52 protein-coding genes and 1 pseudogene (1 of these 53 running past the window's edge) are annotated in these 57071 nt (G+C 64.5%); 38 read left to right on the plus strand and 15 right to left on the minus strand.

Translation table 11 applies throughout. The annotated features are described in order from the left end of the window. Positions 1-253 precede the first annotated feature (253 nt). On the minus strand, positions 254-1270 hold the full coding sequence (locus AB3G45_RS01555) for a LacI family DNA-binding transcriptional regulator (protein ID WP_367828968.1): 1017 nt from the start codon (positions 1268-1270) through the stop codon (positions 254-256). 229 nt (positions 1271-1499) lie between these two features. Here AB3G45_RS01555 and AB3G45_RS01560 point away from each other — a divergent pair, with 229 nt between their 5' ends. The 4 genes from AB3G45_RS01560 to AB3G45_RS01575 all read left to right on the plus strand — a co-directional run bounded on the left by AB3G45_RS01560 (position 1500) and on the right by AB3G45_RS01575 (position 6119). Continuing rightward, positions 1500-2480 carry an ABC transporter substrate-binding protein gene (locus AB3G45_RS01560; RefSeq protein ID WP_367828890.1) on the plus strand — a complete coding sequence of 327 codons (981 nt, stop codon included), beginning with the start codon at positions 1500-1502 and terminating at the stop codon, positions 2478-2480. Positions 2481-2620: 140 nt separating this feature from the next. Beyond that, a complete protein-coding gene (locus AB3G45_RS01565) occupies positions 2621-4135 on the plus strand; it encodes a sugar ABC transporter ATP-binding protein (RefSeq protein WP_367828891.1) in 1515 nt (504 codons plus the stop codon). After that, the gene (locus AB3G45_RS01570; protein WP_367828892.1) at positions 4132-5130 is read left to right on the plus strand and encodes an ABC transporter permease; all 999 of its coding nucleotides are present in this window, start codon (positions 4132-4134) and stop codon (positions 5128-5130) included. The genes AB3G45_RS01565 and AB3G45_RS01570 overlap by 4 nt, the downstream gene beginning before the upstream one ends. 8 nt (positions 5131-5138) lie before the next feature. Then, positions 5139-6119 (plus strand): ABC transporter permease, encoded by a 981-nt coding sequence (locus AB3G45_RS01575; protein ID WP_367828893.1) that lies wholly within the window; start codon positions 5139-5141, stop codon positions 6117-6119. 96 nt (positions 6120-6215) lie between these two features. On the opposite strand, the gene AB3G45_RS01580 is transcribed toward AB3G45_RS01575, so the two are convergent. The 4 genes from AB3G45_RS01580 to AB3G45_RS01595 form a co-directional block, all read right to left on the minus strand. Then, entirely contained in the window at positions 6216-7226 is a 1011-nt protein-coding gene (locus AB3G45_RS01580) for a LacI family DNA-binding transcriptional regulator (RefSeq protein WP_367828969.1), read from the minus strand. A gap of 114 nt (positions 7227-7340) precedes the next feature. Continuing rightward, a complete protein-coding gene (locus AB3G45_RS01585) occupies positions 7341-8351 on the minus strand; it encodes a zinc-dependent alcohol dehydrogenase family protein (RefSeq protein WP_367828894.1) in 1011 nt (336 codons plus the stop codon). Positions 8352-8354: 3 nt separating this feature from the next. After that, positions 8355-9125, minus strand: coding sequence for an L-iditol 2-dehydrogenase (locus AB3G45_RS01590; RefSeq protein WP_367828895.1), 771 nt, complete (start codon positions 9123-9125; stop codon positions 8355-8357). 110 nt (positions 9126-9235) lie between these two features. After that, on the minus strand, positions 9236-10549 hold the full coding sequence (locus tag AB3G45_RS01595) for a sugar ABC transporter substrate-binding protein (protein ID WP_367828896.1): 1314 nt from the start codon (positions 10547-10549) through the stop codon (positions 9236-9238). A gap of 274 nt (positions 10550-10823) precedes the next feature. On the opposite strand from AB3G45_RS01595, the gene AB3G45_RS01600 reads away from it, so the two are divergent. The 7 genes from AB3G45_RS01600 to AB3G45_RS01630 all read left to right on the plus strand — a co-directional run bounded on the left by AB3G45_RS01600 (position 10824) and on the right by AB3G45_RS01630 (position 17157). Next, positions 10824-11861 (plus strand): sugar kinase, encoded by a 1038-nt coding sequence (locus AB3G45_RS01600; RefSeq protein WP_367828970.1) that lies wholly within the window; start codon positions 10824-10826, stop codon positions 11859-11861. Next, the gene (locus AB3G45_RS01605; protein WP_367828897.1) at positions 11858-13126 is read left to right on the plus strand and encodes a D-tagatose-bisphosphate aldolase, class II, non-catalytic subunit; all 1269 of its coding nucleotides are present in this window, start codon (positions 11858-11860) and stop codon (positions 13124-13126) included. The genes AB3G45_RS01600 and AB3G45_RS01605 overlap by 4 nt, the downstream gene beginning before the upstream one ends. Before the next feature lie 57 nt (positions 13127-13183). Beyond that, the gene (locus AB3G45_RS01610) at positions 13184-14056 is read left to right on the plus strand and encodes a carbohydrate ABC transporter permease (protein WP_367828898.1); all 873 of its coding nucleotides are present in this window, start codon (positions 13184-13186) and stop codon (positions 14054-14056) included. Positions 14057-14125: 69 nt separating this feature from the next. Then, a complete protein-coding gene (locus AB3G45_RS01615) occupies positions 14126-14950 on the plus strand; it encodes a carbohydrate ABC transporter permease (RefSeq protein ID WP_367828899.1) in 825 nt (274 codons plus the stop codon). Positions 14951-14974: 24 nt separating this feature from the next. After that, a complete protein-coding gene (locus AB3G45_RS01620) occupies positions 14975-16015 on the plus strand; it encodes an ABC transporter ATP-binding protein (protein ID WP_367828900.1) in 1041 nt (346 codons plus the stop codon). Between the two features lie 90 nt (positions 16016-16105). Further along, positions 16106-16408 carry a transporter substrate-binding domain-containing protein gene (locus AB3G45_RS01625; RefSeq protein ID WP_367828901.1) on the plus strand — a complete coding sequence of 101 codons (303 nt, stop codon included), beginning with the start codon at positions 16106-16108 and terminating at the stop codon, positions 16406-16408. A gap of 314 nt (positions 16409-16722) precedes the next feature. Beyond that, on the plus strand, positions 16723-17157 hold the full coding sequence (locus AB3G45_RS01630) for a hypothetical protein (RefSeq protein ID WP_367828902.1): 435 nt from the start codon (positions 16723-16725) through the stop codon (positions 17155-17157). Positions 17158-17250: 93 nt separating this feature from the next. Here AB3G45_RS01630 and AB3G45_RS01635 read toward each other — a convergent pair whose 3' ends face one another. The 3 genes from AB3G45_RS01635 to AB3G45_RS01645 are packed head-to-tail and all read right to left on the minus strand — an operon-like array spanning position 17251 to position 20497. Beyond that, complete coding sequence (locus tag AB3G45_RS01635; protein WP_367828903.1) at positions 17251-17823, minus strand: UbiX family flavin prenyltransferase; 573 nt, start codon at positions 17821-17823, stop codon at positions 17251-17253. Between the two features lies 1 nt (position 17824). Next, positions 17825-18400, minus strand: a complete 576-nt coding sequence (locus AB3G45_RS01640; protein WP_367828904.1) for a carboxymuconolactone decarboxylase family protein — start codon at positions 18398-18400, stop codon at positions 17825-17827. 54 nt (positions 18401-18454) lie between these two features. Next, positions 18455-20497 carry a tripartite tricarboxylate transporter permease gene (locus AB3G45_RS01645; RefSeq protein WP_367828905.1) on the minus strand — a complete coding sequence of 681 codons (2043 nt, stop codon included), beginning with the start codon at positions 20495-20497 and terminating at the stop codon, positions 18455-18457. Between the two features lie 151 nt (positions 20498-20648). On the opposite strand from AB3G45_RS01645, the gene AB3G45_RS01650 reads away from it, so the two are divergent. Genes AB3G45_RS01650 through AB3G45_RS01705 form a run of 12 tightly spaced genes read left to right on the plus strand, consistent with a single transcriptional unit; the run spans position 20649 to position 33055 of the window. Continuing rightward, positions 20649-21323, plus strand: a complete 675-nt coding sequence (locus AB3G45_RS01650) for an SRPBCC family protein (RefSeq protein WP_367828906.1) — start codon at positions 20649-20651, stop codon at positions 21321-21323. Between the two features lies 1 nt (position 21324). Further along, a complete protein-coding gene (locus AB3G45_RS01655) occupies positions 21325-22140 on the plus strand; it encodes an IclR family transcriptional regulator (RefSeq protein WP_367828907.1) in 816 nt (271 codons plus the stop codon). Continuing rightward, positions 22137-23012 (plus strand): xanthine dehydrogenase family protein subunit M, encoded by an 876-nt coding sequence (locus AB3G45_RS01660; RefSeq protein WP_367828908.1) that lies wholly within the window; start codon positions 22137-22139, stop codon positions 23010-23012. Before AB3G45_RS01655 ends, AB3G45_RS01660 begins: the two co-directional genes overlap by 4 nt. Further along, positions 23009-23491 carry a (2Fe-2S)-binding protein gene (locus AB3G45_RS01665; protein WP_367828909.1) on the plus strand — a complete coding sequence of 161 codons (483 nt, stop codon included), beginning with the start codon at positions 23009-23011 and terminating at the stop codon, positions 23489-23491. The genes AB3G45_RS01660 and AB3G45_RS01665 overlap by 4 nt, the downstream gene beginning before the upstream one ends. A gap of 5 nt (positions 23492-23496) precedes the next feature. Next, positions 23497-25833: a molybdopterin cofactor-binding domain-containing protein gene (locus AB3G45_RS01670; RefSeq protein WP_367828910.1), complete on the plus strand. Its 2337-nt coding sequence runs from the start codon at positions 23497-23499 to the stop codon at positions 25831-25833. Beyond that, on the plus strand, positions 25830-26633 hold the full coding sequence (locus AB3G45_RS01675; protein WP_367828911.1) for an IclR family transcriptional regulator: 804 nt from the start codon (positions 25830-25832) through the stop codon (positions 26631-26633). The genes AB3G45_RS01670 and AB3G45_RS01675 overlap by 4 nt, the downstream gene beginning before the upstream one ends. A gap of 24 nt (positions 26634-26657) precedes the next feature. After that, positions 26658-27695, plus strand: coding sequence for a Bug family tripartite tricarboxylate transporter substrate binding protein (locus AB3G45_RS01680; RefSeq protein ID WP_367828912.1), 1038 nt, complete (start codon positions 26658-26660; stop codon positions 27693-27695). A 53-nt stretch (positions 27696-27748) separates the two neighbouring features. Continuing rightward, a complete protein-coding gene (locus AB3G45_RS01685; RefSeq protein ID WP_367828913.1) occupies positions 27749-28471 on the plus strand; it encodes an enoyl-CoA hydratase/isomerase family protein in 723 nt (240 codons plus the stop codon). Between the two features lie 3 nt (positions 28472-28474). After that, positions 28475-29260 (plus strand): alpha/beta fold hydrolase, encoded by a 786-nt coding sequence (locus AB3G45_RS01690; RefSeq protein ID WP_367828914.1) that lies wholly within the window; start codon positions 28475-28477, stop codon positions 29258-29260. Between the two features lie 29 nt (positions 29261-29289). After that, entirely contained in the window at positions 29290-30912 is a 1623-nt protein-coding gene (locus AB3G45_RS01695) for a UbiD family decarboxylase (protein WP_367828915.1), read from the plus strand. A 58-nt stretch (positions 30913-30970) separates the two neighbouring features. Then, positions 30971-31972 carry an XdhC family protein gene (locus AB3G45_RS01700; RefSeq protein ID WP_367828916.1) on the plus strand — a complete coding sequence of 334 codons (1002 nt, stop codon included), beginning with the start codon at positions 30971-30973 and terminating at the stop codon, positions 31970-31972. Between the two features lie 3 nt (positions 31973-31975). Next, positions 31976-33055: an AbrB family transcriptional regulator gene (locus AB3G45_RS01705; RefSeq protein WP_367828917.1), complete on the plus strand. Its 1080-nt coding sequence runs from the start codon at positions 31976-31978 to the stop codon at positions 33053-33055. Here the strand turns inward: AB3G45_RS01705 and AB3G45_RS01710 are convergent. From AB3G45_RS01710 to AB3G45_RS01720, 3 genes are all read right to left on the minus strand, one after another. Then, positions 33052-33540 (minus strand): TIGR02444 family protein, encoded by a 489-nt coding sequence (locus tag AB3G45_RS01710; protein WP_367828918.1) that lies wholly within the window; start codon positions 33538-33540, stop codon positions 33052-33054. The two genes, AB3G45_RS01705 and AB3G45_RS01710, sit on opposite strands and share 4 nt — an antisense overlap. Positions 33541-33756: 216 nt before the next feature. Then, positions 33757-34779, minus strand: a complete 1023-nt coding sequence (locus AB3G45_RS01715; RefSeq protein ID WP_367828919.1) for a Bug family tripartite tricarboxylate transporter substrate binding protein — start codon at positions 34777-34779, stop codon at positions 33757-33759. 333 nt (positions 34780-35112) lie between these two features. Further along, on the minus strand, positions 35113-36168 hold the full coding sequence (locus tag AB3G45_RS01720) for an aminopeptidase (RefSeq protein WP_367828920.1): 1056 nt from the start codon (positions 36166-36168) through the stop codon (positions 35113-35115). 204 nt (positions 36169-36372) lie between these two features. On the opposite strand from AB3G45_RS01720, the gene AB3G45_RS01725 reads away from it, so the two are divergent. After that, a complete protein-coding gene (locus tag AB3G45_RS01725; RefSeq protein WP_367828921.1) occupies positions 36373-38151 on the plus strand; it encodes a thiamine pyrophosphate-binding protein in 1779 nt (592 codons plus the stop codon). A gap of 9 nt (positions 38152-38160) precedes the next feature. After that, the gene (locus AB3G45_RS01730; RefSeq protein WP_367828922.1) at positions 38161-39618 is read left to right on the plus strand and encodes an aldehyde dehydrogenase family protein; all 1458 of its coding nucleotides are present in this window, start codon (positions 38161-38163) and stop codon (positions 39616-39618) included. 73 nt (positions 39619-39691) lie between these two features. On the opposite strand, the gene AB3G45_RS01735 is transcribed toward AB3G45_RS01730, so the two are convergent. Both AB3G45_RS01735 and AB3G45_RS01740 read right to left on the minus strand, forming a co-directional pair. Beyond that, positions 39692-39802 carry a helix-turn-helix transcriptional regulator gene (locus AB3G45_RS01735; protein WP_367828971.1) on the minus strand — a complete coding sequence of 37 codons (111 nt, stop codon included), beginning with the start codon at positions 39800-39802 and terminating at the stop codon, positions 39692-39694. A 20-nt stretch (positions 39803-39822) separates the two neighbouring features. Further along, positions 39823-40224, minus strand: coding sequence for a hypothetical protein (locus AB3G45_RS01740; RefSeq protein ID WP_367828923.1), 402 nt, complete (start codon positions 40222-40224; stop codon positions 39823-39825). A gap of 222 nt (positions 40225-40446) precedes the next feature. Between AB3G45_RS01740 and AB3G45_RS01745 the strand changes: the two genes are divergently transcribed. Further along, positions 40447-40752 carry an NAD(P)-binding protein gene (locus AB3G45_RS01745; protein ID WP_367828924.1) on the plus strand — a complete coding sequence of 102 codons (306 nt, stop codon included), beginning with the start codon at positions 40447-40449 and terminating at the stop codon, positions 40750-40752. A 128-nt stretch (positions 40753-40880) separates the two neighbouring features. Further along, positions 40881-41333, plus strand: coding sequence for a PPC domain-containing DNA-binding protein (locus AB3G45_RS01750; protein ID WP_367828925.1), 453 nt, complete (start codon positions 40881-40883; stop codon positions 41331-41333). 87 nt (positions 41334-41420) lie between these two features. Here AB3G45_RS01750 and AB3G45_RS01755 read toward each other — a convergent pair whose 3' ends face one another. After that, positions 41421-41717 carry a PRC-barrel domain-containing protein gene (locus AB3G45_RS01755; RefSeq protein ID WP_367828926.1) on the minus strand — a complete coding sequence of 99 codons (297 nt, stop codon included), beginning with the start codon at positions 41715-41717 and terminating at the stop codon, positions 41421-41423. Positions 41718-41992: 275 nt separating this feature from the next. Here AB3G45_RS01755 and AB3G45_RS01760 point away from each other — a divergent pair. The 6 genes and pseudogenes from AB3G45_RS01760 to AB3G45_RS01785 all read left to right on the plus strand — a co-directional run. Then, positions 41993-42511: pseudogene (locus AB3G45_RS01760) on the plus strand (cache domain-containing protein); the annotation flags it as partial. 890 nt (positions 42512-43401) lie between these two features. Beyond that, the gene (locus AB3G45_RS01765; protein ID WP_367828972.1) at positions 43402-43668 is read left to right on the plus strand and encodes a sensor histidine kinase; all 267 of its coding nucleotides are present in this window, start codon (positions 43402-43404) and stop codon (positions 43666-43668) included. Next, positions 43665-44996: a sigma-54-dependent transcriptional regulator gene (locus AB3G45_RS01770; RefSeq protein ID WP_367828927.1), complete on the plus strand. Its 1332-nt coding sequence runs from the start codon at positions 43665-43667 to the stop codon at positions 44994-44996. The genes AB3G45_RS01765 and AB3G45_RS01770 overlap by 4 nt, the downstream gene beginning before the upstream one ends. Positions 44997-45191: 195 nt before the next feature. Next, positions 45192-46148 (plus strand): TAXI family TRAP transporter solute-binding subunit, encoded by a 957-nt coding sequence (locus AB3G45_RS01775; RefSeq protein WP_367828928.1) that lies wholly within the window; start codon positions 45192-45194, stop codon positions 46146-46148. Continuing rightward, positions 46149-46667: a hypothetical protein gene (locus AB3G45_RS01780; RefSeq protein ID WP_367828929.1), complete on the plus strand. Its 519-nt coding sequence runs from the start codon at positions 46149-46151 to the stop codon at positions 46665-46667. Next, on the plus strand, positions 46664-48664 hold the full coding sequence (locus tag AB3G45_RS01785) for a TRAP transporter permease (RefSeq protein ID WP_367828930.1): 2001 nt from the start codon (positions 46664-46666) through the stop codon (positions 48662-48664). Before AB3G45_RS01780 ends, AB3G45_RS01785 begins: the two co-directional genes overlap by 4 nt. 54 nt (positions 48665-48718) lie before the next feature. Here the strand turns inward: AB3G45_RS01785 and AB3G45_RS01790 are convergent, their stop codons facing one another. Further along, on the minus strand, positions 48719-49723 hold the full coding sequence (locus AB3G45_RS01790) for a helix-turn-helix transcriptional regulator (protein WP_367828931.1): 1005 nt from the start codon (positions 49721-49723) through the stop codon (positions 48719-48721). Positions 49724-49969: 246 nt separating this feature from the next. Here AB3G45_RS01790 and AB3G45_RS01795 point away from each other — a divergent pair, with 246 nt between their 5' ends. The 5 genes from AB3G45_RS01795 to nosZ all read left to right on the plus strand — a co-directional run. Further along, the gene (locus tag AB3G45_RS01795; protein ID WP_367828932.1) at positions 49970-52183 is read left to right on the plus strand and encodes a TonB-dependent siderophore receptor; all 2214 of its coding nucleotides are present in this window, start codon (positions 49970-49972) and stop codon (positions 52181-52183) included. A gap of 74 nt (positions 52184-52257) precedes the next feature. Beyond that, a complete protein-coding gene (locus tag AB3G45_RS01800) occupies positions 52258-53328 on the plus strand; it encodes an ABC transporter substrate-binding protein (RefSeq protein WP_367828933.1) in 1071 nt (356 codons plus the stop codon). Between the two features lie 9 nt (positions 53329-53337). After that, entirely contained in the window at positions 53338-54414 is a 1077-nt protein-coding gene (locus AB3G45_RS01805; RefSeq protein ID WP_367828934.1) for a DUF2218 domain-containing protein, read from the plus strand. Positions 54415-54558: 144 nt separating this feature from the next. After that, positions 54559-56712: a 4Fe-4S binding protein gene (locus AB3G45_RS01810; RefSeq protein ID WP_367828935.1), complete on the plus strand. Its 2154-nt coding sequence runs from the start codon at positions 54559-54561 to the stop codon at positions 56710-56712. A 15-nt stretch (positions 56713-56727) separates the two neighbouring features. Then, a protein-coding gene (gene nosZ / locus AB3G45_RS01815; RefSeq protein WP_367828936.1) for a TAT-dependent nitrous-oxide reductase crosses the window boundary here: on the plus strand, positions 56728-57071 show its beginning. Its footprint extends 1588 nt past the window's final position; the window shows 344 of its 1932 coding nt (coding positions 1-344); its start codon is at positions 56728-56730; the stop codon falls past the right edge of the window.

Genomic DNA, 57071 nt, shown 5'->3' on the forward strand with positions numbered 1-57071 from the left:
CATCATTGCAAACGGTGGAATAATACAGGATCGGAGAATGGGTCCTTCGGGAACCCGCCGGTTGCTCCAAATCGTGTCCGGAACTGCCGGCGTCCCGCATTTCGCGACACCGCGCCGCTATGGGGATCGAGGCGGAACACCGCCTCTCCTGGATCGGCAGTTAGGCGGCGATCGGCACGGTCAGATAGGGTTCCGATTGCCCCTCACGAGGTATCCGGATGAATTCGACCGGCCCGAACGGCTCGCGGTCAGCTCATCGTTTCCAGGTCATGGTCGTGCCCCTGACCACCAGGGGGCCGTCCACCTTCACCGTCATCGGCCGCAATTTCTTGTGGTGGATCACCATGTCGATCAACGTTTCTGCCGCCTTCTGGCCCATTTCGTAGTTCGGCAGCACCAGCGTCGAAAGGGGAGGATGGGTGTAGCGCGCCAGTTCCTGGTCGTCATAGCCCATGACCGAAAGGTCCTCCGGCACGCGCAGGCCCTTTTCTGCCGCCGCCTCCAGGGCGCCGATCGCCATCAGGTCGTTGCCGCAGAAGATCGCCGTCGGCGGGTTCTGCATGGACAGGAGATCGAGCCCCGCCTCGTAGCCGCGCAGCGGCAACCAGTCGCCGTCGCGCACGAGGCTCTCGTCGAACGCGATGTCCGCGGTCGCCAGCGCCTGCTTGTAGCCCTTCAGGCGATCGACGGCCGCATCCATCCAGGGTTCGCCGTTGATGAAGCCGATCCGCTTGTGGCCAAGCGACGTCAGGTGAGCGGTCGCGGTGAAGCCGCCGGCGACCTCGCCGGGCACGATGGCCATATGCTGGCGTGGTTCCGCATAACAGTTGAGAAGCACGCTTGGAACATAGCGCAATTGTTCGGGCACCCGCACGCGGCGGGTGAAGATCGTCGCGTAGATCACGCCGATGATCGCCGGGTCGCGCAGGACCGCGCGCAGGACGGCGTCTTCCAGGTCGGGATTGGAGCGCGTTGCGTGGGCGGAGACGAGAAACCCCTGCTCGAAGGCATAGTCGCGCGCGCCGTCGAGGCTCACCACCGGGTGAGGGCTGGTGGAGATCTCGTCGACGATGAAGGCGATCGTATCCTTTTCCACCGCAGCCTGGGATGGCGGGTCATGGCGCACTCCCGGTAATTTATAACCAATTTTATGAGCAGCCTCCAGGACCCTCGCCTGGGTCTCCGCAGAGATGCGCGAGCCCGACATTTCATTGAGGACAAGCGAGACGCTGGACTGCGAAACGCCGGCAATTCTGGCGACATCCGTCATGGTTGGCCGGCTGTCGCCCTTGCTCCGCCGTCTTTGGTCCCCCTGACCGTCCGACCTGCTCATGCGTCAATTCCTCTCCCGGATTGCTGCGGCGCAACCCGACTTTTTGCACATGCTCATAAAATGACTCTTGACTGCTAATATTATTAGCGCCAAAATCTACGCATGTGAAGCACTTATCGCTCACTGCCGGTCGAGGAAACCGGAAAATTCGGGAGGAGAAACTGAGATGCCTGCATTCTCACGTCGCACATTCATGCTTGCTGCAACCGCGCTCGGCGCGATGACCTTTGCCGGCGTCGCCGTTGCGCAAGTGCCGGCGCTCGCCAAGAAAGACACCTACAAGGTCGGCTTCGCGCAGACGGAATCCAACAATCCCTGGCGCATCGCCCAGACGGACAGCATGAAGGCCGAAGCCGAAAAGCGCGGCTACCAGCTCGTCTATACCGACGCCGCCGGCTCTGCCGCCAAGCAGGTCGCGGACGTCAACTCGATGATCGCCCAGGGCGTCGACGTCATCTTCCTCGCGCCGCGCGAGGAAAAGCCGCTGATCCCCGCCGTCATGGCCGCCAAGAAGGCCGGTATCCCGGTCATCCTGCTCGACCGCAGCGTCGATCCGTCGCTCGCCAAGGCCGGCGAGGACTACCTGACCTTCATCGGCTCCGACTTCATCGAGGAAGGCAAGCGCATTGCCGAATGGCTGGCGAAGAACGCCGACGGCAAGTCCAAGATCATCGAGCTCGAAGGCACGACCGGCTCCTCGCCGGCCAACGACCGCAAGAAGGGCTTCGACGAGGCGATCACCGCGGCCGGCGGCTTCGAGATCGTCGCATCCCAGACCGGCGACTTCGCCCGCGACAAGGGGCGTCAGGTGGCCGAAGCCCTGCTTCAGGCGCATCCGGATGCGGATATCATCTATGCCCACAACGACGAAATGGCGATCGGCGCCATCTCCGCCATCGAGGCGGCCGGCAAGGTGCCCGGCAAGGACATCCTCGTGCTGTCGATTGACGGCGGCAAGGAAGCGGTTCAGGCTGTCGTCGACGGCAAGATCGCGGCCGTCGTGGAATGCAACCCTCGCTTCGGGCCGAAGGCCTTCGACACCATGGAAGCCTATGCCAATGGTGACAAGATCGATGCGTGGGTCATCAATGACGACAAGTTCTACGACAGCACGAACGCTGCGGCGGAACTTGCCGACGCATACTGATCTCCCAGGCTGACTGGAAGCCGGCCGGGACGACAGAAGCCCGGCCGGCATTTCCATGGCGTAATGTCGCGCAAAGATGCCCGAGCGTTTTGCGACGACGGCATGTGACAAGGCAAAGACGTAAGGTGAGGCGGATTGGTATGTTGCTGTCCATGCAGGGCATTTCGAAATCCTTTGCCGGCATTCCCGCGCTGCAATCGGCATCGCTGGAGATAGGCGAAGGCGAGATCATGGCCCTTGTCGGCCAGAACGGCGCGGGAAAATCCACCCTGATCAAGATCCTGACCGGCGCCTACCAGCGGGACGAGGGGACGATCTGCTTCCAGGGCAGGCAGGTGAGCTTTGCGACGCCGGCCGAAAGCCAGGCCGCCGGCATCGCCACGATCTACCAGGAGATCAATCTCGCCCCCCAGCGCTCGGTTGCCGAAAACATCTATCTGTCCCGCGAGCCGCGCCGCTTCGGCCTGCTCGACCGCAAGGCGATGCGCGAAGGCGCGGCGAGGGTTCTGAAGGTCTTCAATCTCGATATCGACGTGGACCTGCCGGTGGCGCGCTTCAATGCCGCGACGCGCCAGATGGTGTCGATCGCCCGTGCCGTCACCCAGAATGCCCGCCTGCTGATCATGGACGAGCCGACGTCCTCGCTCGACGAACGCGAGGTGGAGGTGCTGTTCCGCACCATCCGCACGCTGAAGGAAAGCGGCGTCGCCGTCATCTTCATCGGCCACCGCCTCGATGAACTCTATGCCATCTGCGACCGGGTGACGATCATGCGGGATGGCCACACGGTCGCCGTCAGCGCCATGGGGGACATGCCGAAGATGGAGCTGGTGCGCCACATGCTCGGCCGTGAGTTCGCGGCCTTCGAGGCGCTCGCCCGCGATGCCGAGCCTGACGACGCGCGCCCCGTGCGGCTCGAGCTGAAGAATGCCGGCTCCGGTCTTCGCGTCCGGGATGTCGACCTGTCGATCCGGGAAGGCGAGATCTCCGGCCTTGCCGGGCTTCTCGGCTCCGGCCGTACGGAAACCGCCCGCATCATCTTCGGCGTCGACAAGCTGGAACGCGGCAGCCTCTCGTTCAACCAGAGCAGGCGGAACTATTCGGAACCGGCTGCAGCCATCGCCGACGGTATCGGTCTCGTTTCGGAAGACCGCAAGGTCGACGGCATCATCCCGGACATGAGCATCCGCGAGAACATGACGCTCGCCTTGCTGCCGAAGCTGAAGAAGGCCGGCATCGTCGACCGCAACCGGCAGGACGAGATCGTCTCGCGCTTCATCCGTTCGCTCGGCGTGAAATGCGCCTCGCCGGACCAGCCGATCAAGGAACTGTCCGGCGGCAACCAGCAGAAGGTCCTGCTCGCTCGCTGGCTGTGCACCGATCCGAGCGTGCTCATCGTCGACGAGCCGACCCGCGGCATCGATATCGGCGCCAAATCCGAAATCCTCAAGCTTTTGCGCAATCTCGCCGATGAAGGTCTGAGCGTGCTGATGATCTCTTCCGAACTGGAGGAACTGCTCGCGGCCGCCGACCGCGTGACCGTGCTCAGCGACGGCATGTCGGTCGCGGTGCTGCCGCGCGGCGAACTCTCCGAACAGAACCTGCTTTCCGCCATGGCCCACCAGGTCGATGGCGCATCCGGTGAACTGGCATGACGATGACCGATACGTCCCTGAAGCCCCTGGCGCCGACCACGTCCCCGCTGCAACTCGTCAGCCGCTACGGTGTCTTCGTCGCCTTCCTGCTGCTGCTCGTCTTCAACGTCGCGGTCACGCCGAACTTCCTGTCCTGGCAGACGCTCAACGTCAACCTCACCCAGGTCGCCACCATCGTCATCGTGGCGACCGGCATGACGCTGGTCATCGCGACCGGCGGCATCGATCTTTCCGTCGGTTCGCTGATGGCGATCTCCGGCGCCCTGGCGCCGATGATCTTCATGGGCAAGCTCCTGCCCGTCGACAACGTGGCGCTCGCCGTCACGCTCGCCTTCGTCATTCCGGTGATCGCCGCCGCCGCCTGCGGCTGGTTCAACGGCTTCCTGGTGACGCATTTCTCGATCCAGCCGATCGTCGCCACGCTCGTCTTCTTCATCGCGGGGCGCGGCATCGCGCAGGTGATGACCAACGGCAACCTGCAGGTCTTCAAGAACCCGCCCTTCCAGTTCATCGCCATGGGCCATATCGCCGGCATCCCCGCGCAGGTCGTGCTGATGGTGGTGATCGCGGTGCTCGCCTATTGCCTGATCCGCTACACGGTGCTCGGCCGCCAGATCATCGCCGTCGGCGGCAACGAGAAGGCCGCGCGGCTCACCGGCATTCCCGTTCGCCGCGTCAAGACCTTCGTCTACGTCATCAGCGGCGCGCTTGCCGGCATCGCGGGCTTGATCGTCGTCGCCCGCAACTCCGCCAGCGACGCCAATCTCGTCGGCATGGGAATGGAACTCGACGCCATCGCCGCCGTCGCCGTCGGCGGCGCGCTCCTGACCGGCGGGCGCGCCAACATCTTCGGCACGCTGATGGGCGCCTTCGTCATCCAGCTCGTGCGCTATACATTGCTTGCCAACGGCGTGCCGGATGCCGCCGCCCTCGTCGTCAAGGCCGGGCTCATCATCCTCGCCGTCTTCATCCAGCTCCGTGCCGACAGGACGTGAGGACCGCCATGCCCGCCTTGCTCAAGTCCTTCGCCCCGAAATCCTCCGGCGATCTCGCCCGCATCGGCGTGATCGTCGCGCTCGCGGCGCTCATCCTCTTCGGCGCCCTGCGCTACGACAATTTCCTGTCGCCGTTCAACATTCTCAGCTTCCTGCGCTACAACTCGATGTTCGCGCTGATCGCGCTCGGCATGGCCTTCGTCATCATGACCGGCGGCATCGACCTGTCCGTCGGGGCCGTGGCGGCGCTCGCCAGCGTCGTCGCGGCGCTGCTGTCGCCCCATAGCTGGTATGCCGGCCTTGCGGGCGGCGTTGGCGCCGGGCTTGCCGTCGGCCTCGTCAATGGCGTGGTCATCACCCGCCTGCGCATCCAGCCCTTCATCGCGACCCTTGCCGCCATGCTCGCGGCGAGCGGCACGGCGCTGCTGCTTGCCAACAACCAGTCCGTCTCGGTCTCCTACGACAGCGGCTTCACCGTCATCGGCCAGGACGATTTTCTCGGCTTTCCCATTCCCGCGTGGATTGCGCTTGCCGCCTACATCCTCGGCTGGCTCTTCCTCGAACGGTCCGCCGCCGGCCGCCATGTGCTGGCGATCGGCGACGGCGAGCAGACGGCGGCCCTGATGGGCCTGAAGGTCGAGCGCACGCTGATCGGCGTCTATGCCGTCTGCGGCCTTTTGGCCGGCCTTGCCGGCGTCATCCTGGCGTCCCAGTTCGGCGCCGGCCAGCCCACCGAGGGCGTGGGCTGGGAGCTCTTCGCCATCGCCTCCGTCGTCGTCGGCGGGACCCTGCTCACGGGCGGTTCCGGCTCGGTCGGCGCGACGCTTGCCGGCGCGCTCCTGCTCGGCATGGTCTTCAACGTGCTGAACTTCGAAAACGGCCTCGGCTGGATCTCGCTCTCCGCCTACTGGCAATCCGTCATCCGTGGCCTCTTCCTGCTCGTTGTCGTGGTGCTGCAGGCCCGGCTGACGTCGCGATCGGCAACCTGAACGGGGGGCCTGGAAACAGCGCGTGCCCTGGCGGATGCCGGCGCATTCTCGACAATGTGCCCGCAATGGAGGGCGGCTCCAGGATCTTGCCGGTCGTCAAGCGGATTGGCGCAGCATGAGTTCGGACTTGAGAAGAATCCGATCTGGAGCCTGCCTCGGATTCTCGTCTTCCGAGAGCTTTCCGAGCAAGAGCTCGATCGCGAGCCGCCCGATTTCGTTGTAGTTCTGCGCGACTGTCGTGATCGGCGGACATGCATAGCGCGACAGCGGGTGATCGTCGTGACCGGCGACGCGCAGGTCGTATTCGGCTCCGTGGCCAACCTTTATCCCTCTCTGCCACGCCGCGGCAATCACGCCAAACGCCAGTCGATCATTGGCGCAGAGGATCGTGCGGGTGGGAAGCTGTTCAAGCCTCTCGAAGAGCCGGCTCGCCTCCTGAAACGCGAAGTCCTCGAAGTCCCAGGTGGTGTTCTCGGATACGGGAATGACCCTGGGCTCCAGGTTGAGCCGTTGCATCGCCTCCCGATAGGCGGAGAGGCGGGTTGCCGCGTTCGTGTTGACCTGCGGCATGCCGAAATAGCAGGGCGGCTCGCCGGAGCGGCATAGATAATCGACGATGAGCCCGAAGCTCTGGCGGTTGTCCGTACCGACGAAAGCGGAGGAATCGTCAATCGGCGAGTCGACGTAGACGAGGGGAATGGCTTCGCCCAACTGTTCGAGGGTGGCCTGCCGGGAGCGAACGCCGAGGGGGGCGATGATGGCGCCGGCCACATTCATCGACTTCAGCGTCTTGATGGCATTGTCCTCCATGGACGAGCGGCCGTCGGATGAGAGGACGAAAGCCAGGAAACCCGCCTCGTTCGCGATCAGCTCGATGCGGCGCGTCAGCGCCATGTAGAAGGGGTCCAGCGAGTTGGGAATGACGATGCCGATGATGTTGGAGCGGCGGCGGTTGAGATTGACGGCAAAGAGGTTCGGCCGAAACCCCGACTTCTTGAGGGCATCCTCGATGGCGTCGCGCGTCTTCTTGCGCACGGAGGAGGGGTCGTTGAAATATTTCGACACGGTGGGCCGGGAGAGCCCGACGAACTCGGAAAAGTCCTCCATGGTTCTGATCGACTTGGCCAAGCGGCTGCTCCCTGCGGTTCCGGTGTTCGCTTTCTTAACCGGCCTCATTTCGCGGGAAAAGCCGAAAACGGGGCGGGTCAAGCGGTTCTGCGATCAGTCGGCGACGAACTGCACCTTCATGGTCGCGGGATCCGTCGGCTTCTTCGTGAAGAAGGGCAGCACCTCATCGAGCGTCAGCCTGTGCGAGACGAGCCGGGCTATGCGCCCGTCGTCTTTTTCCAGAATGGCCAGCGCATCGGGGATGTTGCGGTTCAGGGAATGGGAACCGGCCAGTTTCAACTGGCGGCGGAAAATCTCGAACGGGGCGACGGAGATGCGGGCGTCCGGGGCGCAGACGCCGAAGAAAAGCGCGGTGCCGCCATCGGCGACGAGATCGATCATGCCCTCCACGACGCTGGCAATGCCGGTGGCATCGGCCACGAAATCGTAGGAGCGTCTGTTGGCCGCAAGCTCGACGGAGCCGGAAACGATCCCGCAAAGACCGAGATCGGCCGCAAAGGCGAGGCGGCTTTCGTTGATGTCGGCGACCGTGACGTTCCGGACGCCCTCTGCCTTCAAGCACAGGGCAAGCAGCAGGCCGATCGGCCCGGCGCCGATGACCAGCGCCTCCCGGGGCCGCGGGGACCCGCTGTGCAGGCCTGCGCTCTCAAGGCCGTTCACCACGCAGGCGAGTGGCTCGGCAAGGGCGGCGAGGGGGAAGGGCATGGCGCCGATGCCATGCAACTGGTCGGCCCGCACGAGACTGTATTCGGCAAAGCCGCCATTGTGCGAAACGCCATAGGCCTTCAGGTCGCGGCAGAGGTTGGTCAGGCCCTTGCGGCAGGACGGGCAGGCGCCACAGGGCAGGTTCGGGTCCACGGCGACGCGTGCGCCGATGCCAGGGCCGGTGACGTCGGCCGCGATCGCCTCGACCACGCCGGCATATTCATGGCCCGGCACCAGCGGAAAGGCGCCGTCGCCATAGCGGGCATGCAGCACGTCGATATCCGTGTGGCAAAGGCCCGACGCCTTGACCCTGATCAGGGCGTGGCCGGCGGGAAGGTCGCCGATCGCAAGGTCGGCAAGCCTTGCCTCACCCTTGGCGGTGAACTGGATTGCTTTCATGGCTCAGCTCATCCAGTTGCCGCCGTCGACATTGTATGTCTGGGCGAGAATGTAGTCGCTGTCGCTGGAGGCGAGGAAGAGAGCGAGCCCCTTGATGTCGTCGGGCGTGGCGAAGCGGCCGATCGGGACGGATTTCGCCACCGCCGCCTTCTTCTCGCCGGGCTTCAGGCCTTCCCATTCGGCGAATTTGGCATCGACGACGTCCCAGTGCTCACCGTCCACCACGCCCGGCGCGATGGCGTTGACGTTGATGCCGTATTTGACGAGCGCCAGCGCCGCCGACTGGGTCGCCGAGATGATGGCGGCCTTGGACGCGCAGTAGAGCGTCACCAGCGCCTCGCCGCGGCGGCCGGCCTGGCTTGCCATGTTGATGATCTTGCCGCCGCGGCCGCGCGCGATCATCACGTTCGCCACCGCCTTCATGGTGAAGAGCGGCCCCTTGAGATTGACGTCGAAGACGCGCGTGTAGCTCTCCTCGGTGATCGCCTGGATCGGCGCCATGTCGAAGATGGCGGCATTGTTGACGAGGATGTCGATCCCGCCGAAATCGGCGTCGATCCTGCCGACGACCGCGTCGATGTCCTCAAGGTCGGTGACGTCGATCCTGATCGCGGTCGCGGCCGGACCGATGGAGGCCGCCGCTTCCTTGGCGCGCGCAAGATTGATGTCGGCGATGACGACCTTTGCGCCCTCGGCGGCGAAGATTTCCGCAAAGCCGAGGCCGATGCCGCGCGCGCCGCCGGTGATCAGGGCGACCTTGTCCTTGAGTTTCATGTCTCTTCTCCATGCGTCGCAGGTTGAAATGATCCGCTTTGAAGGAAACCCGGCACCGAAGCGCCGGGTCCTCCTGGGAGGGCCTGCGGATTGATCCGCAGGCGGGAGCCTCACTTGATGTAGCCGGCGCGCGTCATGTCGCGCTCGACCTGGGTCTGCGCTGCTTCAAGCGCGGCATCGACCGTCTGCTGGCCGGCGAGCGCGGCGCTGACCTGCTGCCCGACGAAGGTGCCGATCGCCTGGAATTCCGGAATGGCGACGAACTGCACCCCGGTATAGGGCACCGGATCCTTGGTGGGCTTGGACGGATCGGCGGACATGATCGCCTCCAGCACCGTCGCGGCGAAGGGGGCCGCCTTCTGGTATTCCGGCAGAGCGTAGGTGGACTTGCGGGTGCCCGGGGGAACCGCGACCCAGCCCTCGCTTTCGCCGACCAGCTTCACGTAGTCCTTGGAGGTCGCCCATTTCAGGAAGGACTTTGCGGTCTCCGCCTTCTGCGTGGTGGCGGGAATGGCAAGGTTCCACGACCAGGACCAGCTGGAGCCGTTGGCCGTCTCGGCGACCGGCGAGCGCGTGAAGGCGATCTTGTCGGCGACCTGGCTCTGCTTGGGGTCGTAGACGCGGCCGGCGGCCGATGTCGCGTCGATCCACATGGCGCAATGGCCGGTCGCAAAGAGCGTCTGGTTCTCGTTGAAGCCGTTGGCCGTCGCACCCTGCGGGCCGTAGTCGGACAGCAGTGCGACATAGTCGGTGATCGCCTTCTTCCAGGCATCCGAGTCGAGCTGCGGCTTCCAGTCCATGTCGAACCAGCGGCCGCCATAGGCGTTTACCATGGTGCCGACGAAGGCCATGTTCTCGCCCCAGCCCGGCTTGCCGCGCAGGCAGATGCCGTATTGCTGCTTGTCCTTGTCGGTGAGCTTGACGGCGAATTCCTTGATCTGCTCGTAGGTCGGCTGTTCCGGCATCTGGAGGCCGGCGGCCTCGAACAGGTCCTTGCGGTAGAGCGTGAACGAGCTTTCCGTATAGAAGGGAACGGCGTAGAGCTTGCCGTCGACCGTCAGGCCGGCCTTGATCGGCTCCAGCAGGTCCGCATAGTCGTAATCGTCGCCGAGATCGTCGACCGGCGCCAGCCAGCCCTGCTTGCCCCAGATCGGCGCTTCGTAACCGCCGATGGTCATGATGTCGAACTGGCCGCCCTTGGTGGCGATGTCTGTCGTCACGCGCTCGCGCAGCACGTTCTCTTCCAGCACGATCCAGTTGATCTTGTTGCCGGTTTCCTTCTCCCAGGCGCTGGAGAGCTTCTGCATGATGATCATGTCGCCGTTGTTCACGGTGGCGATACTGATCTCCTCGGCCTGGACGAGGCCGGTCATCAGGCCAAGGCCGACGGCGGACGAGAGTAGAATGCGGGTCATGTTCCTCATTGATCCGTTCCTCCTTTACGGGTGTTTACGCATAAAATTACATGCGTAAAGTTTTTATCGTTTATGTCGTGTGGGTTTGTCAAGCGGGTCTGGATGGGGACTCGCAGTCGGAAAATGGCAAATCGAGGCATTGCGTTGATAAATATATGTAAAAACTTTCAACTCTAGTGCTGTGCAATATGGAAAATGCTGCGACGCATTATCGATATGGATCGGTAAATAATTTACGCGCGTAAAATTTATGTTGACAATGCGTGCGCCGCTGTCGTATCCGATGGGCGTCATCAGGCAGCGGCGGGTCCGTTGCGGCGAGGAGGCGGCATTGACGAGAACGAGCGAATTGGCGCCCGAGAATCTGGGTCCGACGGTCACCGTCGGCGAAATCCTGGTGGAGATCATGGCGACGTCGGTCGGGGCTGGGTTCCTTGCGCCGCAGCCGCTCGTCGGCCCGTTTCCGAGCGGTGCGCCGGCAATCTTCACCGACCAGGTCGCCCGGTTCGGCGGGGCGGCGGGTATCGTGGCCGCCGTTGGCGAGGATGATTTCGGCGTGCTCAATGTGGCGCGGCTGAGAGCCGACGGCGTCGACGTCTCGGCCATTTCGATCGTGCCAGGCAAGCCGACAGGCAGTGCCTTCGTGCGCTACCGGCCGGATGGCGCGCGCGACTTCGTCTTCAATATCACCCATTCGGCAGCCGGCGAGGCGCGCATGACCGCCGCCGCCCGCGCGCTCGTAGCCAAGGCCGGCCATGTCCATGTCATGGGCTCGGCCTTTGCCATCCCGGGCATCGCCGCAGCCCTTATCGAGGCCGTCGCCACCGTCAAGGCGCGTGGGGGGTCGGTTTCTTTCGATCCGAATATCCGCAAGGAGCTCGCCCGGGCCGGCGAGGGCCGCAAGCTTGTCGACAATATGCTCGCCGTCACCGATCTTCTGCTGCCCTCCGGCGACGAACTGCTCGTCGCGGCCGACGAGGCGACGGAAGGGGCGGCGGTGGAGCGCCTGCTGGGCCTCGGCATCGGCGAGATCGTGCTGAAGCGCGGCAGCGCCGGCTCTAGCCACTTCAGCCGGCAATTCGGCCGCGTCGATTGCCCGGCCTTTGCCGTGGAGGAGATCGATCCCACGGGGGCGGGCGACTGTTTCGGCGCCGCCTATCTTACCGCCCGCCGCGCCGGCCTCCCGCCTGCCCGCGCGCTGCTCTATGCCAATGCCGCGGGCGCCCGCACGGTCACCCGCCAGGGGCCGATGGAAGGCGTCTCCAGCCGGCGGGAACTCGATGCCTTTATCGCGGCCGCCGGACGGGAGGGTGGAGAATGAGCAATTTCCTCAAGGGTCTTGCCGCCGCCCGCCGCGCGGGCCGCCCCTATGGCATCGCGTCCGTCTGTTCCGCCCACCCGACCGTGTTGCGCGCCGCGCTGCGCCGGGCGGCGACGGGCGAGGGGCCGGTGCTGATCGAAGCGACCTGTAACCAGGTCAATCAGTTCGGCGGTTATACAGGCATGACGCCCGCCGATTTCATCGCCTTCGTCGAAGCGATGGCTGTCGAGGAGGGTGTCGCGCGGCAGACGATCATCTTCGGCGGCGATCACCTCGGCCCGAATCCCTGGCGCAGGGAGCCTGCCGCAAGCGCCCTCGAAAAGGCTGCCGGCATGGTGGAGGCCTATGTCGCGGCCGGCTTCACGAAAATCCACCTCGATGCCTCGATGGGCTGCGTCGGCGAGCCGGTCGCCTTGGACGACCGTACCGTCGCCGAACGCGCCGCCGCCCTCTGCGCCATCGCCGAGGAAACGGCCGGGCGCGAAAACCTTCCGGCGCCGGTCTATATCCTCGGCACGGAGGTGCCGATCCCGGGCGGTGCCGATCATGCGCTTGACGTGGTCGAGCCGACCGCGTCGGACGCCGCGCGCGAGACGATCGCCGTCCACCGCGAGGCGTTTGCAAGGGCGGGCCTTTCCGATGCCTTCGAGCGCGTCATCGCCTTCGTCGTGCAGCCCGGCGTGGAGTTCGGCAGCGACAATGTCGTCGCCTACGATCCGCCGCGCGCCGCGGATCTCAGCGCGCTGCTCGACGAGGAGCCGGCTCTGGTGTTCGAAGCCCATTCCACCGACTACCAGACGCAGGAGGCGCTGGCGGCGCTCGTCGCGGACGGGTTCCCGATCCTGAAGGTCGGACCGGGTCTCACCTTCGCCTATCGCGAGGCCCTTTATGCCCTCGATCTCGTCGCTTCGGAGATCGTTCCCGGCTATGGCGACCGCCCCTTGGCGCGGACGATGGAGGCGTTGATGCTGGCCGTGCCCGGTTTCTGGCAAGGCTACTATCACGGCGACGGGACCGCGCTCAAAATCCAGCGCCATTTCAGCTACAGTGACCGTATCCGCTATTACTGGACGCGGCCGGAGGCGGAGGTCGCCGTTTCAGCGTTGTTGTCGGCGTTGGAGGGCGTTCGCATTCCCGAAACGGTGCTGCACCAGTATCTGCCGGTCCTGGCAGCGGGAGGGGCCGGTTGCGCGCAGGACATCCTGATCGCCGCCGTGGACCAGGTGCTGGCGATCTATGACAGAGCGGCCGCCAACCGGCCGTGACGGCGAAGAGCGTGCGGCAGGATGAGGCCGCCCGCCTGAGGAAAGAGGGAGGAAACGATGGCGACGGAGAACACGCGTGGCTTGGCGCGGCTGATGTTGGCGCCCTCAGTTGGGCTGCTTCTGGTCTGGATGATCGTGCCTCTGGCGATGACGCTTTGGTTCTCGTTCCAGAACTACAATCTCCTGAACCCGGCGAATGTCAGCTGGGCGGGGCTGTTCAACTACCAGTATTTCTACACCGACCCGGCCTTCTTCCAGTCGATCTGGAACACGCTGCTCATCGTCGGCGGGGTTTTGCTGATCACCGTCGTCGGCGGTGTCGGCATCGCGCTGCTGCTCGACCAGCCGATGTGGGGGCAGGGCATCGTGCGCATCATGATCATCTCGCCCTTCTTCGTCATGCCGCCGGTGGCGGCGCTGGTGTGGAAGAACATGATCATGCATCCCGGCTACGGGGTGCTGGCCGACATCAACCGGGCGCTCGGCTTCCAGCCGGTCGACTGGTTCGCCCAGTTCCCGCTGTTCTCGATCGTCATCATCGTCGCCTGGCAATGGCTGCCGTTTGCCACCCTCATCCTCTTGACCGCGCTGCAATCGCTCGACGGCGAGCAGAAGGAGGCGGCCGAGATGGACGGCGCCGGCTTCGTCTCGCGCTTCGTCTACCTGACGCTGCCGCACCTTGCCCGCTCGATCACCGTCGTCATCCTCATCCAGACGATCTTCCTGCTCGGCGTCTATGCGGAGATCCTCGTCACCACCAATGGCGGGCCGGGCTATGCCTCCACCAACCTGCCGTTCCTGATCTACCGCACGGCGCTTCTGGGCTACGACGTCGGCGGCGCCTCGGCCGGCGGCATCATCGCCGTGATCCTCGCCAACATCGTCGCCTTCTTCCTGATGCGCGCCGTCGGCAAGAACCTGGACAAATAGTTTATCGCAGTTCCGGACGGAAAACCGCTTCACACTTTTCCCGGACCTGCTTTTTGGGAGGAATACACCATGGCCCGCGCCGTCTCGACAAGACGAACCGTCGTCTTCACCATCGCCGCCTGGATCGTCGCGCTGATCCTCTTCTTCCCGATCCTCTACACGATCGTCACCTCGTTCAAGTCGGAGACCGAGGCGATCCAGGGTTTCGACCTCCTGCCCTCCGGCACGGTGGAGAGCTATGCGGCCGTGCAGGCGCAGAGCAACTACTTCAAGTTCTTCCTGAACTCGGTGATCATCTCGGTCGGCTCCACGCTGCTGGCGCTCTTGATCGCCGTGCCGGCCGCCTGGTCGATGGCCTTCTCGCCGACGCGGCGGACCAAGGACATCCTGATGTGGATGCTTTCCACCAAGATGATGCCGGCCGTCGCCGTGCTGGTGCCGATCTATCTCATCTTCCGCGACACCGGCCTGCTCGACAGCCGCCTCGGCCTCACCGTCATGCTGACGCTGATCAACCTGCCGATCGTCATCTGGATGCTCTACACCTATTTCCGCGAGATCCCCGGCGAGATCCTGGAGGCCGCGCGCATGGACGGGGCCTCGCTGTGGGGCGAGATCGTCTACGTGCTGACGCCGATGGCGGTGCCGGGCATCGCCTCCACCATGCTGCTCAACATCATCCTGGCGTGGAACGAGGCCTTCTGGACGATCCGGCTGACGACGACGAACGCGGCGCCGCTGACGGCCTTCATCGCCTCGTTCTCCAGTCCGCAAGGCCTGTTCTGGGCGAAGCTGTCGGCGGCCTCCACGCTCGCCATCGCCCCCATCCTGATCATGGGGTGGTTCAGCCAGAAGCAGCTTGTCCGCGGCCTGACCTTCGGCGCCGTGAAGTAACGAAGAGAGATCGGGGAGACAGCCATGGGCAAGATCATTCTCAAAAAGGTCAACAAGAGTTTTGGCGCCACGCAGGTCATTCCCGGCATCGACCTTGCCATCGAGGACGGCGAGTTCGTCGTCTTCGTCGGCCCGTCGGGCTGCGGCAAGTCCACGCTCCTGCGCCTCATCGCCGGGCTGGAGGACACGACGGGCGGCTCGATCGAGATCGACGGCAAGGACGTGACGGGCGCCGCCCCGGCAAAGCGCGGCCTTGCCATGGTGTTCCAGTCCTATGCGCTCTATCCGCACATGACGGTGAAGAATAACATCGCCTTCCCGCTGAAGATGGCGAAGATGGATCCGGCGGCGATCGACAGGAAGGTGACGGAGGCCGCCCGTGTGCTCAACCTCACCAACTATCTCGAACGCCGCCCGGGCCAGCTTTCCGGCGGCCAGCGCCAGCGCGTGGCGATCGGCCGGGCGATCGTGCGCGAGCCGTCGGCCTTTCTCTTCGACGAGCCTTTGTCCAACCTCGACGCGGCGCTGCGCGGCACGATGCGCCTTGAGATCAGCGAGCTGCACCACCAGCTCAAGACGACGATGGTCTACGTCACGCACGACCAGGTCGAGGCGATGACGATGGCCGACAAGATCGTCGTTCTCAACGCCGGCAATATCGAGCAGGTCGGCTCGCCGCTCGATCTCTACAACAAGCCCGACAACCTGTTCGTCGCCGGCTTCATCGGCTCGCCGCGCATGAACTTCGTCACGGGCGAGGCGGCCAGGCCCTACAATGCCCCGACCGTCGGCATCCGGCCGGAACATATCGCGCTGTCCAGGCAGAGCGGGACGTGGAAGGGCGTCGTCGGGGTCGCCGAACATCTCGGCTCCGACACGTTCCTGCACGTCAATGCCGAGGGCATCGGCATGTTCACCGTGCGCGCCGGCGGCGACGTCCCCGTCACCCACGGCGACACCGTCTTCCTCACCCCGGACGAAACGCGCATCCATCGCTTCGACGACGCCGGAAAGGCAATGGTCAGGTGGCGCGGGTCTCCTGGCCTCCAGGGCGGATTGAGCTAGACCCGGTTTGCTTCCTGAAACTGCGCCAGCAGAGCTTCTTCATTTCGAAGCACGCCCATTGAGACCGGAGAACAAACAGAGGGGAACGCAATGAACCTGACCCTTACCGTGTCTGCCGCGGTGCTTGCCGTTTCGCTGCAGCCGGCAAACGCTGCCGACACGCTGCGCATCGCCACCGAAGGCGCCTATGCGCCGTGGAATTTCTCCGGCCCGAACGGCACGCTGGAAGGTTTCGAGATCGATCTGACCAACGACCTCTGCAAGCGCATGAACAGGGAATGCGAGATCGTCGCCCATAATTGGGACGGTATCATCATTGGAAAAGGAAGAGATGGCGGGCGTGAGGCTTTCCGGTGCGATGGCCCTTGCGGCGGCGAGGTGGGAAAGGTGTAGAGGAAGCCTGTTCCACCCGACATAAGCGTTTGGTTCAGCGTTGGTTAGGTGGCCGCTAAGCGCTGTGTTCGCGGCGATGGCTGGCTCGCAGCGGCCGCGGAAACCATCGCCGACACAAGCTATGCCGGCGCGATACGCTCGGGTTTCCCTGTGAATTGAGCGAGCCCCGGTCCACGATGCCGACGCAGATATATTAGCCCCCGATGCGAACTGTGTCTCACTTGCAGAGAATGGGTTTCTATCGGCTTACGATATGTTAATGTCGCATTGTTCTAAATGCGAAATAATAAGTTTGAACGGAAAAGGGGTGAAAAATGACAACCGAACAAACCGTTTCTCAACGCTGGGAGAACTATCAGCCCTCCAAGACACTTTGGTTCTGGTCCATGGCCGGGGTCGCTGTCGTCACGATGATCGTTGGTTTTTCTGCCGGCGGCTGGACGACCGGCGGCACCGCGACGAAGATGGCGGAAGATGCAGCGCGCACGGCGCGCGCTGAACTGGTCGCCAATCTCTGTGTCGAACGATTCGTCACCGGACCGAACGCCAGTCAAAAGCTTGCGGAGCTGAAGGACACATCGTCCTATCAGCGCGATACCTTTATCACCGAAGGCGGCTGGATTACACTTGCCGGCATGCAACGCGAGGCTCCCGGGGCCGCAGATCGCTGTGCCGAGCACCTGGTTGCCATGGAGGCATTGCCCGCCATTGACACGACCGTAGTCGAGCCGACGGCGACGGATAGCTGACTTTAAGATATTGTGCCCGGCGGAGCGACACTCGCCGGGCAGGCAATAGCGCGGCCCCGAGCCGGACGACGGCGCGGACCGTTTCGGCGCCCCTCATGCGTCGTTCGTTTCCGTCCAGCGCTTGACGTTGTGCGTATCGATATCAAACAGGTCGAGCGCGCGTCCGACCGTCTGGTCGATAATATCCGCCAGGGTCTTGGGCCGGTGGTAGAACGCGGGCACGGGAGGCATGACGATCGCGCCGTTCAGCGTCGCCTGTTCCATGAGACGGATATGACCGGCGTGCAGCGGGGTCTCGCGAAGAAGGAGCACCACGCGTCGGCGCTCCTTGAGGCAGACGTCGGCGGCGCGCACGATCAGTTCGTCATTGTAGCTGTTGGCAATGCCGCTCAGCGTCTTGACGGAACAGGGTGCCACCAGCATGCCTTCGGTCTTGTAGGACCCCGACGAGAGGGATGCCCCGATATCCTTGAACGCATGCACGGTATCGGCAAGCGCGCGGACGGCGTCGATCTCGTAGTCGGTCTCCTCGCCGATCGTCCGGATGGCGGAGGGCGACAGGATGAGGTGGGATTCGATACCCGCGATATCCTTCAGCATCTCCAGCGCGCGAATGCCGTAGATCACCCCGGACGCACCGGTTATGGCAACGATGAGCCGGCGCATGTCATGCCCCCTCGTTTGTATTGCGTAATTTGGCGAAGGGCCGCACCGCCCCTTCGGGAACGCCGATGTCGAAGACGTTCAGCGTCATGGCGACGAAGCTGTAATAGCCCGCGATCGCCACGAGGTCTATCATGCCGTCCCGGCCCAGTGTCGCGATACCGCGCCGGTAGCTCTCCTCGGCAAGGCCGCGGGATGCATAGAGTTCCTTGGAGAGGGCGAAGACGCAGGCGCTCTTTTTATCGGTGAAGTCGGGGGTGTCGTCGGTTTCGATGGCGTCGACAATCTCCGGCGCGATACCGGCTCGAAGCGCCTCCCGCTCGTGGGCATGCCACTCGTACTCGCTCATCCAGTGCCGGGCGGTCACGAGAATCACAAGCTCGGAGAGTTCCGCCGGCAGCGACGTGCCGTAACGGGCATAGGCGCCGAGGCTCTGCCCGCGCCGCGCGAGTTCCGGCCGGAACAGCCAGGCCTTGAGCGGGGCAGGAAGGCTGGAGCGGGGACCGGCGAGGGTCTCTTCGCAGATTTCGCGTTGTTCGGGCGACATGGTCGCCGGGTTCAGGTCTGGCAGGCGGGGCAATCTTGCACCTTCGATTGGCGCGCGGCAGGTCCGGCCCGCCGCGCCTGTTCATATCTAGACGGTGGGTATGATCGTCAGAGCGGGGACGAGCTTGCCGAGCAGCGTTGCCGGCCAGGGAATGTGCATGATGCGGTCGGCCAGGACATGGATGAAGACGGTGAAGCAGACCGCCTGGGTTATGCTCAGCCACCAGGGTTCGCGTCCTTCGATCCGCATATAGGCGATGATGAAGAAGAACGAGCTGGGAAGGAAGCCGATCAGCGAGACGCCGACAATGAACGAGCCGAACCACGCCAGAAAGATGCCCGACCGCACGAGGAAGGTGCGGGTGTCGATGGTCTCATCCCGGCTGATGTCCATGTGGACGGCGGATTCGCGCTGTTCGCCCTCGCGAAGGCTGACCCCGCTTCTGCGGAGAACCTGATAGAGCAGACTGATGCCGGCGGTGATCATGAAGACGCAGCCCATGATCAGGGGCGCGGTGTTGGCGGGTGCCCGCCAGCCCGTGGCCTGGACCATCATGATGCCGACCACGACGATGAGCAGCACGTAGAACAGGTCGGCGACCTTGAATGTGGGCCGGTGAAACTCCAGCAGCATGCGCTTGAGCCCGCCGCTGCGCTTGGTCTCGCGCAGGAAAGGCCGGATCATGCCGAGAACGGAAACGGCGAGGATGACGATCACCGCCGGCCGTAGCAGCCAGTCGGAGCCGTAGCGCATGATCGAGATCGACATGTAGCGTTCGATCAGCGCACCGAGAACGAAGCCGAGCATGAGGGGCGGGCGGGCCCAGCCCAGCCGTTTCATGGTCCAGCCGAGCACGGAGAAAACCAGAAGCGCATAGATGTCGCCCCAATCGCGGGTTTCCTGATAGGCGCCCATGAACACAACGCACAGCACGATCGGCAGGATGAGCGTGTAGCGAAGCGTCGCAAGCTTGGCGAGCTGGCCGGAAAAGAGGAAACAGATGCCCGCGCCCAGGATGTTGGCGATGGCGATCGACCAGATCATCGAGAAGGTGATCTCGATATTGGTCGTCAGCATTTCGGGTCCGGGGACCAGGCCCTGGATGAGGAAGGCGCCGAGCAGGATGGCCATGCTGGCGCTGCCGGGCACTCCGAACGCGATGGTGGGAATGAGGGAACCGGCCGTGATGGAATTGTTGGCGCTTTCCGGGGCGATGAGCCCGCGCACGTCGCCTTTTCCGAAGGTCTCGCGCGCGCCCTTGACCGTCTGCATGGCGTGGCCATAGGCGAGCCAGTCGACGACGGAAGCGCCGAGACCGGGAATGGCGCCGACGGCGGCGCCAATGCCGCCGCAACGCAGCACCAGCCACCAGTTGCGCAGTGCGTCGCGCACGCCGACACCCATTCCCTCCCGGACGTCGTAGCGGGAATGGCTGGCGATGGCTGCCCTGCGAATGGCAAGGTCGGCAAGCTCGGGAACGGCAAAAAGACCGAGCGCGATCGGAACCAGCGGCACGCCTTCCCACAGATAGAGCTGCCCCATCGTCCAGCGCAGCGTTCCGGTCTGCGGGTCGGTTCCGATCATTGAGAGCATGACGCCGAGGCTTGCGAGCGCCAGGCCGCGCAGCGGCGCGCTGCCCGACAGTGTTGCCACCATGGAGACGCCGAAGATGGAAAGCGCGAGCAGTTCCGGGCTGCCGATCTGGAGGACGAGCGGGCGCATGATCGGGATGAGCATCGCCAGCAGGGCGGCGCCGAACAATCCCCCGATCAGGGACGCGGTATAGGCGGCGGCAAGCGCGCGCCCCGCTTCGCCCTTCTTCGCCATCGCATAACCGTCGAGCACGGTGGCCTGGGCGGATGATCCGCCAGGCACGCCAAACAGGATCGCCGGGATCGTGTCGCTGGTGCCGGTGACCGACTTCATGCCCAGGAGAAGGGCGAATGCGGTCACGGGATCAAGCGTGAACGTGAAGGGAAGCAGCAGCGCCAGCCCCAGCAGGCCGCCGATTCCCGGGATGATGCCCAGCGCCAGACCCATCAGCACGCCGGCCGACAGCATCATGAGGCGGTAGGGTTCGAGCACGCTGAGCATTGCCGAGCCGGCAACCCCCAAGAGCGAAACGTCCATGTTCGAAATTCCTCCTATTTCGCACGCGTGGCCCGTCCCCGTCGTGGTTTGGGCCATTCATTTTCCACGAGGCGGAATTAGTTTCCGTCTTGTTGACATGTGACTTGGACCTGATGCTAATTGCAAGAAGAGCAGAAAATAATTCCGCCAAATGGAATTTATTTGGGTCGATTGTGCGCGGCGCAATGGCCGGAAGCATAAGTACCGGAGGAGCATCAGCGTGAAACTGCAGAACAAATTCGACGTGCCGGCCGCGCCCGACGAGGCCTGGCAGACGCTGATGGACGTTCCCGGCATCGTCGGCTGTGTTCCGGGCGCCGAACTGGTCTCCAGCGAAGCGGACACCGTCTACAAGGGCCGTGTCTCGGTGAAGCTCGGCCCGGTGGCGCTCAAATTCAACGGCTCCGCGACGATCGAAACGGCCGATCCGGTCACCCGCATCGCCCTCATACGCGCCAGCGGAGCGGACCAGCAGGGCCGGGGAAATGCCGGCGCCGTCACGACGATGCGCGTCGAGCCCTCGCAGGCCGGTGGTTCCACGGTGACGCTCGACACCGACCTGCAACTGTCGGGGCTTGTTGCGCAGTATGGGCGCGCGTCGGGCGTGATCACCGCGGTGTCCAGTACCATCATCTCTCAGTTCGCGGAGAACCTGCGCCGCCAGATCACCGCCCAAAAGCAGCCAGGCGTGTCTGCCGGCAACGAGGCGGCGATTTCCGCGAAGCGGAAAAAGGCGCCCGCCGGCAATGCCATGGGCGGCGCCATGATCTGGAAGATTTTCGCGGCATGGTTCGGCAGCCTTTTCGGCGCGTCGAGAAAGGGCTGACATGTCGTCGACCATGTCCGCGCTCAGGCGGTCCCACACGATTTTGCTGCATGTTGCCCAGGCCGGCGAGCATGCCACCCTGGGCAGCATCGCCGGCGACCTGGGAATGCCGCAATCGACGGTGCACCGCGTGCTGTCGCAACTTGTCGAGGAGGGGCTGCTGGTGGTTGGCCCGGGAGGGCACTACCGTCTGGGGTGGAAAGCCCTTCAACTGGCGCGCCGCATCTGGAACGCCGCTTCCGACGAGGCCCTGGCACTGCCGCTGATGCGGGAACTGTCGGAGACGACAGGCGAAACCGTCACCCTCAACAAGTACATTCCGAGCGAAGGCTTTTGCGTCTGCCTTGCGGTGGCCGAGACCTCCCATTCGCTGTCCTATGCCCTCAATGTCGGCGACACGCGCCACCTCAACATGGGAGCCGGTGGAAAATCGATCCTGGCGGGAATGAGTGACGCGGAAGCCGAGGCAGTCATTGCCCGCCACGGCCTGCCATCGGCGACACCGGATACGGTCACCGATCCCGAAAGGCTTGTCGCCGATATCGCGCTGATCCGGAGCCGCGGCTATGCGGTCTCCAACGGCGAAAGCGTGGAGGGAGCCATCGGCTACGCGGTTCCCATCTTCTACCGCGGCGAGATGGTGTTCGGTTCCATGGCCGTGACCGCGCCGCAGATCCGTTTCCGCGCGGAATGGGAGCGGGACTGGCTCGCCGCGCTGGTCGAGAAGGCCCGCACGCTCTCCGAACTGCTGGGCGCCTCGCAGCGCAAAATCACCTCCTTCTATCCGCCATTTCAAACGGAAGCGGTCGACATATGAAGCCCTCGCCTTTTACCTATCATGCCCCCACCACGACGGTCGAGCTGGCCGAGCTGCTCGGCACGCTCGACGATGCGCGCGTCCTTGCCGGCGGCCAGTCGCTGATGCCGATGATGAATTTCCGGTTCCTCCAGCCCGGCCATCTCGTCGATCTCAACACGGTGGGCGGCCTTGCCTATGTCGATATCCAGAGGGATTACATCGAGATCGGTGCTGCGACGCGCCAGCGGTTCCTGCAGCGCTCGCAGGATATCGGCCGGCACATGCCCATCATCGTCGAGGCCCTGTCGCATGTGGGGCATCGCCAGACGCGTGCCCGCGGCACGATCGGAGGATCGCTCTGTCACTTCGATCCGTCGGCCGAGCTGGTCAATATGGCCGCGCTGCACGATGCCGTGCTGACGGTGACAAGCCTCGATGGCGATCGCAATGTCAGCTTCGGTGAATTCGGCCTCGGCTTCCTCACGACCTCCGTCCAGCCCAACGAGTTCCTGCGGTCGGTCCGTTTCGCGCGCTGGCCCGAAGGCCACGGCTACGGCTTCGAGGAATTCGCCATGCGCCACGGCGACTTTGCCATCTGCGCCGTCAGTTGCCTCATGGCGCTGGACGACAGGGGCACGATCGACAGGCTGGCGGTCGCGGTTTCCGGCGTGACCGAGACGCCGTTTCGCCTGGCCGAGATGGAGGTCCGGTTGCGGGGCGCGAAGCCCGATGCCGCGACGGCGGATGCGCTCGCCGCTGCCGCGGGTGAGATCGAAGCCATGAGCGATGCCTACATCACATCCGATTACCGCAGCCATCTGGCGCGTATCATCACGCGCCGCGCCTTTGCCAAGGCCGCCGCGCGCGCCGATCAGAGAGTTCGAGCATGAAAGATTTGCGTACCATCTCCGTGACCGTCAACGGCACGGTCCATTCCCGCGAGGTCGAGACCCGGCGAACGCTCGCCGATTTCCTGCGCCTCGATCTCAAGCTGACCGGTACGCATCTCGGCTGCGAGCATGGTGCTTGCGGCGCGTGCACCGTTCGGGTCGAGGGCGAGGCGATCCGCTCGTGCCTGATGCTGGCCGTCCAGACCAACGGCAAGTCGGTCGCAACCGTCGAGGGCCTCGCCAAGGACGACATGCTGACGCCCCTGCAGAACCAGTTCTGGGAGAAGCATGGCCTGCAATGCGGGTTCTGCACCCCCGGAATCCTGATGACCATGACGGAGTTTCTCGAAGAGAACCCCGACCCGACGGAATCGGAGGTCCGCGATGCCCTGTCGGGCAATATCTGCCGCTGCACCGGCTACCAGGCGATCGTTGACGCGGTGATGGCGACGGCGGCTCAGGAGCGGGGAGGACGATGATGCGGATGCACACATTCGGACAGAGCATAAAGCGCAAGGAAGATCCGGCTTTTCTGACCGGCAAGGGGCGGTATGTCGATGATATCGAACTGCCGAACATGGCCCACGCGGCGTTCGTGCGGAGCCCCCTGGCCCACGCGAAGATCAAGTCGATCGACGCGAGCGCGGCGCGTGCGATGGACGGCGTCATCGCCGTCATCACTTACCACGAGCTTCCCGAAACCTTGAGGCAGCGCCGCCTGCCGCTGGTCGTGCCGGTCGAATCGCTCACCAATCCGCGGCTTCCCTACACCCTGGCGCGCGACGAGGTCTGTTATGTCGGCGAAGCCATTGCCATCGTCGTCGCGGAAAACCGCTACATTGCCGAGGATGCGGCGGCGCAGGTCATGCTCGACCTGGAGCCGCTTGGCGTGGTTGCCGATTGCAGGGCTGGCCTTGCGGACGGCGCGCCCCGGTCACATCTGGGAGCGGACTCCAATGTCGCGGCGATCATGCCTTCCGTGACCGGGGACATAGAGGGCGCCTTCGCGAGCGCGGCCCATGTGTTCAAGGAATCGATCTTCCAGCATCGGGGCGGCGCGTTCTTCATGGAGTGCCGCGGCGCAATCGCCCACTACGATCCATTCAGCGAAAACCTGCTCGTCTACGTCTCGTCGCAGGGCGTGCATCGTATCAAGCGGTCCTTCCACGAGCTTTTCGATATCCAGGATTCGAAATTGCGCATCGTCACACCGGATGTCGGCGGCGGGTTTGGCCCGAAGGGGTCGTATTACGTAGAGTACGGCGCGGTTGCAGCGGCTTCCATGGCAACCGGGCGTCCGGTCAAGTGGATCGAGGACCGCCGGGAGAATTTCGTCGCCACCCATCAGGAGCGCGACCAGTACTGGGACGTGGAGATCGCGGTCGACGAGGACGCCAGGATCCTCGGCGTCCGCGGCACGCTTACGCACGATAACGGCGCCTATACGCCCTGGGGGATAGTCCTGCCGTGGATTTCGGTCGCAACCGTGCCCGGCCCCTATGTCGTGCCCGCCTATGACATGACGCTCATATCGGTCATCACCAACAAGGTGCCCACCACGCCGGTGCGCGGCGCCGGTCGCCCGCAGGCGGTTTTCGTCATGGAGCGGCTCCTGGAGCGCGTCGCCAAGGAACTTGGGCTCGATCCCGCCGAGGTTCGCCGGCGCAACTTCATCACGCCCGAACAGATGCCCTACGACGTCGGCGTCATTTTCCGCGACGGCCGGCCTGTCGTCTATGACAGCGGCGACTATCCGAAATGCCAGGCCGTGGCGCTCGAGGCCGTGGACTACGAGGCCTTCGCCGAACGCCAGAAGGCAGCGCTGGCGGAAGGCCGCTACATCGGCATCGGCATCGGCAATGCCGTCGAGGCCACCGGGCTGGGCCCCTATGAGGGCGTGACGGTACGCATCGGCACCAATGGCAACATCACCGCCTATACCGGCGCCACGCCGCAGGGCCAGGCGCACAAGACGACGCTGGCGCAGATCGTCGCCGACCATTTCGGCGTCTCGATCGACGCCGTCACGGTTGAGACCGGGGATACCTCGACCATCTCGTTCGGCATCGGCACCTTCGCGTCCAGAACCGCCGTCAATGCCGGTTCCTCGGCGCATCTTGCGGGCAAGGCGGTGGCGACCAAGGTGCGCGAGATCGCCGCGCAACTGCTCGACGTCACGCCCGACGATATCGAACTGACCGAGGGCGTCGCCCGGGTGAAGGGACCTTCCAATCGCTTCAAGACGCTGCGGGAAATCTCCGTCTATTCCCTCGGGAAGCCCGGTTTCTCCCTCGCGCCCGGTATGACCCCCGGCTTGGAAAACACCGCCTATTTCACACCGACGCAGTCGTCCTATGCCAATGGCACGAGCGTCGCAGAGGTAGAGGTCGATATCGAGACGGGGCGCGTTCGCATCAACCGGCTCGTGATGTCCCACGATTGCGGGCGGGTGATCAATCCCATGGTGGTCGACGGGCAGGTCGTCGGCGGGGTCGTCCACGGCGTCGGCAATGCGCTCTTCGAACGCATGGTGCATGATGACCAGGCACAGCCGCTTTCCACCAATTTCGGTGAATACATGCTGCCGCTTGCAGCCGACGTCCCGCGGGTCGAGATCCACCACCAGGAAACCGCGAGCCCCAACAATCCGCTCGGGGTCAAGGGTGCGGGCGAGGGGGGAACGATTCCCACCATCGCGGCGATCATCAATGCCGTTGCCAACGCGCTGACGCCTCTCGGTGTCCATATCGCCGAGGCCCCGTTGTCGCCGCAGCGCATCATCCAGTTGATCGACGAAGCAAAGGCAAGGAGCGGCGCATGACGGAGGGAAGCGTCCCCATGAATTCGGCGAGCTATGCAGAACGACTGGTCGCCGTGCTCAAGATCTTTGCCGAGGGGCCGGGCGTGCTCTCGATCAGCGAAATCAGCGAAGCCCTCAAGCTTGCGCCGAGTTCGACCCACAGGCTTCTCGGGCCGCTTGTCGAGCAGGGGCTGATCGACCGTGCCTCGAAGCGGCGCTATCGCGTGGGAACGGAACTCTTCCGCATCGCGGCCCTCGTCGAGACGCGTTACAGCCTCCTCAATATCGCCAAGCCGGTGGTCGCCAGGACGGCCGAGGAAAGCAAGGAGACCTGCCTTCTGGCGATCGTCACACCGTCGCGCAGCCGCATCGTTCTCGCCCACAAGGTGGATTCGGCCTATCCGCTGCGCTTCAAGTTCGATCTCCTGATGAACATTTCCCCGATCTGGGGATCGCTCGGCCGCGCGGTGATGGCGTGGCTGGAGCCGGGCGAGCTGCGCCGCGTCCTGTCCGAGGGCGGGCCGTCTCCGTTGAACGAGGCGCCGATACCAAGTCAGGATGCGCTCGCGACGGAACTCGCCACGATCCGGCGCCATGGCTATGCGCGCAGTATCGGGCAGCGCGCCGCGCCCGACGCCATCGGAACCTCGGCTCCCGTCTTCGATGCGACGGGGGTCGTCTGCGGCGCCCTCGGGGTCGTCACGCCCGAACATCGCATGACCCCCGAACTGGAGCGGCAGCTCATCAAGCTCGTCCGCGCCAATGCCGCCAAGCTTTCATACATGATGGGCCATTCCGGCCGCATGCTCGACGTGAGTTGATCCATTTCATCTTTGGGAGGAAACATGATGAAGTATTCGAGAACGAGACGTCTTCTTCTGGCGGGAGCGTTTGCTCTTCTGGCCGCCGCACCGCAAGAGGCCTTCGCCCAGACCGTGGAGGAGTTCTACAAGGGCAAGACCCTCGAGATGATCATCGGCTACGCGCCGGGCGGCAGCAATGATGCCTATGCGCGCGCCGTGGCCAATCACATCGGCAAGCACATCCCCGGCAATCCGCAGGTCATTCCCGTCAACATGCCGGGCGGCGGCAGCCTGCTTGCCGCCAATCACATCGCCAATATCGCGCCGCGGGACGGTTCCATCCTCGGCGTGGTCGCCTCGACGATTCCGCTCGACGAGCAGCTCGGTTCGGAGAACATCCAGTTCAAGTCGGCCGAATTCAACTGGATCGGCCGTGTCGCGTCGAACACCAATGTCACGTTCGTCAACGCCTCGACCAATGTGGCGACCTTCCAGGATGCTATCGCCACCGAAACCATCCTGGCGGCGACGGGGGCGAGCTCGACCGTGGCGATCTATCCCTCGGTGATGAACACCATGGCGGATACGAAATTCAAGCTCATCATGGGGTATGAGGGCTCTGCCGAGGCCATGCTGGCCATGGAGCGCGGCGAAGTCGACGGGCACTCGACGAGCCTTGCCGCCGTCATGACGTCTCATCCCGAATGGATGACCAACGGCAAGGTCAATTTCCTCGTGCAGTACGGGCTGACCCGTCATCCGGAACTGTCGAACGTCCCGACGGCAATCGAGCTGATCAAGGATCCGCAGGAGCTTGCCGCGACACGCCTGATCCTCGGGGGCGTCGAGGTCGGCAAGCCTGTCCTCACCGGCCCGGGTGTGCCGGCAGATCGCGTCGAGGCCCTGCGCCGCGCGTTCGATGCAATGCTCGAAGATCCGGACTTCGTCAACGAACTCACTCAGCAGCGGCTCGAAATTTCACCCATGTCGGGCGAGGAACTCCAGAAGGTCGTCAGCGAGGTGGCATCCGCCACGCCCGAATTGATCGCGCGCGTCAAAGCCGTCTGGCCGAACCAGTAGGCCAAGCGAACGTGCCGGCGATGCCGGCACGTTCCGTCACAGGGGAAACATCCATGTTCGACTATGTCCTAGAGTACTCGCGAGACGGCGCCGTCGCGACGATCGATCTCAACCGCCCGGACGAAGGCAATAAACTGACCCGTGAGATGATGCGCCTGCTGACGCAGAAGCTGCACGCACTTGCCGGCCAGGATCAGTTGCGTGCGGTGGTTCTTGCTGCACGCGGGCCGGCCTTCTGCCTTGGACGTGATGGTCGCGGTGAAACGCCCGGCGCGCTCTCGGCCTACGAGACGCGCGAGCAATCCATGGCGGCGGTGCTCGATCTCTATGCGGCGATCCGGCAGGTGCCTGTCCCGGTCGTCGCGAAGGTTCATGGCGACGCTCTGGGGTTCGGTGCCGCGCTTGCCGGGGCGTGCGACATCACGCTGGCTGCGAGTAACGCGAAATTCGCCTTCAGCGAAATTCACCATGGCATTCCCCCGACCATGGCGATGACCGCCGTCATGCGGCATCTTTCGCCCAAGGCCCTTGCGTGGCTCATCTATTCGGGAGAGACGGTCACCGCGGCGCGCGCCGCGGATATCGGGCTCGCCAGCGCGGTCCTTTCCCAGGAGGCATTCGAGGATGAGGTGCGATCCTTCGTCGATGAGCTGGCGTCCCGCCCGCGCCGCAATCTCGCGACCATCAAGAAATACCAGACCCTTGCCGCCGGCATGGCTCCGGAAGCCGCTTCGGACTATGCCGGCGCCCTGCTCGCACTCGTGCGGGCGAGCTGAGCGATGCAGATCGTCACGCGGTCCAAACTGAGGTTGCACTATCAGGCGCGCGGCGTCGGGCCGGCCATCGTGCTGCTGCATCCCGTCGGGTTGCGCGGTGCCTTCTGGGATCCGGTGATCGACGGGCTGGAGGATCGCTTTCGGGTGATCAGCCCGGATCTGCGCGGTCATGGCGGAAGCGACGTGCCGGCCACGGATTTCACCCTCGAGGATATGGCGCAGGACGTGATCGACCTCATCGAGGCCGTGGGCGCGCCTCCGGCCGTGGTCTGCGGCTGTTCGCTCGGCGGCATGCTGGCCCAGGCGGTAACCATCGCCGCACCGCAGCTCGTCCGCGGCATGGTGGTGATCAGCGCCGGCCACGACCGCGACGAGGCCGGCCGGAAAGCCGTGCTCGCCCGCGCGCAGGCGGCGCGCGCCGGCATGCCGGCAATCCTCGAAACGACGATGGGACGCTGGTTTTCCGAGGAGGTCACACGGTCCGATCCGGCAATGGTGGCGAAGGTCCGTGCCTGGCTTCTCGAAGACGACCCGGTCGTCCATTCGCGGTGCTGGCAGGCGATGGCCTTCCTCGACCACGCCGCCGGCCTCGGCACGATCCGCGTGCCCGCGCTGGCGATCGCAGCGACCGGCGACAAGAGCGTCGCGCCGGCGGTCATGCAGGATCTCGCCGCACGCATCGCGGGCGCCGACTACAAGGAAATCGTCGGAGCGGGGCATCTGTCCCCGCTCGAACGGCCGAACGAAATTGCCGCGATGCTGCGTGCCTTTGCCGAAGCGATCGCTTGACTGAAACGAACACGCCCGCTGGAGGAACCATGGCTGCCCCTACAACACCGCCGCTCAATCTCAACGACCATCTCGACGCGCTCGATGCCGCGGGCCTGCTGGTGCGGATCGATCGCCCGATCAACAAGGACACGGAACTCCATCCGCTGGTGCGCTGGCAGTTCCTGGGCGGGATGGAAGAGGATGACCGCAAGGCGTTCCTGTTCACCAATGTCGTGGATTCCAAGGGCCGCAAATACGACATGCCGGTGCTTCTCGGCGCGCTGGCGGCCTCGCCGCGCATCTACGCCATGGGCATGGGCCGTCCGGTCGGGGAAATCGGCGACGCCTGGAACCACGCCATCGCCAATCCGATTGCGCCGAACCGGATAACGGGAGCGCCATGCCAGGAGGTCGTCGTCCAGGGCGAGGCGCTGACCCGGCCGGACGGCGGGGTCGCGGCGCTGCCGGTGCCGGTTTCCACGCCCGGCTTCGATTCCGCACCCTATCTCACGGCAACCATGTGCATCACGCGTGATCCGGAAACCGGCGTGCAGAATGCGGGCATGTACCGGGCGGCCCTGAAGGCTCCGGACCGCATGGTCATCCGCATGGCGGCAAAGCCCGGCGGTGCCGGCGGATGGCTGCATTGGCTGAAATACCGCGAGCGCGGAGAACGCATGCCGATCGCCATCGCGCTCGGCGCGGCGCCCGTGGTCGTATTCACCTCCCCGCAAAAGCTTCCGGTCGATGTCGACGAGTTCTCCGTCGCCGGCGGCCTCGCAGGTCAGGCGATCGACACGGTCAAGTGTATATCGAATGATCTCGAGGTCCCCGCCGAGGCCGAGATCGTCATCGAGGGCTATATCGATACTTCTGTCCTGGAGCCGGAAGCCCCGTTCGGAGAGAGCAACGGCTATGTCGCGCTCGAAGGCTACAACATGCCGATGATCGTAACGGCCATCACGCACAGGCGGAAGGCGATCTTCAACGCCATCATCAGCCAGGTGACCCCGTCGGAATCGAGTGTCATCAAGAAGGTCGCCTACGAACCCCTGTTCCTGCATCACCTGTCCCGGCAATTGTCGATCAAGGGCATCAGGAAGGTCGTGCTGCACGAGCGGCTGACCAATCTTCGTCCGGTCATCTTCCTGCAATATGCCTACGGCACGCCGCGCAGCGAAGTCTGGCGCGGGCTCTATGCCGCGTCCTCCCTGATGGGCAGTGTCGGCAAGATCGTCATCGCAATCAGCGAAGACATCGATCCCAATTCGGTCGACGCCATCCTCTGGTCGATGGCCTATCGTTCGACGCCCTTGGAGGACGTGTTGATCACGCCCAACAGAGGCGGCGTGCAGGGCGCGCAATACGGCCCTTCGAACACCGATTCCGGCCTGCTGATCGACGCGACCCAGAAGCGCCCGCTGCCGCCTCTCGCCTTGCCCGGAAAGGAATTCATGGAGAACGCCAAGGCGATCTGGGAGGAACTGGGCCTGCCGCCCATCAAGATGGCGTCGCCGTGGCACGGCTATACGCTGGGCGACTGGACGGACCGCTGGGAAACCCTGGCGCGACGGGCCACCGACAGCGATTGGCAGCTCAACGGGGACGACACCTTGCCGCGGCAGCATCCCGGCAAGGGTCCCGAGGATTCCGCGCGTGATCTCGAATAGATCCGTGCCCCGCAGGAGGTGATCGTCAATGCACATCTTTCCAAGGCGCGTTCCGACGATGGCAGCGCGCGTCGAATTCCCGCTCGGCGTATCCGATAGCCAGCCCGACGACGCGCTTACCGCCTTCCGACTGATCGAGACCGGACAACAGGAAGACCTCGGCTGCGCGCTCGTCACCGTCGTCGATGTCATCGGAGGATCGGCGCGGGGGACGGGCACGCATATGGCGGTGCTCGCCGACGGGCGATATTGCGGCTATGTGTCGGGAGGATGCGTGGAGGCGGCCATCGCCGCCGAGGCCCTCAAGGCTATCGAAGCGAGGCGGGATCAGGTGTTGCGCATCGGTTGGGGCTCGCCTCTCATCGATGTGCGCCTGCCCTGTGGCGGCGGTATCGATCTCCATATCCACGTCGCCCCGGATCCCGTGATCGTGCGCGCGGCGATCGAGGCAATGGAGTTCCGCGAGCCGTTCCGGATCGGCTATCTGCCAGGAGAATGCAGGCTGATGTTCGACCAGACGCTCACCGCGGCCGATACGACGGGCTGGGTGCAGGATGTCTTTAAGCGCGTCTACCGGCCGAGGACCCGCCTCGTCCTGATCGGTCGCGGGCTCGAAGTGGAGACGACGGCGCGTATCGCCGCGGTGGCGGGCCTCGAGGTGATCGCCTATTGCGCGGACGGCGAGACTGCGGACGCCGTATATCGCAACGGCGCCAAGGCGCACTGGCTGTCGATGCCATCCGACCGGCCCGATTTCGCGATCGACCCCTATACGGCCGTGGTGTTTCTGTTTCACGATCATGAATGGGAGCTTGGCCTGCTTTGCCAGGTCCTGCGCGAACACGAGCCGTTCTTCGTCGGCGCGCTCGGAAGTCGGCGAACCCATCAGATGCGGATCGAAGCCCTGCGGCTGGCGGGCATCGCCGAAGCCTTGATCGACACGATCCATGGCCCCGTCGGGTTGTTCGGCCCCACCCGGGATGCCGCGTCGCTCGCGATCTCCGTCCTGGGACAGGTGACGCAGGCGCGCGAGCGGGCCGATTCACCCACCGGAACCTGACGTATGACATTGCTCTCGAAGAGGGCGACATGGGCCCGTTTTGCCCTGGCGCTCGTGATCGGCACGGTCGGCGCGGCCATCTTCGCTTATATACGCTTTCCGCTCGCCTGGATGCTGGGGGCGATGTGCGCCTGCACGATAGCGACGCTGCTGCGTCTTCCGGTGCTGCCCGTTGCGCAGGTTCGGCCGGTGATGACGGCGATCGTCGGTGTCCTGTTAGGGGCGAGCTTCTCGCCGGACCATCTCGCCGGTCTCACGGGATGGATACCCACGCTATTCGGTCTTGTCGGCTACGTGCTTGTATGTGCGCTGTTGGTCACGCCGTATTTCCGCCTGGTTGCCGGCATGGATCTGCCGACCGCGCTTTTCGCCGCAATGCCGGGCGGGGTCGTCGAGATGATGCTCCTCGGTGAGGAAAAGGGCGGCGACGGCAGAACGATCGCGCTGGTTCATTCGGCGCGTATCCTGTTCGTCGTGGCGGCGGTGCCGGCGATCATCGCGTTTACCGCGGATGCGTCGATCGTGACCGACGTGCGTTCGACGCGTCCGTCGATCACCCAAACGCCCTTGGCGAGCCAACTGCTGCTGGTCGGCTGTATCATCGTCGGCATGATCGTCGGTCGCATACTGAAGCTACCCGCAAAGTACCTTCTCGGTCCGATGCTCGTGTCAGCCGCCGTGCACATGACGGGCGTCACCGATTTCCAGCCGGCGGCGGAGGTCATCATCGTTGCGCAGGTGGTTCTCGGAACGCTCATCGGGTGCCGCTTCGCCGGCGTCTCGCCGAAGCGCGTCGGTGCCATTCTGATGGTCAGCGCCGGTTCGGTGACGATCATGCTTGCCGTGGCATTGCTTTTCGCCCTGGGGCTCGATCTTGTCTCCCCCTACGGTCTGAAGGCGATCCTTCTCGCCTATTCGCCAGGCGGCCTCAACGAGATGAGCCTTGTCGCCCTTGCCATGGACATCGAGGTCGCCTTCGTCTCCGGCCACCATATCGTTCGTGTGATCCTCGTCGTCGCGCTGGCACAGTTTCTGTTCCGTGGCGCCGTCAAGCTCGCGCCTCGAAAGCAGGACGTCGTTTAGATCGCTTCGACGAGGGCCTCGACAGCATGGGACAAGGAGGCGCTGCGCCCGGGCGCGAAATGCTCCAGCACATGCAGGACGGCTGTCCTGGTGCTTTGACGCGCGTCGGACGCATCGGCCGAGGAGGATCTTTCCGGCGTCATCGCCTCGAGCGTGTCGAGCTCGATATGCTCCGCGTCGAGTTCGGCCGCCTTGATCCGGCCGCGCAGCTTTTCCGTAACCTCGCCGGGGGCGGGGGGCGGTCCGGTCTTCAGTCGGCGGCGGAGAGCCCGCAGCGGGAGAACGATGCTTTGGCGCCAGGCGGCCACGCTTGCATCCGCGTCGGCGACATCGCCTTGCGCGATGGCTTCTCCCCGTATCGCGGCCCGCCATATGGCGTGGATCAGGACGTTGACATCGACATCGCCCTGATCCTGCAAGGCGAGGCACGCCGCCGCAACGCCGTCCCGGCGATAGTAGTCGAGGGCAAAATCCCAAAGGCGCATGGTCGTTCTCCGGCATCGTTCGCTCTATATGGCTCACGGAGCACGGGACATGCCAGAGCGGCGAAAAAAGAGTGCTCGATCGAGCACTCTCTCGGTTGTCCATTAGAGTCTGTCAGGTTCATTCTGAACCAGACAGGCTCTTGGCCTCTTTGTTTTCGTTTGTCTCTTCGGGAAAACCGGTTCCCATTTTTCCCCGACAAACTCTGGCGCGCGAACCTATTCGCCGTAGACGGCCCTGGCTTTGTCGAGCAGTGCGGGATCGATCGTATCGAAGCGGGCGATCAACGCCTGCAGGTCCTCGCCGGACATCGGATCGACCGTGGCGCCGATCGCCGCCGCGTCCTTCAGGAAGGCCGGGTCCTTGACCATGGCGTCGAAGGCGCGGCGCAGGATCTCCAGCCGCTCCGTCGGAATGCCGGGAGTGGTGAAGTAATATTTGCCGATGTCGTTCGAGCTCATGATCAGCTCCATGACGGGCCGGTTCTCGTCCGAAGCCAGCTCGACGGAGGTGGGAATATCGGGCAGCACGGGATCGCGTTCGAGGGCGTGTTGCACGAGGATGCGGATCTTTCCTTCCTTGAACCAGGTGGGATTGGCCGCCATAAGGGCCTCGAAGGTGGTGGAATGGCCTTCGGCCTCGCCGCGCTCCATTGCCAGCATCCCGGCGGCCGATCCTTCATAGCCCATGATGAGCTTGAACTTGGTGCCGAGGAACTGGTTCATTGCACGGGGATAGAGCGAGATCGACGAACCGACATTCGTCGCCGAAAGGATCACTTCGTCCTTCATGGCCTGCTGGATGTCCATGACCTTGCTGGTATGCCAGACCATGGTCACGCTGGTCGACGGCTGGACCCGGCCGATGAAGTTGAAGCCCGACATCTCGAATTCGACATTGTCGATCATCTTGGACTGCAGCGGCACGGCCTGTGAGACGATGCCGATCACCGTTCCGTCCTTCGGGGAGGAATTGTAGAGCTGATTGGCCGCCGCCAGCCCGCCGGCGCCGGGCAGGTTGATCGGTATGATCGTCGGATTGCCGGGGATATGGTCGCCAAGATGGCTTGAGACCACACGGGACAGAAGGTCGTTCCCGCCCCCGGGAGCGAAGCCTATGACAAGTTCGATGGTTTTGCCGGCGTAGAAATCCTCCTGCGCCAGAACGGGCTGGGTGGCAACAAGGGCTGCGAGCGCGACGGTGCCGCGCACCAGCCACTGCATGGCGGTCTGTTTCAGCATATTCTTTCCTCCTGGTATCGACCTCGCCTTCCTCCACGAGGCAATAAAGGAACGGTAGGAAGCAAAATAGAACTTGGCAATTGCTTGAAGGGGGAATTCCGCTCGTCGGAAATTTGTGAGAAAGCCGGGTATTGCTTGATTATTATTGCAACCGGCGCTGCGTAATACAGGCAAGCGGACGCGGCCACGCGCCCATAGGCGGGCGCATGGCGACTTCGCCCGGCTGCGGTTCCAGAGCATTTCCAGCCGAAGCGAAGTCGCTTCGGTGTCGGATAATGCGGCAAAACAGGAATCTAGAGCATTTCCGGTGAACCGGAGTTCACCGGAAATGCTCTAAGCCATGGGCCCGTCGACCGGGCGCAGGAAACGCCCGTGTTCGATCCGCTTGTCGCCGTCGACATAGAGCGTCGGCTCGAGGATGACCCCATCCATGTGAATGTTGGACAGCAGGGTTCCGCCCACGTCGACATTGGTGCCGAGTCCGAAATGCATGGTGCCGAGGATGTTCTTGTCCTCGCGTTGAACGCCCCGGATCACGGCCTTCGAATTGATGCCCACCGATGCCTCCGCCGGGCAGACATAGGCATTTTCGTCGCCATATCGTTCGAGATAGTTGCGCAGGAAATGCGCGTCCGCACCGCCGTCGATCTTCACGATACGCCCGTTCTCGACCGTCAGTTCGATCGGGCTGGAGACCCGGCCGATCTGGTGCATGCACAGGTCGATCACCAGCTTGCCGCTGCCGCTGTATTCCACCGGAGGCACGTTGAATTCACCGTTGGGATAGAGGAACCGCAGCATGTTGGACTTGCGGTTCTGGACCTTGGAGACGTTCTGGATTTTGTAGGGCACGAAGTCGTCGCCCGGCATGTTGGGGATGAAAATGCGGTTTTCGACCGAGTAAGTGAAGTCGCAGCCATGTTTCGACGTCACCCGGCAGTGCCTGGCATCCTTGCCGAAGATGTTGGTGGCGACCCAATATTGCCGGATCGCCATTTCCTTCTGGTCTTCCGTGACCGCGCCGGACTGGAACATCTCCAGCGTCATGCCGCCGTCCATGCAGAGGACCGGAACGCCGGCCTCCATTGCCGCCGAGTTGGCGTGGGCATGCAGCATGCCGGTCGAGGCCAGCAGGATGTTGAGGTCCGAATGCAGCATCGCCTCGCAGACCGTCCTGGGCGGGTCGTAATAATCGGCCGGTCGCGGATCGAACAGCGCCAGCGTACCCTCCGCGCCCAGTTCGCTGACGATGCTCATCACGGCCTGCCAGACCCTCGGATCATGCGCCGTATCGGTCACGATGAGCACGTTCATGCCCGGCTTGATGTTGGCCACCAGGGGCCGGCGCAGATAGTCGAGCGTGCCCGTCATGAGATTGTGCTGCAGCATGCATTCCTCCCTGTGCAGTTCCTCCCGTCGCCCTCGCTATATTTTTGGCGCTCTTGACGGCATCTAAAGTATTTGTATAGCTTGCACGAGTTTATTGGATATTGAAATAAGTAATTCCGCGTAACGGAATTTCAAGGACAGTAATAATTCGAAATTCTATTTCGCGGAATTTCCAGGCGTTGCTGACGATCGGGAGGAGAAATAATGGACAAGTTTGATCGCCCCGCCGGGCTGGAGACGCCCTCGACGCTCGATTGGCAGAGCGACATAGCGGCCGAGATGCTGCGTAGGCTCGACATCCCCTATGTCGCGCTCAATCCGGGCGCCAGCTATCGCGGTTTCCACGACAGTCTGGTCAACTATCTCGGCAACCGTGCGCCGCAGATGCTGTTGTGCCTGCACGAGGACCACGTCATTTCGATCGCGCATGGCTATGCCAAGGTGACCGACAAGCCGATGGCCGCGGTGCTCCACTCCAATGTCGGCCTGTTGCATGGCCTGATGGGCATATTCAATGCCTGGGGCGGGCGCGTGCCGATGATGGTGGTCGGTGCGACCGGTCCCGTCGAGCCGGAAAAGCGCCGGCCCTATATCGACTGGATCCACACCTCCAAGGACCAGGGCGGGTTGCTGCGCAATTATGTGAAATGGGACGACGAGCCGCGATCGGCCGACGGTATCGTCGAGGCGTTCCTGCGCGGCTACCAGATCACCGCCTCCACCCCGCGGGGCCCGGTTTATATCTGCCTCGATGCCGGCCTGCAGGAGCATCCCGCGCCGGAGAACTTCCATATCCCGACGGCAGCGCGCTATCAGCCGATCTCGGCCGCCTGCGCGCCGCAACGCGATATCGCGGCCGTTGCCGATCTCATCCGGGCGTCCCGAAATCCCCTGTTCCTTTTCGGCCGCGGTTCTGTCGATCAAGGCGACTGGGACCGTCGGGTGGCCCTGGTGGAGGCGGCGGGCGCCTATGTCATGACATCGACCCGCGGCAAGGCCGTCTTCCCGACGGATCATCCGCGTCATGCCGCCCCGCCGCTCACCTGGCTCGACGCGGCCGCCAGGCCGATCGTCGAGGCAGCCGATCTCATCATCTCCTTCGATTGGGTCGATCTCAACGGCCTGCTCCGGCAGGTCAATCGCATGTCCGACCAGCTCGAGGCGAAGATCGTGCATGTCACGCAGGACCGCTCGCTGCACAATGGCTGGGACATGGGCTATTTCGGCCTGCCGCCGGCCGATTTCCCGGTCGACGCCAATCCCGATGCTTTTGTTGCGCAGCTTCTCGATAATCTCCGGGAGCGGGGCAAGGACATGTCCACCTGGACGGATGTCGCCCGCGTCGATCCGGGGCCGGCCGAGTTCGGGCCCAACAGCGATCGGGAAATCATCCCCTTCGACCTGGAGGTGGCCGTCAAGAAGATCGCCGAGACCCGCAAGGTCACGCTCGCCAACAACAATATCGGCTGGTCGACGCGTGCTTTCATGATCCGGGGGCCGCTCGACTTCATGGGCCACAACGGCGGCGGCGGCATCGGCGCCGGCCCCGGATTGACGGTCGGCGTCGCACTGGCGCTGCTGGGTAGCGACCGCACGGTGGTCGGTGTGATGGGCGACGGCGATTTCCTGCAAGGGGTGACGGCGCTCTGGACGGCCGCGCACTACCAGATTCCGGCGCTGTTCATCGTTGCCAACAACCGCTCCAACTACAACGACGAGATCCACCAGGCCGCCATGGCCAAGGATCGTGGGCGTCCTCCGGAAAACCGATGGATCGGGCAGCGGATCGACGATCCGGCGCCCGATCTGGCCGGCATGGCCCGGGCACAGGGGGTCGAGGCTGAAGGCCCGGTCAAGAATGTCAAGGACCTGATGGCTGCGATCGAACGGGGGCTTGCCGTCGTGGATGCCGGGCGGCCGTACCTGATCGATGCGCATATCGCACTCGGCTACACCAAGAAGATCGTCACGCGTGGGCATTAGGAGGCAAGGATGAGCAGAACGATACAGTCGGTTCTTCCCGCAAATCGTGATCTCTATTATGGCGGCCGATGGCAAGCGCCGCATGGCGGCTATGCCGACGTTTTCAATCCGTCGACCGGCGAGAGCCTCGGCCCCGTCGCACAGGCCGATCTCGAAGATGTCGAGGCGGTGATCGCCGCGGCCCGTGCGGGCTTCGAGGACTGGCAGGGGACGCTGCCGAAGAAGCGGTCGGCGGTGCTGCGCGAGATCGCGGGCGTTATCCGGGCGAATGCCGAGGAGCTTGCCCTTCTCGATGCCGCAAACTGCGGCAACCCGGTTACCGCCCTGCTGCGCGATGCGGAAAACGCCGCCACCAAGCTCGATTACTTCGCCGGCGTGGCGCTCGAGGCCAAGGGAAGCACGATCCCCGCGGGCCAGGATATGATGTGCATGACGGTGCGCGAACCCTGGGGCGTCTGCCTCCGGATCGGTGCCTTCAACCATCCGCTCTCTTTTGCCGGCGGCAAGCTCGGCGCGCCACTTGCGGCGGGAAACAGCGTGATCATGAAGCCCTCGCCGCAGGCGCCCCTCTCCGCTCTGCGGCTGGCGGAACTCATCGAGGGCATCGCGCCGCCCGGCGTCATCAATTTCGTGACATGCGGGCTCGAAGCCACGCAGGCGCTGGTGGGCCACCGCGATGTCGCGATGGTATCGATCGTCGGCAGCATCGCGACGGGAAGGGCGGTGGCAAAGGCCTGCGCCGACCGGCTAAAGCCGATGATCTGCGAACTTTCGGGCAAGAATGCGCTGATCGCCTATCCCGACGCGGATGTCCACCGTACCATCGAGGGCGCGGTGCGGGGCATGAATTTCACCTGGTGCGGCCAGTCGTGCGGATCGACGTCGCGCCTCTTCGTTCATGCCGATATCCACGATGCCGTCGTCGAGGGCGTCATCGCCGCGACGCGGCGCTTCAAGCCGGGTCTTGCGACCGATCCGGCCACCAATATGGGCGCCATCATCTCCAAGGCGCAGTACGAAAAGATCATGAACTATATCGACCTCGGCAGGCGGCAGGGCGCAACGCTTCGGCTGGGCGGTGCCCGTCCATCGACGCCGGAGCTCGCCAATGGCTACTTCATCGAGCCGACGATCTTCACCGACGTCACGCCGGACATGGCGATCGCCCATGAGGAGATTTTCGGCCCTGTCCTCGCGGTGATCAAATGGACCGACGAGGCAGACATGATGCGTCACGTCAACAGCGTCGACTACGGCTTGACCGCCGCGATCTATACGACGAACGTCACCACGGCCCATCGTACCGCCCGGCAGCTTCAATCCGGCTTCGTGTGGGTCAACGACACGTCGTCCCATTACATCGGCGCGCCGTTCGGCGGCTACAAACTGTCGGGCGTGGGGCGTGAAGAATCGATCGAGGAACTCCTCGAATTCACGCAGGTCAAGACGATCAAGATCGCGCTTTGAGCGGCTTGCACGCGCGTCCTGGTCGTTCATCATGAGCAGGCCGTAGTCGGTTATTACAGGCCCGCCCCCAATATCATACTGCCGAACAGTGCATCTCGCGAAACAGCCGCGGCGTGATGCCGAACCGCCGCTCGAAGGCTTCGCAGAAGCGTGCTGCCGGTGAAAGGCCGACCTCGGCCGCCACCGATTTCAAGGAAAGCCGCGTCAAAGCAGCATGCGGGCGGCATGGAGACGGGCGGTCTCGACAAAGCGACCCGGCGTCTCACCGGTGGCGGCCGCGAACTTGCGGTGGAACGTGCGCTCGGTGAGGCCGGCCCGACCGGCAAGAACGGGAACATCCAGGGGTGACCTGAGGTTTGACAGTATCCAGGCGATGAGAGCGGCGAAGGGACTGTCGGCTCTTGCCTGCGCCTGGAGCAGAGGGCTGAACTGCGACTGGTGGCCGGGACGGCGCGCATAGAGCACCAGCCGCTTGGCGACTGCGCCGGCATTGCCGGCGGACACGTCGCAAGCCACCATGGCAAGCGCCATGTCGATGCCGGTGGTCACGCCGGCGGAGGTCCACAGCCGGCCGTCGACGACATAGAGCGCATCGGGGTCCACCATGACGGACGGGAAGGCTGACGCAAGCGGCGCGCAGGCATCCCAGTGGGTGGCGACCTTGCGGCCGCCGATACGAGGTCGACGGTGTAGAACGGCGGCCGGCCGCTGAGGCCCAGAGCGCGGTTGGCGCTGGTGAAGGCCGAGATTGGTCCGGACGTGTCGAGAAGCTCGAAGCCGGGATAAACGGCGAAGTCGAGGCGATGCATTGGCAGAAAATACAGGACCATGAAGGCGTTGATCGCGGGCGCAGGTATCGGCGGATTGACAACCGCTCTCTTCCTGCACCGGGCCGGGATCGAGGTGGAGGTCTTCGAGCGGGCCAGGTCGTCTGGCAGGAATTGCGCGGTATCGAGGCGGGGCAGGACGCACCGCAGTTCAGCATCCACCGGGGCCGGCTGCTTGGTCTCATCCACCCGGCTGTCGTCGATCGGCTGGGGCCGGATGCGATCCGGGCGGGTCGCGCGCGGCTATGCGAGCCTGGCCGGTTTTGCGCCGAACAGCCCTTCGGCCACCGCAAGTGAGGACACCTGATGACCGACGCTGGACCTCTCATACGCCTTGCCGATGGACGATGCCCGAAGGCATGCGGAAAGCCTGCCGCCGAAGCTGGGGAACAGAAGCGCTCCGATTGCCTTTTCCTTCCATCAAGGGAGGAAACGATGAAGCACAAACTTCTGGCCAGCGATGCGGACGAGCGCACATTCATCCTCGTCCTCGACGAAGGAGACGAGGCCTTCAAATGCATCACTGATTTTGCCGAACGCGAGAACGTGACCGCCGCCTCGATCACAGCGATCGGCGCTTTCCGCGCCGCAACGATCGCTTTCTTCGAGCTGGACACGAAAAACTACCGCAAGATCCCTGTCGAGGTTCAGTCGGAAGTGCTCAGCATGCTGGGTGATATCGCGGTGGACGACAGCGGCAAGGCGAGCTTGCATCTGCATGTGGTCCTCGGGTTCTCCGACGGAAGCACCAAAGGAGGGCATTTCCTGGAGGGTCATGTCCGTCCCACGCTCGAAGTCATGCTGCGGGAAACGTCCGCCGCGTTGAAGCGCACGCATCGGCCCGATCTCGGTATTGCGCTCATCGATCTGGACACGGTCAGCAGGTGAGCGGCTTGACTGGTTGCGGCGGCTATGGCTACGCATCGGCCCACTCCAGGTGGAGCGGGCCGCATGCCTCAAAACCGGTGGTCACGCTCAATGACGATGCTCGGGCATCTCCTTGAGCTGATCCTTCGTCCAGGCCGTAACCGCATGAACATCGCCGTCCTCGTCCCTCATGAAGTCGAGGTCCGTCAGAGGCACCGCAACCGGCTTGGCACCGATGCCGAGGAAGCCGCCCACATCGATAATGGCCGTGCTGCCTGCCCCGTCGCCATGGACGTGATCCACCTTGCCGACCTTGTGATCGTCGGCTCCATAGACGGTCGCGCCCTCCAAAATATCGGGGGTGAGCTCGGCTGCCGTCAGACGGGTGTGGTTTGTATGATCCATTGTCGTTCTCCTGTTGAAGATCCCTCAACGAGGAGAGCAAACGCAAGGTTCCGACCCTGGGGGTAACGGATCTCGTTCCGCCCCTCTCTTGCCGCGTTGTCAACGGCCGGCGCGCCTGCCACAATGGTTCGTCGCCAGACGCAGGGAGGATCATGGCGGGACGCTTCTTCCATAGCCGTGGCTCCGCGCTCGCGCTTGCCATCCTCGTCACGCTGCTGGCAACGGCCGTGACGTGGCTGGGTGCGCTCGAAACCGGCAGAAGCCGTGCCATCGCCATGCTCGATGGAGAGCTACAGGTGCTGGCGCGCTCGGTCGACAGCGAGATCGAACGCTTCCGCTATCTGCCCTCCGTCATCGCGCGCGACGGCCGCATCCGTGCGGTGCTTGCCTCGCCTTCGGCCGGTGCCATCGCGCAGGCCAACGCTTATCTCGCCGATATCCGTGCCGATTCGCGCGCTGACGAACTCTATGTCATGACCGCCGATGGCTTGACGGTGGCGGCCAGCAACCATGCCGAACCGTCGAGCTTCGTCGGCCAGAACTATCGCTTCCGGCCGTATTTCCAGGACGCCCTCACCACGGGCGCCGGGCGCTACTATGCCGTCGGCGTCACCACGGGAGAGCCCGGCTATTTCCTCGCCTCGGTCATTCGCGAAGGCGAGCGCAGACTTGGTGTCGCCGTGGTGAAGCTCGACATGCGCGGGCTCGAACGCGCATGGACTGAAAGCCACAGCGTCGCGGCGATCGCCGACCAGGACGGCGTCATATTCCTCACCGGCCACGCGCCGTGGAAATACCGGCCGCTTCATCCGCTCGGCAAGGCCGTGCTGGCCAGGATTGCGGTCACGCGCAAATATGACGGCGTCGAACTTTCCGCCGCCGCGCCGATCTTCTCGGGCGTGCCCGAGCGGCCGGACGTGATCGACCTCGTCAAGGCGGGCGGCCTGCATCTTGTCCGGTCCGCCGCCCTGAAATCGGACGGGTGGCGATTGTGGGCGGCGACCGGTCTCGGGCCGATCCGCGCCAATGCCGCGCTCTACGCGCTGCTCGTCGCGCTCACCGGGGCGCTTTTCACCGGCGCCGGCATCTATCTGCACCAGCGCCGGCAACTCATTCGCACCAAGCTCGATGCCCATGACAAATTGGAACGCCGTGTCGTGGAGCGTACCGCTGAACTGCACCGCGAGATCGACGACCGCCGCCGCGCGGAGGCCGAGTTGCGGGCGACCCAGGCCTCGCTCATCCAGGCCGCCAAGCTTGCCGCGCTCGGCCGCATGTCGGCTGCGATCGTTCATGAGGTGAGCCAGCCTCTGGCGGCGATGGAAAACACGCTCGCCTCGACCGGGTTGCTGGCCGAACGCGGCGACAGCCGGGCCGTCGGTGAAAAAGTGCGCGTCGCGCGCGATCTCGTGCGGCGCATCCAGCGCACGGTGAAGTCGCTGAAATCCTTCGCGCGGAACGAACCGGCCCGCCAGGAACTCGTCGACGCCGACCGGGCGGTGGCGACCGCTCTCGAACTTGCCGCGCCACGCGCAGCCGCCGAAGGCGTGACGATCGAGGTGCATACTCTCGATCGGCGTGCTCTGGTCAGCGCCCATGCCATCCGCCTCGAGCAGGTCATGCTCAACCTGGTGCTCAACGCGCTCGATGCCGTGCGCGGCCGCGACAATCCGCTGGTGTGTGTGTGCGTACCGAGCGTAGCGCCGGGGCGGTTCGCATCCATGTCTGCGACAACGGGCCCGGCGTTCCCGAGGATGTTCGCGAACGTATCGCCGAACCTTTCTTCACCACCAAGATCACTGGTGAGGGGCTGGGCCTCGGCCTTTCCATCTCGCGCGCACTCATCCATGAGTTCGGCGGTTCCCTCGTCTTCGAGACCGCGGAAGGCGAGGGCGCGACCTTTACCGTCTCTCTGCCCGAGGCCGTCTCCCTTCGCGAGGCGGCCGAATGAACCGCGGGGCGGTCCTTGTCGTCGACGATGAAGCCGAGTTGCGCTGCTCCGCTTCCGAGTGGTTGTCGCTCAGCGGCTTTTCGGTCGTCACGGCCAAGGACGGCGCCGAGGCGCTCGCCTGGCTCGATCGCCAGCCGTTCGAGGCCCTGGTCTCCGACATGCGCATGCCCGGCATGGACGGGCTTGGCCTGTTGGATGCCGCGCGGCTGAAGCGCCCGCTCCTGCCGGTCATCCTGCTCACCGGCCATGGCGATGTCACGCTGGCCGTCGAGGCGATGCGTGCCGGCGCGCATGATTTTCTCGAAAAGCCCTATGATGCCGATCATCTCGTCGCCGTGCTGGATCGCGCTGTCGCGCTTGGCCGGCTCAAGAAGGAGGTGAGCCGGCTGCGCGTCGCTGCCGGCGGGGACCTTGAAAGCCGCTTTGTCGGTTCATCGCCCGAAGTCGTTGCGCTCCGCGGCCGCCTCGCTCCGCTCTGCGACCTCGATGTCGACGTGCTCGTCAACGGCGAGACGGGAACGGGCAAGGAAGTCGTCGCCCGCGCTCTCCACGATCTCGGCAAGCGTCGCGACCGTCCCTTCGTGGCGCTCAACTGTGCCGCCATTCCCGAAAGCATCTTCGAGAGCGAGGTGTTCGGCCATGACAGGGGCGCGTTCACCGGCGCGACGCAAAAGCGCGAGGGCAAGATCGAACATGCCCATGGCGGCACGGTCTTCCTGGACGAGATCGAAACCATGCCGCCGGCGCTGCAGGCCAAGCTGTTGCGCGTCATTCAGGAGCGGGTCGTCGAGCCTCTCGGCTCCAACCGCCAGGTCCCGGTCGACGTGCGTTTCATCGCCGCGACCAAGACCGATCTGCGGCGCGAGGGCGAGGCTGGCCGCTTCCGCTCCGATCTCTATTTCCGGCTGGCCACGGTCGAGATCGCCATTCCGCCGCTGCGCCATCGCCGCGACGATGTGGGGCTTCTTTTCCGGCATTTCTGCGAGGACGCCGCCCGCCGCCACAAATTCGCGGTGCCGGCGGTATCGGCCTCGCTGGTGGGGCGGCTCGAAGCCCATGACTGGCCGGGCAATGTGCGTGAATTGAAGGCCTGCGCCGAGCGCTTCGTTCTCGGGTTGCCGCTTGCTTTCGGCTCTGTCGCGCAGACCGCATCGCAGGACACCGCCCCCTTGCCCGAGCGCGTCGCCGCATTCGAGGCGCGGCTGATCCGCGAGGCGCTCGACGACAACGGCGGCAGCGCGCCGGCTGCCTCGGTCTCGCTCGGCATACCGCTGCGCACGCTGAACGAGAAGATCGTCCGCCACGGCCTGCGCGAGATGATCGGCTGATCGGCAAGAAACCGCCGGGGGCGGGAGAAATCGGGCGGAATCTTGCCCGCACGCGCTGCCGCTCCCGAAGGTAGGTCGACATAAGCCATTGAAAAGTCTGCCTCCCCGGGAAACATACCTTCTGGCATGCATCATGCTAACCTGAAAGTGACGGGCTTGGTCGTTCGGCCGCCCGGCAATCAGGGAGGAATCGCAATGCATTTCAATGCCACGAAACTGTTTTCCGCCGCCGGGCTGCTGCTGCCCGCGCTGTTCCTGGGGGCGCCTGCGAGCGCCCAGACCGTCAACCTGTCCATCGCCACCGGCGGCACGGGCGGCGTCTATTATCCGCTCGGCGGCGGCATCGCGACGGAAATCCGGGAGAATGTCGCCGGCTACGACGCCACCGTCCAGGAGACCAACGCTTCGGTCGACAACATGCTTCTGCTCAAGACCGGTGCGGCGGCGCTCGCCATCGCCGTGGGGGACACGGTGGCGGCCGCGGTCGCGGGCGAGGCGCCCTTCGATGAGGCCCTGGACGTCTGCGCGATCGGCACCATGTACAGCAACTTCATGCAGCCGATTACCACGCAGAGCACCGGCATCAAGAGCGTTGCGGACCTGAAGGGCAAGAGTGTCTCGGTCGGCGCGCCCGGCTCGGCGACCGAAGTGGGTGCGGTCCGCATCCTCGAGGCGGCGGGTCTCGACCCCTCGACCGACATCGACCGCCGGCAGCTTGGTGCCGCCGAGACGGTGGCGGCGCTGCGTGACGGCACGATCGACGCCGGATTCTGGTCCGGCGGCCTGCCGACCGGGGCTTTGGTCGATCTCGCCAGTACCGGGGAAATGAAGATCATCCCGATCGGCGAATACGCCGACGCGCTCGCCAGCAAGTATGGCGGCTACTATGTCGCGCAGGACATGCCCGCCAATACCTACCAGGGGCAGACGGAGGCCGTGTCGGTGATCGCCTCTCCGAACGTGCTGGTGGCACGCACCGACATGGATGTGGCGCTACAGCAGAGCATCACCGCCGCCATCTTCGACAACAAGAAGGATCTTGTTCAGGTGCATCCGGCGGCCAAGGAGCTCGATGCCTCCACCGCCGGCAAGATTTCCTTCATCAAGACCTGCCCGGGCGCACAGGCCTATTACGACAAGGTCAAGGGCTGAATGCCCTTGCTGAAGGCGGCCGTCGCCGTCGCGCTGCTTGCCGGCCTGACGGCATCGAGCGTCGCGGCGAGCGCGCTCGATGCCGGGCGGGACAAAGCCGGGCAGGCCATCGTCATTCGTGGCGATGGCGGCAAGGTGCTGGCGCGCTTGCCCCTTGCCGGCCAGCGCTTTGCCGTGAGCTACCGCAATTCGCTCTACGGCACGTTGGCCGAAGAACGGTATGCGGTTCTGCCTGACGGCCGCTACCGGCTCGTCGAGATCGCGGCCGACCAGTTGGCCGTGCTCGAGGAATACTATGCCGTTCCGGCCGCGCCGCAGCGCGCGGCCGGAACGGATCGCCGCAAATGGGTCGTCCGGCCGGACCCCGACAGGCCGGAGGTGATCGAGAAATTGTCGATCGCCGCGACAGATCTTGGCAAGCGTACCGTGCATGTTCCCGGAGAACCGCCGCTCGAACTGTGGCGGCTGGTCGAGAACGCGCATCCCTTCGTTGTTCTGGATATTGAGGAGAAGCCATGACCGACCGATCAAGCCTTGGCGGCGCTGTTGAGCAGGATCCGGCGTTCGACGAGGAAGCGCTGCTGGCCGAATACGAGTCGGAGAAACCGGCGCGCCGGCTGAGCGCGTTTCCGCTTCTTACGGTCCAGACGATCGGCGTCGGCCTGTCGCTCTTCGGGCTCTATTGGGTGTTCCACCCGATGGCGACGCAGTTCTACCTCCCGGCCTTCCTGATGATCACCCTGCCGATGACCTTCTTGGTCTATCGCGGCTGGAGCCGGCCGGAAACCTCGAACGGGACCGAACGGCCCGACAACCCGCATGTCGTCGACTGGCTGCTGGCGGCGATCACGGTGGTCCCGTTCGCCTATATCATCTGGGATTGGGATTCGTTCTTCCGGCGGGCGATCATTCCCACGCCGGTCGACCTTGTGATGGGGACGATCGCCATCGTCGCCACCTTGGAGACGGCCCGCCGAACCGTCGGGCTGCTGGTGCCGCTGGTGGTCGTCGCCTTCTTCGGCTACGCATTCTGGGGCGATGCCCTGCCGGCGCCCTTCGGCACGGCGACCTTCGGATGGCCGCGGCTGGTCGGCCACAACGTCATGGGTACGCAAGGCCTGTTCGGCGTGCCCACGGACGTGGCGGCGAGCTACATCATCCTCTTTACGATCTACGGCGCGGTGTTGAACGGATCGGGCGCCACCCGCTTCTTCATCGACCTGTCCTTCTCCGCCTTCGGACAGTCGCAGGCGGGACCGGGCAGGACCGTGACGCTGGCCGGCTTCCTGCTCGGCACCGTCTCGGGTTCGGGCGTTGCCACCACCGTCACGCTCGGCGGCATATCCTGGCCGCTGTTGCGCAAGGCGGGATACCCGCAGGAGCACGGCGGTGCCGTTCTCGCCGCGGCCGGTATCGGCGCCATCATGTCGCCTCCGACCTTGGGCGCCGCCGCCTTCATCATCGCCGCGCTGCTTGGCGTTTCCTACCTGCAGGTCCTGATCTGGGCGACCATTCCGACGGTCCTCTACTATCTCGGCATCATCCTGGCGATCGAGATGGACGCACGGCGCTTCAGGACCCGGCCGGTCGAGTTCGACGTCCAGCCCGTGGGCCGGCTGCTCCTGCATTTCGGCTACCATTTCAGCTCGCTGGTCGCGATCGTGGTGTTCATGGCGATGGGCATGACCCCCTTCCGCGCCGTGGTCTACGCGACCGGACTCGCCTTCGCCCTCAGCTTCTTGCATCGCGAATCCTGGATGACGCCCCGGCGCATATGGGCCGCGCTCGCCGAAGGGGCGACCGGTGCGCTGTCGGTCGTTCCGGTGATGGCGGCGGCGGGACTGATCGTCGGTGTGATGACGCTGACCGGGCTCGGGCTCAAGCTGGCGAACATCATCGTCATGCTCGCCAACGGCAACCTGATGCTCACGGCCCTTTTCTCGGCGATATCGGTCGTTCTCCTCGGCCTCGCGGTCCCGGTGACCGCGAGCTTCATCATCTCCTGGGTGATCATCGGCCCGGCCCTGCAGAATGTCGGCGTACCGGCCTATGCCGCGGCGATGTTCATCTTCTACTACTCCGTGCTGAGCGAGGTTTCTCCGCCAACTGCACTCTCCCCGTTCGCGGCTTCCGCCATTACCGGCGGCAAGCCGGTCAAGACCATGTGGCTGACTTGGCGGTACACATTGTCGGCCTTCCTGGTTCCGTTCATCTTCGTGTTGTCCGAGCCCGGGGTAGGCCTCCTGCTCCAAGGCGGATGGCAGACGGTCCTGCTTGCATTCTTTGTTTCCGCCGTTGCGGTCTCCGCGCTCGCGGTGGCGACCGGCGGCTGGCTGCTAGGCCCCGCCGGGTGGACCGAGCGTGTTCTGTTCGGTTTCGGCTCCATTGCGCTTCTGGTGATGGAGCCGATCTTCATGGCCGTCGGCGCCGCGGTGATCGTGAGCGGGCTGATCGTTCACATCGTAAGGCGGCGGCATGCGGGGCGTGAACCGCTTCCGCCAGCAGCGGAACGATGAGCCCTCACATGGAGGCCGTCGGCATATCGCTTGTCGATTGTCTTGGCCGGGCCGTCAAACCCTGTTCTTCACCGCCGTCGGAACGATGCCGAACCGGCGGCGGAAGGCGGTGGCGAAGTTGGCGGGGTTGGTGTAGCCGGCGATGACGCTTGCGTCCTGCACGCTGGCCTCGCCCCTGGCGAGGACGGCGAAGGCGCGTTCGAGCCTGATATTGCGGACATAGTCGAAGATGCTGCGGTTCTCCGCAACGCGGAAGAGGCGTTGCAGGCCGCTGGCGCTGATGCCGGCTTCGCGCGCGATGGCGTCGACGCTCAATGGTTCGGCGATGCGCATCTCGATGAAATCCTTGGCACGTTGCAGGCAGGTCGCGTCCTGCCGGGTCAAGAGGCTTCCGCCGGCATCGCTGCGATCGGCTTTCAGGACCGCCGCCATGGTCTCGGCCACCAGCTCCACGGCACGGCTTTCCAGATAGAGGTCCCGCAGTTCCGGAATGAGCGGCGAGGGCGTAAAGATCTGGCGCACGAGGTCCCCCATTCGAGGGGTGAGCGTCCAGCGATGCTCGGCGAGATGATCGCGCAGCAGGCGCGCGCCGCCCTTGGTATCGACGACGGTCTCGAGAACGTCCCGGTGCAGCCATTCCGGCGTGGCGGAGACGACGAGATGGCGCAGGTGCTGCCGTCCGCGCGAGGCGCGCGCGAAATGTTCGGGGCAGGCATTCATGATCGCCACCCCCCGCGCCACGCCGTCATCGGCCTGGAAGGCGAAGCGGCGGTCTCCTATCGACAGGTCCACGCTGCCTTCGAGGAAGAAGATGCAGGAAAGCTCCTCCGGTAGCAGCGAGGTGGCCGTGAAGGCGCGCTCCTCGATGGCATCGCTGACATGTAGCACGAGACCGCGGCGCAGCTCGCGGTGCAGGAACGCGCCTTTCATCAGCGTGTCGTCGGGGGAGAGCCGGTCGTCGGGGCTGTCGAGCGCAATGCCGTCGTGCCGAAGAAAGTCGCGGACGCGCACTCGTCCTTCGTTCGCCTGCTGCCCGGCCTCGCCTGCTGCGACCGCCATGCTCAATCCTTCACTCCTGCCGTGCGCGAACCGGCCGACATTGACCGGCCGATACTAACGGACCTTCACCCCTTGCCGAGATTTCCCGGATCGCAAAGGCATCTGCGCGTTTCGCAAAGGAACCGACATTGCCGGCCGTGCCAATGCTGCCCTAAGAGATATATTAACTTGATTTATCTGGTCAAGTTTCGATAGGGCGATTAAACGGTTGGGGCCGTGATGATGAGTTTGGTTGAGAAGACGAGCGTGGGCAGTGAAGCGGAAAGAGGGCGGCGGACGTCGGACAGGCGCCTGTGGCGCGTCTCGTCCGTTGCGCTTGTGGCTGCCGGCCTTTCCGGTCAGGTGCATGCGCAGGACGCAGGGGCGACGGCGCTGGAAACCGTTACCGTCAACGTCGACACGGACAGCGGCCGCGGCCCGGACCAGGGCCTTGCTGCCAAGCGCGCCCGCAGCGCTGCCAAGACGAACACCCCGCTGCGCGAGACGCCGCAAGCCGTAAGCGTCGTCACGCGCGAGCAGATGGATCTGCAGGGCGTCAACACCGTCGCCGAGGCGCTGCGCTACACCGCGGGCGTGCTTCCGGACCCGAACGGCTACGATATTCGCTACGACTGGCTCTATATCCGCGGCTTCAACAATTACGGGACGATGTGGCTCGATGGGCTCGTCCTGCCGGGCGATCCGAGCAACTACGCGACGCCGAGCGTCAATCCCTTCGCGCTGGAGCGTGTGGACGTCATCAAGGGGCCGACCTCGGTGCTCTATGGCAGCTCCGTTCCCGGCGGTCTCGTCAATCAGGTCGGCAAGCGGCCGCAGGCGGAGGCGCATAACGAGGTCGGCATCCAGGCGTCCTCGCATGGCGGCCTGCAGGGCACGCTCGACATGACCGGCCCGCTGACGCAGGACGGCGACTGGCTCTACCGGATCGTCGCACTCGGCAAGAACGTGGGGACCCAGATCGACAAGGAGCGCGAGCGCCAGTTGATGCTTGCCCCGAGCCTCACCTGGGCGCCGACCGACCAGACCTCGCTCACTCTCTACGGCTACTACCAGAAGGACCGCCCGGAGAACTTCAATCCGCGCTTCTATCCCGCCGTCGGCACGCTGCTCGACAATCCGCTCGGCCAGATCCCGCGCGACATCAACTTCGGCGATCCGAACGCCGACGTCTTCGAGCGCGATTTCTACATGCTCGGCTACGAATTCGAACACGAGTTCAACGAGACCTGGACGGTGCGCCAGAATCTGCGCTACGGCCGCTCAAGCCAGAACATGTTCCTCGTTCTCGTCAATCCGGCCTTCGCCTATGGGGCGGACGGACACACGCTGAACCGTGCCTCGGCGATTTCCGACGACTGGGTCTCCAGCTTCGCCGTCGATACGCAGGTCGAGGCCCGCTTCGATACCGGCGCGTTCGACCACACGCTGTTGCTCGGTCTCGACTACCTGAAGGCGACGTCGTCGACGAATTTCGGCAATGCCATCGTCGGCGTGCCGCCGATCGATTTTCTCGACCCGCGCTACGGCGAGGTCGATATTCCCGTGCCCGCCATCCAGCGCTCGGGCCTGCAGGAACAACAGCAGGTCGGCCTCTACATGCAGGACCAGATCCGTTATGACAACTGGGTCGGCACCTTCGGCATGCGCTACGATTTCTCCGATATCGATAGCACGAACCGCATGCTGACGCCGGCGTCGACCGTGTCGACCGAGGACCAGAAGCTGACGTGGCGGGCCGGCCTCACCTATCTCTTCGACAACGGCCTTGCGCCCTATGCCAGCTACTCCACCGCCTTCCTGCCGACGCTCGGCACGGACAAGTCGGGCAATGCCTTCAAGGCGCAGACGGCCGAACAGTATGAGATCGGCGTCAAATACGAGCCGCCGGAAGGGCGGGGCATGGTCGCCGTCTCGCTCTTCAACCTGACGCTGGAAAACGCGCTGACGCCGGATCCGACCGATGCGCTCTACGACGTCCAGTCCGGCCGCCAGCGTGTGCGCGGCATCGAGATCGAGGGCAAGTACGAACTGACGCCGGACCTCGATATCCTCGCCTCCTATGCCTATTCGCGTTCGAAAGTGCTGGAAACCAACAATCCGGCCGAACTCGGCCGTGAAATGTTGCGCTTGCCCGAGCATCAGGGGGGCGTCTGGCTCGCCTACCGGCCGGGCATGATGGAAGGACTGACGCTGACCGCCGGCGTGCGCGCCCTGTCTTCCTACCAGACGGACAGCACTTACAAGGAAGAGCTGCGCATTCCCGGGCGGGCGCTCGTCGATATCGGCGCGGAGTATGATTTTGCGGCGATCGGCAAGGACTTTGCCGGCACGAAGCTGCGCGTCAATGTCACGAACCTGTTCGACAAGGAGTATGTCTCCCATTGCCTCAACAGCACGGGCGGAAGCTGCAACTACGGCGCCGGCCGCGCCATCACCGCGACGCTGAAATATTCGTGGTGAGCATGGGTTGCCGAAGAGATGAAAGGGGAGGGGTCGCCGGCGTACCGGCGGCCCTCTTCCGGTTCCTTGCGGGATTGCTCCTGCTCCTGGCGGTTTCCGCCGGCCCGGCGCGGGCGGAGATCGTTCTTTCGGATGCGGCCGGGCGCACGGTGCGGCTTGCCGCGCCGGCCCACCGCATCGCCACGAACGAAAGCCTCATCCTCCTGTCTCTCGCCCTCGTCGATCCCGACCCCGTGTCGCGCATCGCCGGCTGGGCTGCGCCCCAGCGTATCGATCGCGGCATGTACGAGGATTATCGCCGGCGTTTTCCCGCTATCGAGGCCATTCCTGCCGTTGGCGGCGTGCTGCCGGCGAAGACCTCGGTGGAAGCGATCCTCTCCGTCAGGCCGGACCTGTTCGTCGTTTCGATCTGGGAGGACGGCTGGTCGGAGGCGACGGCGACGCTGGAGGCGGCCGGTGTGCCGGTCCTCTTTCTCGACGGTCCCGTCAACGACGGCAAGGGGCCGGCGGAAACGACCGCGTTCGCGGTCGAGCTTCTGGCGAAAGCCGTCGGGAGGGAAGAGAAAGGCAAGGCCTTCGGCGATTTCCTGCGCGCCCGCTACAAGCGCATCATCGATCGCACGGCTGCCCTGGCGCCGGTCTCGGTGCTCGTCGATGCCCATGCGGGTGCAACCTGTTGCGCGACGCCGGGCAAGGGCAACCGCATGACGGAATATCTGCGGCTTGCCGGCGGCAGGAGCATCGGCGCGGACCTGCCGGGCTATGACGGGCTCCTCAGCCCGGAATATGTGCTCGGTGCGGAACCTTCGGTCTATATCGCGACCGGGGGGCCGCATCTCGCCTTGCAGGGCGGCCTGGTGCTCGGCGGGGGTGTGGATGCGCAGGCGGCGCAAAAGTCCTTTGCCAACATTCTCGGCAAGGATATCCGCGGCGCGCTGGGCGCGGTGCGGGAAGGGCGCGCCCATGCCGTTTCGCACCAGCTGTCGATCTCCGTGCTCAATATCCTCATCTTCGAGTGTTTCGCAAAGTGGATGCACCCCGAGGTCTTCACGGATGTCGACCCGAACGAGACGCTCGCCGAGATCAACGAACGCTTCCTGGCAGTCCCGCTGGAAGGTTCGTTCTGGATCGATTTCAAGCCGTAAGGACACGATATGCGACGTGAATACACCGCCCGGGCCCGGATCGCGCTGCGCAATCCCGGTCCAGTCATCGCTGAGTTCTGCGATCATATGATCGAGCACAACGCCGAGGTGAGCGAAGGGCCGGCAGGTCCCGTGCTGAGGCTCGGCGCTGTCCGCGCCGCTTTTACCCGCGATGGCGAGGAGACGCTGGTCGACGTCGCGGCGCCGGACCTTGAGGGCCTTTATCTCGCGCGCATGTCCGTTGCTTCGCATATCCTGGAGTTTGCCGGCAACGATCCGCCCGTTATCGCCTGGACCGGTGATGGCGGGGAAATCGTCCGCCCGCCGAATTTCCAGACCCTTGAAGTCGTCGGCTGTCGCACGCTCACCCCGCATATGCGCCGGCTGACACTTGCCGCGGAGAACGTCGCCCGCTTTGCCGGCCTCGATGCGCTGCATCTCAACCTCATGATCCAGTGCCCCGAAGCTGTCGAACCGCAATGGCCGCATGTGGGAAGCAACGGCGTCATCGCCTGGGACCGCCCCGAGCTGCGGCCCCTCATGCGCAAATATACGGTGCGTTCCCTCGATCTTGCCGCTGGAACGCTCGACATCGACTTTGTGCTGCACGCCGACGCAGGCCCCGGCTCGGGCTTTGCGGAAACAGCGCGCGTGGGCGACCGGGTCGGTGTGGTCGGCCCGGGCGGCGGCGGTCTCGTCGATGCGGACTGGTATCTCTTCGCCGGCGATGAGACCGCGCTTCCCGCCATCGCCCGCATGCTGGAACACCTGCCTGCCGGCGCGCGCGGCAAGGCGTTCCTCGAAGTCGCGGATGCGGCTGAGGTCCAAACCCTGACGACGACGTCGAAGGTCGAGATCGAATGGCTCTTTCGTGACGGCCGCCCTCCCGGCACCACGACCCTTCTCATGGATGCGATCCGCGGGGCCGATTTCCCGGAAAAGGACGAACGGCTCTACCTGTGGGCCGCCGCCGAGTTCAACGCGTTTCGTGCCATCCGCGCCTTTGCCCGCCAGGAAAAGCATCTCGCCAGCCATCAGCATCTCGTCGTTTCCTACTGGCGCCGGGGTGTCGCGGAGGACGAGTAGGCGTTCTCGTCTACACGGCCGCCATATGAAACATTGCGCTCCTCAAAGATATTGCCTGACGAGTTGCCCTGTTTGACACAAGTCAACGACCGCCGGGCCTGAACCCTCCAATGCTCCTGCAACGATCTGCGGGAATGCTCTGGAATGAAATTCGTCCGACTAGTCCTTCTGCTCTGCGCCAGCCTGTGCCTTGCGGTGTCCGCTCACGCTGCTCCGGTGCTGCAGGAATATTTGCCCGGTGAGGTAGCCTCCGATCTCGTGCCGGGCGCCGATGGTTTCGGTCCGGTGCGCGACGACATCGCGGTGGCGCCGGTGCTCAAAGGCGGCGATACGCTCGCCTGGGTCTTCGTCACCTCGGATTTCGTGGGCACGACGGGCTATTCCGGCAAGCCGATCCACACGCTCGTGGCGGTGGGATTGGATGCGAAGATCATCAGCGTCCGGCTTGTCAAGCATTCCGAGCCCATCGTGCTCATCGGCATTCCCGATGCCAAGGTGAAAGCGCTGGTGGCCGGCTATGCCGGGCTCGACCTCGTCGCGGAGGCGAAATCCGGCGGCACGGCGCATGAGGTGGACATCATCTCCGGCGCCACCGTGACGGTGATGGTGATCGACGATTCGATTGTCCGTTCGGGCCTGAAGGTCGCACGGGCGCTTGGTCTTGGCGGGCTCGCGCCTGAAGTGGAGACTGCCGGCCCGCGTTTCGAGATCGATCCCGCCGCCGCCGCGCCGGCGGATTGGACCGAGGCCGAGGGCGACGGCACCTTGCGCCGGCTCTCGCTCGACGTGGCGCAGGTCAATGGCGCCTTCGCCGCGCATCCCGACGAACGGGCGCGCGAGCGGGCGATTGCCGAAGCGCCGCAAACGACCTTCATCGACATGCAGGCGGCGCTGGTCTCCGTCCCCGCGATCGGCGGGGCTCTGCTCGGCCCGGCCGGAGAGGCCAATCTCAAGGGCTGGCTGAAAGAGGGCGAGAACGCCGTCGCGGTGATGGCGCGCGGCCTCTATTCCTTCAAGGGCTCGGGATATGTGCGCGGCGGCATCTTCGACCGTATCGTGCTGATCCAGGACGATGTGTCCGTGCGCTTCCGCGACCGCGACCATCGCCGTCTCGGCGGCATCGCGCTCGCCGGCGCGCCCGAATTCACCGAGATGGACCTGTTCCGCATTCCCGCCGGTCTCGGCTTCGATCCGGCCAAACCCTTCCGCATCCAGCTTCTCGCGCAGCGCGAGGTCGGGCCGATCGAGAAGGTCTTCCATACGTTCGACCTCGGCTACCAGCTCCCGCAGAAATATCTGCGCGCCATCGCGCCGCCGGCAAAGGAAGCCATCGCCGTGGCCGCCCGTGACGAAGGCTCCGCGCAGGTGGACCTGTGGAAGCGCATCTGGCAGGATTCCAAGCTGAAGATCGTGGTTCTGGCCGCCATGCTGGTGGTGCTGACCGGCGTGTTCTTCTTCCAGACCTATGCGGTCAGGAACGCCAAGGGCTTCTACATCTTCCGCATCGGCTTCCTGGTGTTCACGCTGGTCTTCCTCGGCTGGTACGCCAATGCGCAGCTTTCGGTCGTCAACCTGATGGCGCTGTTCGGTTCGCTGGTGACCGGCTTCAGCTGGCAGGCCTTCCTGCTCGATCCGCTCACCTTCATCCTGTGGTTCGCCGTCGCCGCCGCGCTGCTCTTCTGGGGGCGGGGTGCCTATTGCGGCTGGCTCTGCCCCTTCGGCGCCCTGCAGGAGCTGACCAACCAGATCGCCCGCAAGCTGCGCATTCCGCAATGGACGCTGCCCTGGGGCCTGCACGAGCGGCTCTGGCCGGTCAAGTACATGATTTTCCTCGGCCTCTTCGGCGTCTCGCTGATGAGCGTCGAGCAGGCCGAGCACCTTGCCGAGATTGAGCCGTTCAAGACGGCGATCATCCTGAAGTTCATCCGCGCCTGGCCGTTCGTCGCCTATGCCGTCGCGCTTCTCGTCGCGGGGCTCTTCGTCGAGCGGTTCTACTGCCGCTACCTCTGCCCGCTCGGCGCGGCGCTGGCCATCCCCGCGCGCATGCGCATGTTCGATTGGCTGAAGCGCTACCACGAATGCGGAAACCCCTGCCAGACCTGCGCGATCCAGTGTCCGGTGCAGGCGATCCACCGCACCGGCGAGATCAATCCGAACGAGTGCATCAACTGCCTGCACTGCCAGGTGCTCTACCAGTCCGAAACCGTATGCCCCGTGGTGATCAAGAAGATGAAGTCGCGCGCCAAGCTCGCGGCAAGCCCCGGCGGCCCGGTCCCGCAACCCGCAGCCAAGGTTTAACGAAGGAAGGAACCGATGATGGAATCGAAGGAAAACAAGGGGCTGAGCCGCCGCGCGCTCTTCAGCGCCACGGCAGGGACGGCTGTTCTCGCCGGCACGATGGGGCCGGCCGCGCTCGGCCTCGGCGCCGCGGGCCTGGCCACGCCTGCCCGCGCCGCGGCCGGAGCCGACGGTTCGGTCGCGCCCGGCAAGCTGGACGACTATTACGGCTTCTGGTCCTCGGGCCAATCCGGCGAGATGCGCATTCTCGGCATCCCGTCGATGCGCGAGCTGATGCGGGTGCCGGTGTTCAACCGCTGCTCGGCCACCGGCTGGGGCCAGACGAATGAATCGATCCTCATCCACCAGCGCACGATGAC

It is taken from the genome of Shinella sp. S4-D37 (assembly GCF_040812195.1).
Lineage (GTDB): Bacteria > Pseudomonadota > Alphaproteobacteria > Rhizobiales > Rhizobiaceae > Shinella.

Bases quoted from the DNA above. Each gene is read 5' to 3' on its own strand.
- AB3G45_RS01780 (WP_367828929.1), top strand. From the start codon at position 46,149: ATGCCCTTGCTGAAGGCGGCCGTCGCCGTCGCGCTGCTTGCCGGCCTG.
- AB3G45_RS01665 (WP_367828909.1), top strand. From the start codon at position 23,009: ATGAAAGATTTGCGTACCATCTCCGTGACCGTCAACGGCACGGTCCAT.
- AB3G45_RS01700 (WP_367828916.1), top strand. From the start codon at position 30,971: ATGGCAGCGCGCGTCGAATTCCCGCTCGGCGTATCCGATAGCCAGCCC.
- AB3G45_RS01785 (WP_367828930.1), top strand. From the start codon at position 46,664: ATGACCGACCGATCAAGCCTTGGCGGCGCTGTTGAGCAGGATCCGGCG.
- AB3G45_RS01675 (WP_367828911.1), top strand. From the start codon at position 25,830: ATGACGGAGGGAAGCGTCCCCATGAATTCGGCGAGCTATGCAGAACGA.
- AB3G45_RS01600 (WP_367828970.1), top strand. From the start codon at position 10,824: ATGGGCGTCATCAGGCAGCGGCGGGTCCGTTGCGGCGAGGAGGCGGCA.
- AB3G45_RS01615 (WP_367828899.1), top strand. From the start codon at position 14,126: ATGGCCCGCGCCGTCTCGACAAGACGAACCGTCGTCTTCACCATCGCC.
- AB3G45_RS01630 (WP_367828902.1), top strand. From the start codon at position 16,723: ATGACAACCGAACAAACCGTTTCTCAACGCTGGGAGAACTATCAGCCC.
- AB3G45_RS01690 (WP_367828914.1), top strand. From the start codon at position 28,475: ATGCAGATCGTCACGCGGTCCAAACTGAGGTTGCACTATCAGGCGCGC.
- AB3G45_RS01555 (WP_367828968.1), bottom strand. From the start codon at position 1,270: ATGACGGATGTCGCCAGAATTGCCGGCGTTTCGCAGTCCAGCGTCTCG.
- AB3G45_RS01685 (WP_367828913.1), top strand. From the start codon at position 27,749: ATGTTCGACTATGTCCTAGAGTACTCGCGAGACGGCGCCGTCGCGACG.
- AB3G45_RS01740 (WP_367828923.1), bottom strand. From the start codon at position 40,224: ATGGTGGACCCCGATGCGCTCTATGTCGTCGACGGCCGGCTGTGGACC.
- AB3G45_RS01595 (WP_367828896.1), bottom strand. From the start codon at position 10,549: ATGAGGAACATGACCCGCATTCTACTCTCGTCCGCCGTCGGCCTTGGC.
- AB3G45_RS01755 (WP_367828926.1), bottom strand. From the start codon at position 41,717: ATGGATCATACAAACCACACCCGTCTGACGGCAGCCGAGCTCACCCCC.
- AB3G45_RS01745 (WP_367828924.1), top strand. From the start codon at position 40,447: ATGAAGGCGTTGATCGCGGGCGCAGGTATCGGCGGATTGACAACCGCT.
- AB3G45_RS01580 (WP_367828969.1), bottom strand. From the start codon at position 7,226: ATGGAGGACTTTTCCGAGTTCGTCGGGCTCTCCCGGCCCACCGTGTCG.
- AB3G45_RS01605 (WP_367828897.1), top strand. From the start codon at position 11,858: ATGAGCAATTTCCTCAAGGGTCTTGCCGCCGCCCGCCGCGCGGGCCGC.
- AB3G45_RS01650 (WP_367828906.1), top strand. From the start codon at position 20,649: ATGGAATTTATTTGGGTCGATTGTGCGCGGCGCAATGGCCGGAAGCAT.
- AB3G45_RS01730 (WP_367828922.1), top strand. From the start codon at position 38,161: ATGAGCAGAACGATACAGTCGGTTCTTCCCGCAAATCGTGATCTCTAT.
- AB3G45_RS01655 (WP_367828907.1), top strand. From the start codon at position 21,325: ATGTCGTCGACCATGTCCGCGCTCAGGCGGTCCCACACGATTTTGCTG.
- AB3G45_RS01750 (WP_367828925.1), top strand. From the start codon at position 40,881: ATGAAGCACAAACTTCTGGCCAGCGATGCGGACGAGCGCACATTCATC.
- AB3G45_RS01790 (WP_367828931.1), bottom strand. From the start codon at position 49,723: ATGGCGGTCGCAGCAGGCGAGGCCGGGCAGCAGGCGAACGAAGGACGA.
- AB3G45_RS01585 (WP_367828894.1), bottom strand. From the start codon at position 8,351: ATGAAAGCAATCCAGTTCACCGCCAAGGGTGAGGCAAGGCTTGCCGAC.
- AB3G45_RS01720 (WP_367828920.1), bottom strand. From the start codon at position 36,168: ATGCTGCAGCACAATCTCATGACGGGCACGCTCGACTATCTGCGCCGG.
- AB3G45_RS01565 (WP_367828891.1), top strand. From the start codon at position 2,621: ATGTTGCTGTCCATGCAGGGCATTTCGAAATCCTTTGCCGGCATTCCC.
- AB3G45_RS01695 (WP_367828915.1), top strand. From the start codon at position 29,290: ATGGCTGCCCCTACAACACCGCCGCTCAATCTCAACGACCATCTCGAC.
- AB3G45_RS01590 (WP_367828895.1), bottom strand. From the start codon at position 9,125: ATGAAACTCAAGGACAAGGTCGCCCTGATCACCGGCGGCGCGCGCGGC.
- AB3G45_RS01625 (WP_367828901.1), top strand. From the start codon at position 16,106: ATGAACCTGACCCTTACCGTGTCTGCCGCGGTGCTTGCCGTTTCGCTG.
- AB3G45_RS01775 (WP_367828928.1), top strand. From the start codon at position 45,192: ATGCATTTCAATGCCACGAAACTGTTTTCCGCCGCCGGGCTGCTGCTG.
- AB3G45_RS01725 (WP_367828921.1), top strand. From the start codon at position 36,373: ATGGACAAGTTTGATCGCCCCGCCGGGCTGGAGACGCCCTCGACGCTC.
- AB3G45_RS01570 (WP_367828892.1), top strand. From the start codon at position 4,132: ATGACGATGACCGATACGTCCCTGAAGCCCCTGGCGCCGACCACGTCC.
- AB3G45_RS01810 (WP_367828935.1), top strand. From the start codon at position 54,559: ATGAAATTCGTCCGACTAGTCCTTCTGCTCTGCGCCAGCCTGTGCCTT.
- AB3G45_RS01680 (WP_367828912.1), top strand. From the start codon at position 26,658: ATGATGAAGTATTCGAGAACGAGACGTCTTCTTCTGGCGGGAGCGTTT.
- AB3G45_RS01710 (WP_367828918.1), bottom strand. From the start codon at position 33,540: ATGCGCCTTTGGGATTTTGCCCTCGACTACTATCGCCGGGACGGCGTT.
- AB3G45_RS01645 (WP_367828905.1), bottom strand. From the start codon at position 20,497: ATGGACGTTTCGCTCTTGGGGGTTGCCGGCTCGGCAATGCTCAGCGTG.
- AB3G45_RS01660 (WP_367828908.1), top strand. From the start codon at position 22,137: ATGAAGCCCTCGCCTTTTACCTATCATGCCCCCACCACGACGGTCGAG.
- AB3G45_RS01715 (WP_367828919.1), bottom strand. From the start codon at position 34,779: ATGCTGAAACAGACCGCCATGCAGTGGCTGGTGCGCGGCACCGTCGCG.
- AB3G45_RS01575 (WP_367828893.1), top strand. From the start codon at position 5,139: ATGCCCGCCTTGCTCAAGTCCTTCGCCCCGAAATCCTCCGGCGATCTC.
- AB3G45_RS01770 (WP_367828927.1), top strand. From the start codon at position 43,665: ATGAACCGCGGGGCGGTCCTTGTCGTCGACGATGAAGCCGAGTTGCGC.
- AB3G45_RS01560 (WP_367828890.1), top strand. From the start codon at position 1,500: ATGCCTGCATTCTCACGTCGCACATTCATGCTTGCTGCAACCGCGCTC.
- AB3G45_RS01620 (WP_367828900.1), top strand. From the start codon at position 14,975: ATGGGCAAGATCATTCTCAAAAAGGTCAACAAGAGTTTTGGCGCCACG.
- AB3G45_RS01670 (WP_367828910.1), top strand. From the start codon at position 23,497: ATGCACACATTCGGACAGAGCATAAAGCGCAAGGAAGATCCGGCTTTT.
- AB3G45_RS01635 (WP_367828903.1), bottom strand. From the start codon at position 17,823: ATGCGCCGGCTCATCGTTGCCATAACCGGTGCGTCCGGGGTGATCTAC.
- AB3G45_RS01610 (WP_367828898.1), top strand. From the start codon at position 13,184: ATGGCGACGGAGAACACGCGTGGCTTGGCGCGGCTGATGTTGGCGCCC.
- AB3G45_RS01805 (WP_367828934.1), top strand. From the start codon at position 53,338: ATGCGACGTGAATACACCGCCCGGGCCCGGATCGCGCTGCGCAATCCC.
- AB3G45_RS01705 (WP_367828917.1), top strand. From the start codon at position 31,976: ATGACATTGCTCTCGAAGAGGGCGACATGGGCCCGTTTTGCCCTGGCG.